Here is a 56878-nt window from a genome sequence, read left to right as displayed (position 1 = left end):
TCCCCACTGCTGCCTCCCGTAGGAGTCTGGGCCGTATCTCAGTCCCAGTGTGGCTGATCATCCTCTCAGACCAGCTACCGATCGAAGCCTTGGTGAGCCATTACCTCACCAACAAGCTAATCGGACGCGGGCCCATCCCTCGGCGATAAATCTTTCCCCCATAGGGAATATACGGTATTAGCCACCGTTTCCCATGGTTGTCCCGTACCGAAGGGCAGGTTCCCACGCGTTACTCACCCGTTCGCCACTGCCCGCTATCCCGAAGGATAACTTCTCGTTCGACTTGCATGTGTTAGGCCTGCCGCCAGCGTTCGTCCTGAGCCAGGATCAAACTCTCAAGTTGAATGTTCGCCTCTTCACCAATTCCGAAGAACTGATTCCGAGGTGAATTAACGTGTTCCCACGCAAACGCACGCTCGCTGCGCCTTCGCCCAAAGCAACCGCCTTAAACCAAGACGCATCGAACCATTTGCGTCGGCAGCGTCAAATCAACGCCGCCCACGCATCTCTTCCAATTCACAATGTCAAAGAGCAGTTCGCGCCACGGCCCTTGCGGTCCGTGACGCGTGGTGGGTTATTACGCCCCGCCCCGATCAAAGTCAAGATTTACTCGCTGACTCTAGCCAAAAAGTTTCTGGTTCATACAATCCGCAATCTCACGCGTAGACGACACTAGAATTAGGCAACTTGATAAACCGGACCGGCCATCAGTCCGGAGTTCTGGGATAGTAGGAGACAAAAACATGTGCAAAGTTGAAAAAAACGCGTGAAGTGTAAGAAATTATTGACAAAATTCTGTTACAAAAGCATGGTTAATCAATCTAGGAATAGTTCGGTTTACGAGCCGGGCTCGGGCCTGGGGCGCTATAATGTTTCAACAAAACTAATCTGTTTCGCTCAGCGACCTCAGATTTAAGGTAATGATATCAATATAATGCGACATCTGGATAGGATTTGGGTGGCGCGTGCTGCGATCACTTGCGCTCTCATACTCACCGCCTCCGCGTTTGGTACGGTTTCGCCGTCTAATGGCAAACTAGGCTTCTCTCCTGCACACGCGGCGGCGTCTCAAAACGGAAATTCGACCGATAGCGTTATCAGACAGAGCGTCCGAAAAGGCGACACGCTGATCGAATTGCTCAAATCAGCCGGCGCGACGCAGAGAAACGCAGCCGCCGCTGTTCAGGCTCTTAAGAAGCTCTTCGATCCCAGAAAGCTCCGCGTCGGCCAACACATTATAATGCGATTTGAATCTGGCCATGGTGAGGCCACGCAGCTGACCCTATTCTCTGTCCAACTCACCACCAACCGCTTTGTAGAAGTGTCACGCGGCGCCGACGAAAAATACCGCGCGCGGCGCACCAGCCAGCGCTGGTCGCAAGAAATCGACGCTGCTGACCAGCATCGCGAAGGTGGCGTCATCACGCTTGTGGCGCGCTCTGGAAGTACGATTGGCAATATGCTGCACGCAATGAATTTCCAAGGGCGCGATATAGACCGTGCGACGAAAGCGCTCGGTACCCTGTTCAATCCCAAGAAATTGCGTGTCGGTCAAAAAATATCGATTTTACAAGGCGCGACACGTTCCGACGGGAAGTTGACCCTAATCGGTGTGGCGGTTCACATAAAAAGTGGCGGCGTCGTTCAGGCGCGTCGCGACGGAAATGACGGCTTCTCCGCTCACCGCCTGCCTACGCTGGCGCTTGCAGATGCGATTGACAACAGTATTATACCGGCCGACACCATTTCACGGCCTGTCGCAGGTGAGCGCCATAAACTGCGGGTCACCAAGGGTGCGACGTTAATGGGCCTGCTGACGGCGCAACACGTCGCTCCAGCCGAGGCCTATCAGGCAGTCAGCGTCCTCACAGAAGTTTTTGACCCCAGACGGCTGCGCGAAGGACAGTTCATTTATGTGATCGTCACCGAAAACGATAAGGGCAATCCGGAGTTACAGGGCCTATCGATCGCGATAAGCGGTATGCGCCATGCCACAATCCAGCGCGGACCCTCTGGCCGATTTACCAGCGGGCTCGCGCGCGCGCCCATCGATAGTTTGGCTGATATCTCGCCGGCCGCCAAAACGCCGGCGGCTAAGCCAAACTCAAGTGCACCAATGACAGAGACGACCGTTCTAGGTGAACCGGATGCGCAGACTCGGGAGGGTCAGCAATCCGCGACCGCGCCAAGAAACCAAACGCCCGCGGCCGAAGTCATGCAAATCGAGGGGAATATCAATGCCGTGACGATCCTGGTGGACCGGGGCGACACGCTGATGGCAATTCTGCGCAGCGAAGGCATCGACCGCCACGAAGCGGATCGCGCTATTCGCGCTTTGGGTAATTTGTTTAATCCGCGCCGTCTGCGCGAAGGCCAACAAATTACTTTTGCCACGCGCGCCGACAATTCTGGCGCCCTTACGCTAGAAGGATTCAGCATCAAAATTGGCAAGGATCGTCACATCGAAGTTCTAAGAACTGGTGCTAAGAATTTCACCTCGGCTAAAGTCACCGAACCCAATTTTACAACGCGCACCGACATAGCCGCTAAGAGCCAGCCGGACGGAAAAGCCAACACAAATAGCAGCGCTCAATTAACGCCACGCCCGGGTCAAGGCCAGGCGATGAAGGGTGCAATGATTGCCGCTGCGGCGCCGGCGGAGCAAGAATTGATTGCCGACCCTGCTCGTGTGTGGCCGCTTCTAAACAGCGCGACGAACGCCAAGAACGCCCTTTCGTTCCCAGCCTCGCAAAAGAAACAAGCCGCTGCGGACGGTTTCACCCGCAAGGCCGTCATGATCGGCAAGGGAGATACTTTGTTCGTGGCGCTCACCAAAGCCGGAAGCGCTGCCGGGGATGCAGAAGCGGCCATTGCGGCTTTTCGCACCGTACACAACCCGCGCAGTCTGCAAATAGGGCAAACCCTGACACTCGCATTCGAACCCATGGTGGATGAGAATGAGGCACCGGCACTGCGGCTCGCAGAAATTGCTCTGGATGTCGCTCCCGACCGCGACATATTGGTAGCCCGCCAGGACGACGACCGTTTTCACGCCAGCGAAATCGCCCGCGATTTGGTACGCCGGCTGGAAAAAGCCGAGGGCGTCATTCAAACCAGCCTTTACGATGCGGCGACGGAAGCTGGGTTGCCGATCAGTATCCTGATGGAAATGGTGCAAATATTCAGTTTTGATGTCGATTTTCAGCGTGAGATTCAAAAAGGCGACAAATTTGAAGTTCTCTACGAAAACCTATTGAACGACGATGGCGAAACCGTGGCGCTCGGCCCGGTTCTTTTTGCAGCTCTGAGTGTGAACGGCAATTTGATCGGCCTTTACCGCCATGAGCCCGGAAACGGTCCAGTTGATTACTTCAACATCAAAGGACAGAGCGCGCGCAAGGCTCTGATGCTGACGCCTATCAATGGCGCCAGCCTATCTTCCGGCTACGGCATGCGGCGCCATCCGGTGCTCGGCTATAACAAGATGCATCGTGGGCTGGATTTCTCGGCGCCGCGGGGCACGGCCATCGTCGCTGCAGGCGATGGCGTCATTGAGCTCGCTGGCCGCAACGGCTCCTACGGCAACTATATCCGCATTCGCCACAACGGAACTTATCAAACCGCCTATGCTCATATGAAGGGCTTTGCCCGTGGCATCAGGGCCGGCAAGCGCGTGCGTCAGGGCCAAACCATCGGTTATGTGGGCACCACCGGCCGCTCGACCGGCCCGCATCTGCATTACGAAGTTTTGCGCGGCGGCACGCAGATGAATCCACGCCGTCTTAAACTTCCGACTGGGCAAAAACTCGCGGGCACGGAGCTAGCTCAGTTCGAGCAACAGGTGCGTAAGATCCGTGTCTTGATAGCTGAAGTCCCAAGCGCCCAAAAAATAGCCAGCCAATAAAAAATCGGGAATTCACACCGTAAAAGTTAAATCTCTCTTACTCGAGGGCAAGAGCAGATGAAGAGACGGGGTGAACTTGGGGCGCTTTGGCGCGGTTTGCTCTCTTCTCTCATCCGACCCTTCTTCCCGGCTGCGGAGAAAGGCCGTACCACGTTGAGGATTGCTGAATTACTCTAAGCGGCGCTCAAGGCCTCTTCGGAATTTCCCACCACGATGCTCAATCCAATTTCGCCGGGTGCGGCGCGAATGATTTGACCATCCGTCACCTTACCCTCGAGAATGAGATTGGCGATCGGATCCTGCAAATAGCGCTGGATGACACGCTTGAGCGGCCGGGCGCCATACACCGGGTCATAGGCCGTCTCGGCGAGCCAAGAGCGGGCCGCCGGCAAAAGCTCAAGCGTGAGTTTGCGCTCGGCCATCCGCGCCGCCAATCCGGCGACCTGGATGTCGACAATGGCGTCCATATTCTCGCGGCTGAGACGATGGAAAAGTATGATTTCGTCCAACCGGTTGAGAAATTCCGGCCTGAATGCGGTGCGGACGATTTCCATAACTGGTTCGCGCACGGCTTCCGATTCCTCACCGTCCGGCTGTGCCGCCAAAAGTTCGGCGCCCAAATTCGACGTCATGATGATCACGGTATTGCGAAAATCCACCGTGCGGCCCTGACCGTCCGTCAGGCGTCCATCATCTAGCATCTGTAACAAAACATTGAAGACGTCGGGATGCGCCTTTTCCATCTCATCGAAGAGAACGACCTGATAAGGCCGACGGCGCACGGTTTCGGCCAGAACGCCGCCTTCTTCATAGCCGACATACCCGGGCGGTGCCCCCAGTAGACGGGCGACCGAGTGTTTCTCCATATATTCGGACATGTCGATTCGCAGGATCGCGTTTTCATCGTCAAACATGAACTCGGCCAATGCTTTTGCGAGTTCGGTCTTGCCCACGCCTGTGGGGCCAAGGAACATGAAGGAGCCGATCGGCCGGTCGCTGTCCTGAAGGCCGGCACGTGCTCGCCGGACAGCGTTGCTCACGGCAATCACGGCCTCGTCCTGGCCAACCAACCGATGGCGCAGGCCATCCTCCATGTGAATCAGTTTTTCACGCTCCCCCTCGAGCATTTTCTCAACCGGAATTCCGCTCCAGCGCGCGACCACGGAGGCGATCTGTTGTTCGCCGACCGCTTCGTTCAACATGCGTTCTTTTTCGCCAACTTCAAGTTCGACCAGCTTGCGCTCAAATTCCGGGATTACGCCATATGACAACTCTCCGGCACGCGCCAGGTCGCCATTGCGCTGGGCGATTTCAAACTCGCTCCGCGCGGCGTCGAGCTGCTCTTTAATTTTCTGCCCCCCAGCCAACCGATCCTTGTCGGCCTGCCACACTGCGGCTAGCTCGGTCGAGCGACCCTCCAATTCGAATAGTTCTTCTTCCAAATTCTCGAGCCTATCCGCCGAGGCGGAATCCTTTTCCTTTTTCAGCGCCTCACGCTCGATTTTGAGCTGAATGATGCGTCTGTCTAGTTCATCGAGCTCTTCTGGCTTGCTGTCGAGTTCCATGCGTAAGCGGCTTGCCGCTTCATCCATCAGGTCGATGGCCTTGTCCGGCAAAAAGCGGTCCGTGATATAGCGGTTGGAGAGCGTCGCCGCCGCCACCAAAGCGCTATCGGAAATTCGTACACCGTGATGCACCTCATACTTTTCCTTCAAGCCACGCAAGATCGAGATTGTATCCTCGACATTCGGCTCCGCAACGAACACCGGTTGGAAACGGCGCGCCAATGCGGCGTCCTTTTCTACATGTTTGCGATATTCATCCAAGGTCGTGGCGCCGACGCAATGCAACTCGCCGCGCGCCAAGGCCGGCTTGAGCAGGTTCGATGCATCCATCGAACCCTCTGCCGCGCCCGCGCCGACAATGGTGTGCATTTCGTCTATGAACAGAACGATTTCACCGTTGGACGCCGTTACCTCGGACAATACCGCCTTCAGCCTCTCCTCGAACTCGCCGCGAAATTTCGCGCCGGCAATGAGAGCGCCGAGATCGAGCATCAACAGCTTCTTTTCTTTGAGTGATTCGGGGACATCGCCATTGACGATCCTAAGCGCTAGCCCCTCAACGATCGCGGTCTTGCCCACACCGGGCTCGCCAATCAAGACTGGATTGTTCTTGGTTCTACGCGACAGAACTTGAATGGTGCGCCGGATCTCTTCATCGCGTCCAATCACCGGGTCAAGCTTGCCTTCACGCGCCGCTTCCGTCAGGTCGCGGGCAAATTTCTTTAAGGCCTCGAAAGAATCCTCGGCGCTGGCACTCTGGGCGGTACGCCCTTTGCGCAAATCGTTGATGGCGGAATTCAGTGCCTGAGCGGTCAAACCCGCCTCGGCCAGGATTGTCCCCGACGGCGTTCCAGTCGCCAACGTCAGAGCCAGCAACAAACGTTCGACCGTGACGAAGCTATCGCCGGATTTTTTTGCGATTTCCCGGGCGCCCTCAAACAGGCGCGCGGTCTCAGGCGCAAGATACACCTGCCCTGCTCCATCACCTTCGACTTTTGGCAACTTATCGAGTGCGACGTTGACGTCTCGAAGAGCGTCTTCTGGGCGGCCGCCTGCGGCGCGAATTAGATTTGCAGCCAAGCCCTCCTTATCTTCGAGAATGACTTTCAGGAGGTGCTCGGGGGTAAACCGTTGGTGGCCGCTTCGCACTGCCAGCCCTTGCGCTGACTGTACAAAACCACTCGAACGTTCCGTGTAATTTTCGAAATCCATGCTGCCCTACTCCGATTGGCCGCCGCGCTTCATGAGCCGGTATTCTTACCGCACTCGTAACTTTGAAACCTGGGCGCCTGTTCAGACAATAACTATGAATTCAATATGGGAATTGGAAAGCGCCTCGCAAGGGTGTGCGCGCAGTAAAATCCTTAATTCCGGGATTCTCGCTCAATCGCATTCGGGTTGATGGCGAGAATATATGCCGGTTTAGGCGACTGGAGCGTCCGACTCAGAATTATTCAGATCGTTTTCCTCGCCAGACAAATGTTGTTCCTGCTCGTCTGCAGCGCCCGTGCGCTCACCGTCCGACAGTTCCTCTTGATCGGCGCCTTCTGCCCCGACAGGTTGAGGAGCTTGAAACTCGCTCTCCTGTTCCGGATGCCGATTCTGAGGCTGACCTTGGGGGCGAACGCTTCGTTGCTCTAAACCACCGCTGGCCACCATCACGCGGTAATAATGTTCCGCATGCTGGAAATAGTTTTCCGCTGCCACTCGATCTCCAAAGGTCAGCGCGTCGCGTCCCATTGCCTGATATTTTTCGATCACCTGAAACGCAGTGCCGCGAATTTTACCTTGCGGGCCACTACTTTCGAAATTTGAGTTGCGTCCGCCGTTCGGGCGGCGCCCGTTTCCGCGGTGACCTCGCGGACGCTTCGTTGGCTGAACTGGCTTCATATTAATGTCTCATTTTATCAGTTCGAACGATTTGTTCGCCCACAACGCCACGAACTTGCGGCGATATTATTTAAATATTGGGACTAGTTCCCGGCCTGTGCGGCTGGAAGTGGGGTGGTAACGATGGACGCTTTCACATCCGCGTACGCCACAGCCAACTTGACCCTAGCTAGGATTACTTAGTTTTCAACCCCTATTTTTCCAATGCATGTTCAAGTGGTTGTCTGTTAACCAATTCTTTCGCGCCACTATTGTTAAGTGCCAGCCAACTCAAAAACACCGCAACGCTCGATACCAGCCAAATCCTTCCGCCGTTCGCATTCGAACAAGCCGGAGCTGCAAATAATAGCCGCGGCCTCCTCTGCCATACCGGCGCCGAATTCAACAAATACGCGCCCGGCCGGGGTCAGCAGGCGGGAAAATTCAGGCGCTAACGCGCGGTACGCCTCGTCTCCGCGTGGGCCGGCGAAGAGAGCCTCGGCGGGCTCATAGTCTCTAACGTCCGGCATTATCGCAGCCCGTTCGCCGGCCGCGACATAGGGCGGGTTGGCAATAATAAGGTCGAACGGCGGCGCCAAAGCATCTCCCCATGAGCCTGCAACAAAATGGACCCGTGTCGATACATCGTGGCGCGCCGCGTTGCGCCGGGCGACCGTTAACGCAGCAAAACTGCGGTCCACGCCGAAGCCCATGGCCAATGGTATTTCCGTCAGCAGCGAAACCAATAGACAGCCGCTCCCGATTCCGAAATCGAGAATGCGCGGGCATTCATGCCCAGCCTGATTCGTGAAGTGAAGCACCGCTTCGATCAATGTTTCGCTGTCCGGGCGAGGGATCAGTGTATCGCGAGTAACTTCAAAAGAGAGTCCCCAGAATTCCCGCTCGCCGATGAGATAGGCAATTGGCTCGCGCGCGCGCCGGCGCCGCGCCAGCCCGATCAGCTCGGTCAGCGCGGGTTCTTCGATCTCGCTCCGATGACAGAGCAGCAATCGCTCGCGCGACAGACCCGTGACGTGACGAAGAAGAATTCTGGCCTCGTGCCGGGGCTGCTCGATTCCGCCTCCCTGTAGGAGAGACGCGACTTGCCGCAAGGCCTCTTCTACCGTGGCCACCACTTCGCTCAATCAGTTTGCGCCAGACGGCGCGTTTGTTCGTCATTGAGCAATTCATCGATGATTTCGTCTAACGCCTCGCCGCTCAAAATCTTGTCGAGCTTATAAAGTGTCAAATTAATGCGGTGGTCGGTGACCCTCGCTTGCGGAAAATTATAGGTGCGAATGCGCTCCGAGCGATCACCGGAGCCGACTTGGCCGCGGCGGGTCTCTGCACGTTCCGCATCTAGCAGCCGGCGCTCGTGATCGTAAAGCCGAGCGCGCAACACTTTGAGCGCCTTGGCGCGGTTCTTATGTTGCGATTTCTCATCTTGCTGAGTGACCACGATACCTGTCGGCAAATGGGTCAGGCGAACGGCGCTGTCGGTCGTATTGACGCTCTGGCCCCCAGGACCTGACGCCCGGTACACATCGACCCTGAGATCCTTGTCCTCGATCACCAGGTCGACCTCTTGCGCCTCCGGCAGCACAGCTACGGTGGCAGCCGAAGTGTGGATGCGGCCATTCGCCTCGGTCTCAGGCACGCGTTGCACCCGATGAACACCCGATTCATATTTTAGGCGGGCAAATGCCCCGCGTCCGCCGATCTCCATGATCACTTCCTTGACGCCGCCGATGCCGGTTTCCGACAATGAAATGACTTCGCCGCGCCACTTCTTCTCTTCGGCATATCGCTGGTACATGCGCATCAAATTGGCCGCGAACAGCGCCGCCTCATCGCCCCCGGTGCCTGCGCGGATCTCCAGGATGGCACTTTTTTCGTCGGCCTCATCTTTGGGCAGCAGGAGAAGTTTTAGCTTCCCATCGAGCTTTGGTATTTTTATCTTGAGGGCCTTGAATTCCTCTTCAGCCAGCGCCCGCATATCGCCGTCAGTGTCCTTGTCAGCGATCATTTCCGCCAGATCAGCGGCCTCGGACTCGCCTGCTCGCAGCGCCTTAATGGCACTGATCACTGGTTTGAGCTCAGAATATTCCTTCGAGAGACGAACCAACTCATCACTCGACATATTGCTCTGTCCGGACAATAAATCGGACAACTCGTCTAGCCGAGCGACGATAGCGTCGAGGCGCTCATCCAAATTCACCAAGTGCGCTCCATCAGCGATATTCAGCAGTAGCGCTTTAGATGCGCGTGCAGATTTTCCTTGGTAACTTCCTGCTGATCGCCGGAACCGAGGTCGCGGAGCATAACGCTATTTCTGCCCGCCTCTTCTTCGCCAAGAATAACTGCGCAGACGGCGCCCAATCGATTCGCCCGTTTAAGACGCTTGGACATGTTGCCACGAAAGGCCATATCCGTGCGAAATCCCGCTTCGCGCAATTGCTGCGTCAAGATGAACGCCGCTGACTCCATTTCTGATCCGATCGGCACCACCGCAATGGTATTGCCTTCGGCAGCGACATCACCAACCAACATGGCTAGCCGCTCGATGCCGGCGGCCCAACCCACTCCGGGTGTGGGCGGGCCACCCATCGTCTCGATCAAGCCATCATAGCGCCCGCCGGCTAGCACCGCGCCTTGTGCACCCAGTGCTGAGGTGGTGAACTCAAAAGCGCTATGGCAGTAGTAATCGAGGCCACGCACCAAATGCGGATTGAGTTCGTAGTCAATGCCGAGGGAGTCGAGGCCAGCACACACCGTGTCAAAAAATTCACGAGATAGCGGGTTCAAATAATCCGACATTTTTGGCGCCTCAGTGACGACATGGCGATCGCCTTCATCTTTCGAATCCAGGATGCGCAACGGATTTTTTTCGAGCCTGACGCGGCTTTCCTCTGAGAGGTCGTTGAGATGCGCTGTGAAATATTTCACTAGACTGGCGCGGTAATTCTCGCGGCTTTCGCTGTCACCCAACGTATTTAACTCAAGCTTGACTAAGCTGGCTACGCCGAGGGCTTTTAGGACATGTGCGCCAAGAGCGATGATTTCCACATCACCCATCGCCTCCGAAATGCCCAACAACTCCACGCCAATTTGATGAAACTGCCGCAACCGTCCCTTTTGCGGCCGCTCGTAGCGAAACATGGGGCCGCCATAAAAATACTTCAGCGGAAGACTCTGGCTGAGACCACCACTGATCACCGCACGCGCCACACCCGCAGTGTTTTCAGGCCTGAGGGTAATCCAATCGCCGCCTCTATCTTCAAACGTATACATCTCTTTGGTGACGATATCGGAGCTGTCACCCAATGTTCTCTTGAACACCTCGGTAAATTCAAATATCGGCGTCGACATCTCTTGATAGCCATAGAGGTCTGCGGCCGCTCGGGCTGCCTCTTGGACATGTCGATGTGCTCTGCTCTCATCCGGCAACACATCATGAGTGCCGCGAACTGGCTGCAATTTAGGCAATTGAATCTCCGTTCAGAGAATGGCGAGTTAATTCCTGCGCCAGCGAATCACTGCTGCCCGTATCGGCGTCCGTAAATTTAACCGGGGCAAATTCGCCAACCCGAAAGCTCAGAATAAATCGCTAATGGTCTGCTTCCGAACCAGCAACCAAAGTTTCCGGGTCTAAGGACACGTTGCGCCGAACTACGCCAATAGGGCCCAGCGCATCAACGACAGCGCCATCCACACGCACCTCTAAAGCGCCTGCATTGCCAGTCACCATGATCAAGCCCGAACGATTTGGCACTTGATATATTTCGCCGGTGCGCAAAATTCGCGTTAACAACAGCTCATTGTTGGGACCCTGAATTTCCACCCAACTATCGGCGGTCGCCCTGATAGCAATTCTGAAATCTGCGTTTTCTTCACCAAAAATACTGGGCCGACGGGCCGGCATGTCAGTGGCATCAGACGAAGACGAAGCCACATCAAATTCTTCGGAGTCTTCACCTTCCATCGACTGTGCATTTGCGTTTCGAATGATGGGCACAGCTTCCCCGCTCTGCGGAAGAGCCGATTCCAAAGTGGCTGCCGATGCGTCGGGCTGACTGCGGGCGGCGTTGTCCCAAAGAGAATCACTTCTCAGCGGTCGAGAATTGGTGGTTGATGATGCAGCGTCGCGCGCCACGTCAGGCGACGTAAGAGCTGCGCCCGCTTCCGCCCCCACCACATCCGTTTGTACGGATACAGCTTCCGGCGTTGTGCTTATATTTTGCTCGCTGTTCACAAATTTCTCGATGCCGGCCTCAGTTGGTGCTGCTTTGCTTGAAACCGACGATTGCGCTTCGCCTGCCTCGTCCTCGGTAGCAACTGCCTCCGTTGCGACCGCCGCCATCACGTCTTCATCGTTCGACAGCCCGGCTGCCTCGGTCAATTTGTTAGACACGTCTGAAACGAGATTTGTCGCGATTTGACCTTCTGTTGAATAAACATACCAGCCACCATAGGCGAGGCCCGCTAACAGCAAAACTATCAATACCAACCACGGTTTTGGATTTCTGCCTTCTTTGGGCGGCACCGGAAACGTTAGATCGCGCCGAACAGTCCCGGATGTCGTTTCGCGCTTGAGGCGTTCAACCATCTCTTCGGAGTCGAGTCTAAGATATTCACAATAGCTGCGTAGGAATCCGGTGGCGTAGGTCGTGCCCGGCAAATCGCCAAAGCGCCCTTCTTCCAATGCTTCAAGATAGACCAGACGGATTCGCAGTGCCGAAGCGATGTCCGTCAATTCATAACCCGCAGTCATGCGGGCCCGCTTTAAATCAGCACAGAGGCTCGGCAATTCGCCGGCGGTTTCACCGCCAGCCCGATGTAATAGAGGGTCACTGCCCAATTGCGGTTCGAGAGGTTCAACCCCTCTTCGCTGTAACATTCCGCCGCCTCATCGCTTCAACCAGCATGTAAAACAGGCACCTTACCGGCTAAGTCTTGAATTCACGGTTCGATAACTCATACATGACAAACGCCAACTGGCGTTTCCCAAGCAATTTAGGATCCGCCTCGCCGCCGATTACCGTTTTGCTTTAAGCCGGGCTCAGCCAATCCTCATGCTGAAACCGCAAAGCGCAGCCCAAAGCCTTGTCTTAACGGCATTTCATTAAAATAACACCGGCCCGTGCGGGGCGCAATTAATATTGCGCGCCCCAATTGTGGCGACGCTTTCCCCAAACTTTCCCCATAAATCTCTATCCCGTGGATAATCGCCCGATTCGCGTGGCGAGAACCTCGGTTGCTTGGCTAATTAACTCTTCGACGATATCTGCGACGGGCTGCTCACGATCGACCATACCGACGCTCTGCCCGGCCATTAGCGAGCCATGTTCGATATCGCCATCGATGACCGCCCGGCGCAACGAGCCTGCCCAAAAATGTTCAATAACAAGTTGCGCTTCTTTCTGGTCCAATTCGCCGGCACGATAGCGCGCGATCGCGTCGCGCTGGGCCGCGAAAAATTGCTCAGTCGCCTTGTTGGCGAGAGCCCGCACGGGAATTACCGGAAAATCCGGATCCAGCTGCACTGAGAGTTGCGCGTCGCGCGCCTTGGCATGAAGGATAATTTTTTTGAAATTTCCATGTGCGATGGACTCGGTTGCGCAAACAAAGCGCGTGCCAATTTGGCACCCCGCAGCACCCATTTCCATATACAGGGCGATGGCATCGCCGCGCCCAATACCGCCACCGACAAACACGGGAACTTCGCGCAGATGGGGGAGAATTTCCTGGCATAGAACGCTGGTCGACACGGGGCCAGTATGGCCACCCGCCTCCATGCCTTCGATGATGAACGCATCGACGCCTTGACGCATCAGCTTCTTGGCCACCGGCAGAGTCGGTGCGAAGGCGATAGTTTTGATGTTGGATTCTTTTAGTGGGTCCGTTGCGGAGCGCGGCGGCATGCCGCCTGCTAGAACAACATGTCCAATCCCCTCGTCGATGCAGACCTGCAACAACGCATCGATTTCAGGATGCATGATGATCACATTGACGCCAAATGGCTTGTCGGTAAGCGCGAAAGTTTGCCTGATCTCTTCGCGCAATTGGTCGGGGCTCATCGAACCGGTCGCGATAACGCCGAAAGCGCCACAATTTGAAGTCGCCGAAACCAAATGGCGCTCGGATAACCAGGACATCGCACCGCCTAAAATGGCATGGCGGACGCCGAGAAACGCACGCCCACTGGCGGATAATTCATCTAGCTCGGCGCGCGCAGCAACAAGAGCGCTGTCTTTATTCATCCAGTCGGTAGGCAGCATGCAGAGCGCGCACAGCGAGCTCCGTATGTTCCTCTGCGATCAAAACACTGGTTTTTATTTCCGACGTCGATATCACTTGGATGTTGATATTGTTCTCGGCGAGAGCGGTGAACATTGTTTGCGCGACACCAGCATGGCTTTGCATGCCAACTCCGATAACCGAAACCTTGGCCACTTCGGTATCGCTCAACAGCCGTTCAAATTCCAGCTCGCTCTGCAATTTGTTCAACGCTTCGATGGCGCGCGCCGCATCGCCGCGGGCAACGGTGAAAGTGATATCTGTCGCCTTCCCGTTATGTGAAATATTTTGCACGATCATGTCGATATTGATATTGGCCTCAGAAAGCGGCGCCAGAATATTGGCAGCCACACCCGGCTTGTCCGGTACCCGCACGACCGTAATCTTGGCATCATCGCGGCTGTAGGCGATCCCGGTAACCATATTTTGGGTTTCGTCGTTTTCTAACTGCATGCCCCACACGTCCGTAATGATTGTTCCTTCGACCAACGTTCCCGGCAAATCGGCGAAACTCGACAACACCTGAATCGGCACACGATGGCGAAGCGCCATCCGCACCGCCCGAGGGTCCAAGACCTTGGCCCCCAATGAGGCTAGTTCGAGCATCTCCTCGTACGTGATCTTGTCAAGCTTGCGCGCATTATTGACGATCCACGGATCGGCGGTAAAGACGCCGGTGACATCAGAATAGAGATCGCAGCGGTCGGCGCCGAGCGCCGCCGCAAGCGCGACCGCAAGCGTATCCGAACCGCCGCGGCCGACCGTCGTCACCCGGCCGTCTGGCGACAGCCCCTGAAATCCCGCCACCACGGGAACGCCACCCGCCGCCATTAATTGCCTTATTTCGCCCGTCTCTATTTCGTGGATGAGGGCGCGACTGTGGTTGCCATTGGTGCGTACCGGCAATTGCCAGCCCATCCAAGAGCGCGCCTCAACACCCAATTGCTGCAGGGCGAGCGCCACCAAACCGCTGGTTACCTGTTCGCCGCTCGACACCACGACGTCATATTCCGCGCGGCTGCCTTTAGGCGAAATATCCTGCACCCATCCCACGAGCTGGTCGGTCACACCGGCCATTGCGGAAACCACGACGGCCACTTGATTGCCGGCATCCAACTCGGCCTTGACCCGGCGCGCAACACGGCGGATTGGCCCTAAATGGGACACGGAAGTCCCACCGAATTTTTGTACAATTAACGCCATTAAATTTACTTTGGCGCCCGGCAAGGGGAGGGGCGCGCCTCGTTCATCCTGGTTATGGAGCGAAGGGCGCGTATACATACTGTGTTAGAATCACGCAAGCAAGCAGGCGGAGAACGCATGACACAAAAAAACAGAGCGGCGCCAGAGCACGCCAGCATCGACGAACAAGAGATCGCGCGATTCGCCGCACTGTCTGAGAATTGGTGGCAGCCTGATGGGCCCTTCCGTGCGCTTCATTCTCTCAACATTCCGCGCCTTACCTACATACGCGACCACCTCTGCCAACGATATGAGCGCGACATAAGAAACGAGCGCCCGCTCGCCGGCTTGCGTCTGCTGGATATCGGTTGCGGTGGTGGGCTGATCGCTGAACCTTTGGCGCGTTTAGGCGCTGCAGTCACGGCAATCGACGCCGGCGGAGATGCCATCGAAGCGGCGCGGCTACACGCAGATCAATCTGGGTTAAACATCGACTACCGCCACATCAGCGCCGAAGAGCTGGCCGATGAAAACATTCAATTTGACGGCGTGCTGACGCTCGAAGTGGTCGAGCATGTGGCGGATTTAGGTAGTTTTCTCGCCGCAAGCTCGCACTTGGTGCGACCCGGCGGAATGTTTTTCGCCGCCACCCTCAATAGGACCGCCGCGTCCTATCTACTTGCCATTGTTGCGGCCGAGCACATTTTGCGGTGGCTTCCACCTGGCATGCACAAATGGTCAAAATTTGTCCGCCCCTCTGAACTTGTGGCGCCGCTACGTCGACACGGCATCGCCATTCAAGACGTCAGCGGCCTTACCTACGACCCGCTGACACGCGACTGGGTACTCAGCCAAAAACTCTCGGTGAATTACATTGCCTCTGGAGTAAAAAGCGAAACTTAAGAATCGTGCCGTGGCACCCAAGGCATCTGGCTGATCTCGATACCCTCTTCCTGAAGTTCCTGCGCTTCTTCCCTGCTGGCGTCGCCGTAAATATTCCGCTTTTCAACTTCGCCATGGTGAATTTTGCGTGCTTCTTCAGGAAAGCGCTCGCCAACATTGTCGAAGTTCTTTTCGACCACTTCGCGCATCTTACGCAATGTTTTGATGGCCTCGCCCATTTGTTCTGGTGTTGGCGGCGCCATCGCCGCGCCTGGCGCCGCGTTAGCCGTCTTTGCATGAACGGGTTCGCCGCCCCGACCCCGGCCACGCCCGGTACCAGCCGGAATATTCGGCGCCATTGGCGCCTTTGCGACCTTGTGGTCGCCGCAAATTGGACACGCCACCTTGCCGCCCGAAATCTGCCGGGTACTTGTATCGGAATCGGCAAACCACGCTTCGAATACGTGCTCCTGCGCGCATTTCACGTCAAAGACAATCATCGCAATTGATCCAATACCATCTTAAGCTCCGATCGAGCTTCACTAAGTATCTTAAATTGGTACGAAATCAAGCGTCCACAATACGATGAGCAAACACAACGGTGCCCAAGGGCGCGGCGCGCCCTCATCCTGGATCACCCGTTTTGCCGGCGAAATCGAGCCGCGCGGGTCGGTGCTGGACCTCGCGTGCGGTGGCGGCCGTCACAGCCTATTCCTGCTGCGTCACGGCCTTCAAGTCACGGCTTGCGATATCGATGTTTCGGCGCTGGCGGACATTCAGGAAGAAGCCAGAATGGAAATTGTCGCAGCTGATCTCGAGAATGGCGCCTGGCCGTTTTCTGGCCGTCAGTTCGCTGCCATCGTGGTAACCAACTATCTTCACCGTCCACTGTTTCCGGAGATTCTTGCCGCTTTGACGCCCGGCGGGTTGTTGCTTTACGAAACCTTCGCGGCGGGAAACGAGAATTTTGGTCGCCCCAGAAATCCTGCTTACTTGTTGAATCGCGGCGAGCTTCTGTCCAGCGTTTTCGCCGGCCTGGTCATCCTCGCCTATGAGGACTTAATCATCGAAGAACCCAAACCAGCTGCCGTGCAGCGGATTTGCGCGCGCAAACCCGCGTAAATTACTAGACTGCCCGAATCGCTTTCCTATCGTCCGATGGAATATTGAAATCACGGTCATGCCGGAGGGCCGGAATAGCGGCGCGCGCCTTGGCAACCTCGTCCAAATCGATCTCGACCGTCACATAACCCACGCCTTCACCGGCATCTGCCAGTACTGTGCCCCAGGGGTCGACAATCAGCGAGTGGCCGAACGTTGTCCGTCCGCCTGAGTGACTTCCCCACATGCAGGGCGAAATTACAAACGCGGCGCTCTCAATGGCGCGGGCGCGGTTCAACACATGCCATACCGCTTCGCCAGTTACCTTGGTAAACGCGGCCGGAATTGAAATGATATGCGCACCGCCATGGGCAAGAGCGCGGTAAAGATGCGGAAAGCGAAGATCATAGCAGATACTCATGCCGAGCCCGCCCCATGGCGTTTGGGCGATGACAGCATCATTGCCGGCACGGAAGGCGTCGGATTCGCGGTAGATCTCGCCGTTCGGCAGATCAACATCGAACATATGAATTTTGTCGTATCGGGCGACGATGGCGCCGTCGCCGTCAATGAGAATTGAGCAGTTGGCGACCCGCCCGTCGGATGTACGCGCGCCAACGGAGCCAGCAACGATCCAGACTCCGGTTTCACGCGCGATGTCGGCGAACGCGGAGATCGCCGGATGCTTATCGGGCGCCGCTGACTGCGCGTGAACCTCCTCAGTGCGGTGATCCATCAGCGCCACATTTTCGGGCAAGGCGATAAGTTTGGCGCCCTCGCCTTCCGCCGCGCGGACCAACTCGCAAGCGCTGCGCAAATTCTCCGCCATATCCTGGCCGCTGCTTGGTTGAACGCAGGCCACCCGCACTTTGGTTGTCATGACAGCCCCAACATGCCGTCTAATCTCCCTGCTCGTTCAAGTGCAGCCAGCTCGTCGGAGCCGCCAATCGGTTCTCCATCGATGAGTATTTGCGGCACCGTGTAGCCGCCCGAGAGCGCCTCCATCTCGCGGCGCAATTCGGGTTTGCCCATCACACCGATATCAGTGAATGCCACGCCTTTGTTCTCAAGCAATCGCTTCGCTCGATGGCAATACGGACAAAATGGCGTTGTATAAAGAATAACTTCGGGCAAGTTCGCACCCCTTCGCTTTGGTTTCTAGCTTCATCATGTAGAACGATCCAGGGTTCGCGCAAGGGTCAATACGTCAACTCCCGCAGCGCCGCCGCGGAGTAGCGCCTGCACGCACGCCTCTACCGTCGCACCGGTGGTAATAACATCGTCCACCAGGAGGATAGTTTTGCCTCGCACCCGATCGGCATGGCGCTTGCGCAGACGGAACGCGCCTTTAACATTTGTGCGCCTCAAGTTTGCACTGAGTCTCGCCTGAGACTTCGTGGCGCGGGCGCGGACCAGTAAATCGGGAATCCACGCCGTGCCCGAATCTCGGCTTACCGTCGCCGCCAAAAGTGCCGATTGGTTGAAGCGCCGCGCCAGAAGCCGCCAACGATGAAGTGGCACGGGCACAATTAAATCTGCGTCCTGTAGCAGCTCCGCGCCGGCGCGCGACATCCAGCTGCCAAGAGCCGGCGCGATCCAGGTACGGTCAGCCATTTTCAAAGCGAGAAGGAGATCGCGGCCAACGCTGCGATAGAGAATCGCAGCGCGGGCGCGGCGATAAATCGGCGGCGTGCGGTAGCACGCGGCGCAGACAGCACCGGCTTCGGCCTCGATTTCGAAGGGCGTGCCGCAACAAGCGCAATAGGGTGCCACGATAAAGCTGACCTTACTCCAACATTCGGCGCACAGTCGCCCCGGCACGTCGACCGGCGCGTCGCAGGCCCCACAATGCGGCGGCAGAACCATGTTCATGCCGCCCCGCATCAGCGTGCGCACGACATAGCCGAATGTTGCGTTTCGAGCCATATCCAGAATCAAACTCCCGACAGCGGCCAGGTCAACGGCCATATCACTTTGCCGACTGTGCCTGCACATGTCATATAGCAGCCATGAATACGGCAACTTCAGGCAGCCCAGGCGGCGAGAAAGGCCCGTTCGACCGCGCACAATTGCGCCGGCGGCGCGATCGCGTAGCGGCTAACTTTGCTGCTCATTCCTTTCTGGCCCAGGAAGTCTCAGCAAGGCTCGCCGAGCGCCTTGGAGATATTAAACGGCGCTTTCCCTTAGCTGTGGAATTGGGTTGCCGAGGTGATTGCCTGGCAGCCGAATTATCCGGTCTAAACGGCATAGAGCGTCTCATCCAATGCGACCTCTCTCCGGCCATGGTCGCAAGTAGTTCAGGGTCCAATCGTGTCGTCGCGGACGAAGAGTGGTTGCCTTTTGCCGCCGCGTCGCTCGATCTCGTCATCAGCGCGCTCAGTCTCCATTGGGTCAATGACCTGCCGGGGGCGCTTATTCAAATTCGCCGCGCGCTTCGCCCAGACGGACTGTTTCTTGGCGCCATCTTCGGTGGTGACAGCCTGACTGAACTCCGTCAATCGTTGACCCGGGCGGAAAGTGAAGTCGAAGGCGGAATTAGCCCGAGAATTGCGCCCTTCGTCGAAATTCGCGATCTGGGCGCGCTTTTGCAACGCGCCGGCTTTGCGCTTCCAGTCGTCGACAGCGATACGATAAATGTCAGTTACCCCGATGCGCTCGCCCTGATGCGAGAACTACGTGGCATGGGAGAGAGCAATGTTCTGCGAGAACGCCGCATGGGCTTCACACGCCGGGGCACCATGTTGGCCGCAGTTGAGCATTACCGCCAGATGTTCGGCGACGACAGCGGCCGTATCCCGGCGACATTTCAAGTGCTGTATCTCGCCGGCTGGTGCCCGCATGAAAGCCAACAACAGCCGCTCAAACCAGGCTCCGGCGAAGTCAGCTTGAAGACGGCGCTGAGTGACCAGCAGGTGCCCGACTAACGGACCTTCTTTGCCGGCTGTACCTACAGCAAATCGCGCAACGCCGCGACAAGCGGCGCATCGGCTGGAGGCATCGGCCAGTCAGTGAGTTTGGACGGCCGCACCCATTTTAACTGCTGACCCTCGCGCCCGCGCGCGATACCGTTCCAAACGCGGCAAACATAGAGCGGCATCAGGAGATGAAATTCTTCATAATCATGCGACGCAAAACTGAGCGGCGCCAGGCAAGTATGCTCGACATCGATACCCAACTCCTCGTTCAATTCGCGAATTAGGGCCACTTCCGGCGTTTCGCCGTCGCGCAGCTTGCCGCCCGGAAATTCCCATAAACCTTCGAGATGTTTACCCTTTGGCCGTTGTGCAATTAGGACTCGGCCATCGGCATCGACCAGGGCGATGGCGGCAACCAGGAGAATGGGCTTTTGCCCGGCGCCGTCAGGAGCGGTAATCGGCATTGATATCGATATAGCGATGAGTCAAATCGCAGGTCCAAACAGTCGCCGCACCGTTTCCAACCGCAAGGTCAAGATCGATTTCGATGTCTCTGCCTCGCATATGGCGGGCTGCCTTGTCTTCTCTATAACTGGCCAGTTTCTTGCCGCCGCGTGCCACGGTCTGCCCACCAATGGCGATCACCATCTTCTCGACGCGAATGCGCTCGCCCGAGCGGCCGACGGCCATCACCAACCGCCCCCAGTTGGGATCGGCGCCGGCAATGGCTGTCTTCACCAGCGGTGAATTGGCCACCACTAGCGCGGCTCGCCGTGCCGCCGCGTCCGACGCAGCGCCGCCCACACGGACAGTCACAAATTTCTCAGCGCCCTCGCCATCGCGCACAATTTGCTGCGCGAGGTCCGTCATCACTTCCTGCAAGGCCGTGCGGAAGGCCTCGAGGCGAGAATCGCCTGCCCGTGTCACGGCAGGATGGTGTGCGCCCGCTCCGGTGGCGAACAGCAGGCAGGTGTCGCTCGTCGACGTATCGCCGTCGACGGTAATTGAATTGAAGGAACGGTCGTTTGCTGGGCGCAGAAGTGAATTCAGAACCCGTGCTGGCAATCGCGCATCGGTAAAGAGAAATGCCAGCATGGTCGCCATATTCGGCGCGATCATGCCAGAGCCCTTGGCAATCCCCGAGATCGTGACTGGCACGCCGTCTATCTTCGTCCGGCGCACCGCGCCTTTCGGAAAGGTATCGGTGGTCATGATCGCGCGCGCCGCATCTGGCCAAGCGGTTGGCGATAATTTTTCGGAAAGCGGCCGCAACGCCGTGGTTATTCGCTCCACTGGCAGCGCCTCCCCGATGACCCCGGTTGACGCGACAAAAATTTCGTTCGGCGAGGCGCCGAGAAGCCGCGCCGCCGCCTCGGCCGTGCGGCTGACAACCGCGTCCCCACTTCGGCCGGTAAAAACATTGGCGTTGCCGGAATTGACCACAAGTCCTCGCGCCTGGCCTTTAGGCAACAATTTTCGGCACCATTTCACTGGCGCACCCGGTGTTTGGGAACGCGTCAAAACACCGGCGACGCGTGTTCCTTTCGCGAATTCAGCGAGCAGCAAATCGTCCCGTCCTACGTACCGCACGCCGGCGGCTATGGCCGCCAGGCGCACACCGGCAACTGCCGGTAGGGTGGGAAATTTTTTTGGTGCTAGAGGTGACATGCCGCTCATGCGGGGGCCCTTACTACTTGCTCAGAATGAGTGCCTCAAGGGGCGACGGTCTCGCCGTCGAAAAAATCTTCATCCATCTCGAACAGCTCAATCTCGGCCTCTTGCCGCTCCTGCTTGGCGGCATCGGATACTAGGCGGTCGGCGATTTCGGCGCGCAGCTTTTGTTCGACCTGACTGAATTCTGGCGGCTCCGGAATTCGCCGCTCCGAAGCCGTAATGACGTGCCAACCGAACGAAGTTTTTACCGGCTCAGAAATCCCGCCGTCTTCCAGCGCAAAGGCGGCTTCGGCGAATTCGGGCACCACTTGCTCACGGCGAAGGAAGCCTAACGCGCCGCCCTGAGGTGCAGACGGCCCGACCGAGTATCGCCGCGCGGTCGCCGAAAAGTCAGCGCCCGATTTCAATTCTGCGACGACCTCTTGGGCTTCTGCCTCGGTGGCGACGAGGATATGACTGATGTTCGTTTCTTCGGCCTTGGGAAAATTTTCCAGGAACTTCTGGTATCCCTCCTGCAACAGATCTTCATCGAGATACTTCCCGACAATGTCGCGCGCATAATAATCATGGGCAAGGCGCATGGCATAGAAGTCGACTCGCGCGGAAATTCGCGGATCCTTTTTCAATCCAGATTCGGCACCTTTGGCAGACAGCAATTTAATATCGATCAACTGGTTGCGAATCAGGGGAAACAACTGATCGGGCGGGAGGTTGCGAAACTGCGCAGGCAGAAGCTCCAATGCCAGCAATATTTCGGTTCGGGTTATGGTTTCGCCGTTTACGGTCGCGGCCACGGGACTGTCGTCCGCAGCCAAAGCGGAATGCCAGCTCGCCACGAGAATAAGCACCGCGACAGCGATTGACGCGAGCCAGCGCGCGCCAACGTGGCTAAATCCGGACAATATCATATGAATTCCCCATGCCATGCGATGACGGCTGCCCGACGCGCCGCCAAGCTGGGCTTAAACCATATCGCCTAAATTCACACAACCTGTCTAGTGCCCCTAGTATCTCGACCGGCAGGGCCGTTGACACTGTCCCGCAGCGCGCTTATCTCTCAAGAGCGGGCTGATCGCGGTCGCGCTAATCTAGACTGATTTCGAGGTCATCCCATGATGCGGGGATTGACGCGCCGAATTTTCGGCACGGCAAATGAGCGTGTGGTCAAGGCCTACGCCAAGCAAGTCGACGCTACCAACAGCCTCGAAGCGGGGTTGGAGGCGCTCTCGGATGAGGCGTTGCGCGCCCGCACGGGTGAGCTGCGGGAGCGCCTTGCCAAAAAGCCGGATTTGGAAGCCATTCTTCCAGACGCTTTTGCCACCGTACGAGAAGCCGCAAAACGCACCCTCGGCCAACGCCATTACGATATGCAGTTGATCGGCGGCATGGTTTTGCATGAGGGCCATATCGCTGAAATGGCGACTGGCGAAGGCAAAACGCTTGTGTCGACGCTTCCGGTTTATTTGAACGCGCTTCAGGGCAAGGGCGTGCACATCATCACCGTAAACGATTATCTCGCCCAACGCGACGCCGCCTGGATGGGCGCGATCTACGAATTTCTCGGCATGAGCGTCGGCTGCATCGTGCACGGCCTCAACGACGATTCACGCCGCGACCAATATCGACGCGATGTCACTTACGGCACCAATAACGAATTCGGTTTTGACTATTTGCGCGACAATATGAAATTCACGCTGGAAAGCATGGTGCAGCGAGAATTCAACTTTGCGATCGTCGATGAAGTGGACAGCATCTTGATCGACGAATCGCGTACGCCGCTAATTATCTCGGGTCCTGCCGAGGATCATTCGGAAATGTATCAAAACGCCGATACCCTCATCCCCCACCTCACCGAAGATGATTTCGAAATCGACGAAAAGGCACGCGCGACAACGCTCACCGATGTCGGCACGGAGAAAGCCGAAAAACTGCTTGAGGAACAGGGCCTTCTGAAAAGCCCCAATCTCTATGACATCGAAAATATCTCGGTCGTGCATCACGTCAATCAGGCGTTACGTGCCCATAAGATGTTTGAACGCGACAAGGACTACATCGTCAAAGACGGTCAGGTCATCATTATTGACGAGTTTACCGGCCGCATGATGCCCGGTCGGCGTTTTTCCGATGGTCTGCATCAGGCCCTCGAAGCCAAGGAACAGGTTTCCGTCCAAAACGAAAACCAAACTCTGGCCTCAATCACCTTTCAAAACTATTTCCGCATGTACCCCAAGCTCGGTGGCATGACCGGCACTGCGGCGACGGAAGCGTCCGAGTTCGCCGATATTTACAAGCTCGAGGTCACGCAGATTCCGACCAACAAGCCCGGCGTGCGAGCAGACAATGACGACGAGGTCTATCGCACCGCCAACGAAAAATGGAAGGCGGTCATCGCCCGTGTCGAAGTCAGCCGTATGGCGGGTCAGCCGGTTTTGATCGGCACCACCAGCATCGAAAAATCGGAGTTGCTATCCGGAATGATGAAGGAGAAAGGGATCGAGCATAGCGTCCTCAACGCGCGCTACCACGAGCAAGAGGCTGGCATAATCGCCCAGGCCGGTGGTATCGGCGCGGTGACCATTGCGACAAACATGGCCGGACGTGGCACCGATATCCAACTCGGCGGCAACGTCGATTTTCGCATTCTCGGCGAGCTTGCCGAAGAAGAGGATGCCGCCAAGCTTGAAGGAGAGCGCGACCGCATCCGCGCCGAAGTGGCGACAGAGCGGGAAAAAGTTCTAGCCGCGGGCGGGCTCCTCATCATCGGCAGTGAACGCCATGAGGCACGGCGCATCGACAATCAGTTACGCGGCCGTGCCGGGCGCCAAGGTGATCCAGGCGCGTCGGTATTCTTCCTCTCCCTCGAAGATGATTTGTTGCGCATTTTCGGTTCCGAGCGGATGGATTCGATGCTTTCCAAACTCGGCCTGAAGGAAGACGAAGCCATAATCCACTCGTGGATCAACAAAGCCCTGGAAAAGGCCCAGCAGAAAGTCGAGGCACGCAACTACGAGATCCGCAAAAATCTACTCAAGTTCGACGATGTCATGAACGATCAGCGCAAAGTGATTTATGAACAACGTAAGGATTTGATGCGCGTTGAGGATGTCTCCGAAACCGTCGCCGGCATGCGTCACGAGGTGATTGAGGACATTGTTGACGACAATATCCCGGAAAAGGCTTACGCCGAAGAATGGGATGTCGAAAAGCTGACGGAGGACTGCCAGCGCCTGCTCAACCTAGATCTGCCGATTAAGGAATGGGCTTCGGAGGAAGGTATTGCGGACGAGGAGATACGTGAGCGAATTACCGATGCATCGAATCGCCAAGCGGCGGCAAAGATAGCGAAATACGGCAGCGAAATGTGGCACATGGCCGAGAAGAGTCTTTTGTTGCAGATTCTCGACCAGACATGGAAAGATCATCTGCTGACGCTAGACCATTTGCGCCAGGGCATCGGGCTACGCGCCTATGCGCAGCGTGATCCGTTGAATGAATACAAGCAGGAAGCGTTCAGCATGTTTGAAACCATGCTTTCAGGCCTCCGCGAACAAGTTACCCAGCTGCTGACCCATGTTGACCTGCGTCTCAACGAAGAAGATCAAGGAGCGCTACAGCCGCGCCCGCAGGAAGTCCATGAAACTCGAGAGGACCCTGCCTTTGCGGGCATGGCGCCCGCTTCTGCACCGGAAATTACGGACGATTCAGACGCTTTCCCACTGCCGCCCGCTATGAGCGACGAAGAGATTCTCGCCGCCGAAGCCAAACTTGGCACCATGCGCCACGCGGAATTCGATAAGGACGACCCCTCTACATGGGGCCGGACGGGCCGCAACACGCCCTGCCCCTGTGGCTCGGGAAAAAAATTCAAACAGTGCCATGGAAATTTAACTTAGGCGCCGAAGAGTGCTATTAACTGAGACCTATTTTTCCAATCTCAAGAAATTTTTCGCGACGCTTGGCGCGCAGTTCCGCACCACTTAACGGCTTCAAACCGTCCAATGCCTTTTCCAACGCATCACCCAAAGCAGCAATGGCGGTTGCTGGCGAGCGATGCGCGCCACCGACGGGTTCGGCGACAATTTCATCGACGACCGCCATTTGGTACAGATCCTGCGCAGTCATTTTTAGCGCATCAGCGGCTTCTTGAGCGTGCTCAGAATCTCGCCACAGAATGGCGGCGCAGCCCTCGGGCGTAATCACCGAATACGTTGCGTGTTCCAGCATCAAGACTCGGTTCGCCACAGCCAGAGCAATAGCGCCGCCCGAACCTCCTTCGCCGATGATGGCGCTTACGAGAGGGGTGCGGAGATCGAGGCAAGTCTCGATACTGCGGGCAATGGCTTCAGCCTGTCCGCGCTCTTCAGCGCCAACGCCAGGATAAGCCCCAGGCGTATCGATCAAAGTCACAACGGGCAGAGAAAATCGTTCCGCCAAGCGCATTAGGCGCACGGCCTTGCGGTAGCCTTCTGGATTGGCCATTCCGAAATTGTGGCGCATCCGGCCTTCGGTGTCGGCGCCTTTTTCGTGACCGATTACCATTAGCGCACGCCCACGAAAGCGCCCAAGCCCACCGATGATGGCACGGTCCTCGGCAAAATTGCGGTCCCCCGCCAGTGGAGTGAAATCCTCGATCAGCGCGCTCACATAGTCCGAAAAGTGCGGCCGAAGCTGGTGACGGGCGACCAGTGATTTCTGCCAAGGCGAGAGGCGGCTATAAGTTTGCCTCAAGATGCGGTCCACACGACCCTGAAGGCGGGACACCTCCTCGAGGATATTCACACCGCTGCCGTCGCTTAAATGGCGCAGTTCGTGAATCTTGCCTTCGATCTCGGCTATCGGTTTTTCGAAATCCAAGTAGCTGCTCATCTTCGTGGTATTTTCGTTTTCCGTTGCATTTTCTTGGGCCATCAAACTACGCCATTTTGCATTGTCACGCCAAGCCGTGCGGTCACTAGTGCCCGGCGCCGGCCAAGGGATGGTGATTGCGCACCACCGCTTTTAATCGGTCATCCAATATGTGGGTATAGATTTGCGTGGTTGAAATGTCCGCATGGCCTAGCATTTTCTGCACGGCCCTCAAATCTGCGCCGTTTGCCAGCAGATGGCTGGCGAAGGCGTGGCGCAAGACATGCGGCGAAACTTTCTCCGGCGGCAGGCCAGACTCTATCGCCAATTCCTTTAAAACTTGCGCGAATCGATGGCGCGTCAAATGCCTGCCGCGCGATGGAAAAAGCCATTTCGAGTGCCCCGCTTTGCCGGTATGCAGCTCCCTGAGCGGCACATATTCGGCGAGCGCGGCTTCCGCAGGTTGCCCCACGGGAACGATGCGCTCCCTGCCTCCCTTGCCGCGCACCAGCAGGCATTTGCGCCCTTCAATAACATTCTCAAACGGCAATTCCACCAGTTCGGAGACGCGCAACCCGGTCGCATAGAGCAGTTCCACCAACGCCAACAAACGGACGGCATCGGCGTGCGCGCGGGCGCTACCAGTATTCTCCGCCAACCGAAGTCGGGCGGCATCCAAAAGCTGGGCAACCTGATTCTCGCTGAGTATTTTTGGAAGCGGCCGGCCCAGCCGTGGCCCCTCGATTGTCGCGCATGGGTCGTCAGCGCGCAGTTCTTCGGCTTGCAAAAAGCGGTAGAATTGCCGGAGCGCGGAGAGACGCCGCGCAGCCGTCCGCGGCGCAAGACCGTTTTCTGAGAGTTCCGTCAGAAAGGCCCGCACCGCAGCGCCGTCGGCGCCGGCCAAATCTGATCCGCGCAAATTTTGCGAAGCTCCAAACTGTTCGATATCCCGCCTATAGCCGTCAACGGTATGTGCGGCCGCGCCACGTTCGGAGAGCAGCATTTCCAAAAACAATTCGAGTGCACGCGCATCGTCTATCCCCAGCGGCCGCGCCGTGCCATACGAATTTTCAATTGCGCTCGGATGCTTCACGCCGCGCGTATCGTCAGTTGCGCTCAGACGTTTCACGCCGCGCGTTGTAGCCATCACAAACCGCCCGCCAACGCGGCCTCTACAGCTATCGCCTGAGCGTCCCGGTCGAGACCGACAGCGCGCAACCCGACGATCGTTTCTCCCAATGTGACTAGACCGGAATTTTCCGGACCGCCCGCACCCAAACCGAGCAACGCCAGCAGAACCGCCTCACCCAGACGTTGGTCCGAAGCGGCAGCCCGCAAGGCGTGGCGCAAGGCTGGTGATGCGACGGCGCTGGGCTCGCTCAGCGGCCCGGCGAGCAGGGCGTCCCATTGTTCGGGAGAAACCTTCCGGCCCAATGCTGCGAGCAATGTGAGCATCAGCCCGCCCCGGCTATGCGCCTCGGGGTCCAACGCTCCGCCCTGTGACTCCCACCACGCTGTCAACATTCCGGGGTCGACATTTGAATCCTTCCCGGTTGAATCCTTCCCGGTCAGAGCAATCAACGGCCACAAATCGACGGCCGCCTGTCTGGCCTCGTGATCCGCGCCTCGCCCAGCGACCGCCACATCAAACCAGCGGCGCGCTTCCTCCCAGCGGCTGGCGGCAAAATACGCGCGCCCGGCTTCTGCGGCAAACCAGGCGAATTCCCGCGTCACCGGCAGCTCTTGGATGGCTGGCAGCAAAACACGCGCCATGGTCGGGAAACGTGCTTCTTCCTTGGCGCGCTGCAAGGCAATGCCCACGGCTTCTGCGCGCGCAGTCGGCACGCTCTCGTTGAGAATGGCCTGGTACAGCATTGCCCGGGCCAGCGGCCCGTTTGCTTGCGCGCTGTATTCGATCGGATTTGCCCTTTCCTCCAGAGTGAAAGGCACGATCGCATAAAGCGCGGCAACGCTGGCGGCAGGCAGCGCGCCGACGGCCTCCGCCTGTTCCGCGGCCAACAAGCGGATCTGGATGTCGCTGTCCGAAGCGCCGGCGATAAAGCGCAGAAGTGCGGGATTGGCGACATCGACGGCGTTTATCGGCGCGTCAACCCCCAAAACACGTAACATCGAAACCAACATCGGGGTCGGGTTCGGCAAGGAGTCCAGTTCCGCCTCGCCATACCCGTTCATTGCCTGAATCAGCGTGACGAAGGCAGCGTCTGGCGCGTAACCGCTCTCACGCAGCAAATCCAGGCCGAGATTAGCGGCCTCGGTTTCCTGGTTTTTACTTTGGCAAAAAATCAGGGCGCGCTGCCAATACGGGTCTGGCGAGAGATCAACGTGTGCGCGCGCCTGTTGGCAAGCGCCGCTGAAATCGAGTTGGAGGAACATCCGATCAATATCGTAGCGCGCGAGCACTTCCTCGAAATTTTCGCTCGGTGCGGCCTGCAGAAGAGCGATTGCGGCGTCATACTCTCCCATGCGTGCCAGCACTTCTGCACGCAGGCGAATCAGTTCGCTCCGTTCCGCACCTTCGCTGCGCGGTGCTTTTCCCCGCGAGAGCAGCAACCTTAATGCCGCCGAACGCATTGCTGGAGAACGCGCCTCGACAGGCAGTCGCGGCAGAAGAAGCGTTAAGATATCGTACCGCGTTCGCAACCACAGCGATTCCGGAAAACCGCCTGATTGCTCGTTCAACAACCCAACGTCATCGGCATTAATTTCCCCCAAGGTGCCGACCTCAACTTGATCGTTGTCGTTTTCCACTGTTCGTTCAGGCGCCGTAAAATTCTCGACGTCCCAGAGAAACGGCGGGTCAGCTACTACCGGCGACGGCAAAATTTCGGCCGGCGCAACGATTTCTTCCAAAGGCACCAATCTAATTGGGGCATCCGAATCCGCCGTCTGCGCTGCTGCTGAGCCCCAGGCGGCAATCAACAACGCGGCCGCACAGAGTCCCCACAGCGGCATCGCGGCATACCTCGATTGTCGCTTATTTTTCGAATCGCGCATCGGGTACAACCTTTTCGATCGGACCGGTAGGCGGCGGAATATCCCAGGTCAAAAGAAAGGCGAGACCTCCGCCAATTGCTAAAATCACCAGCAACAATATGATTCGCGTATAAAATCCCATACAGCTCGCCGTTCACTCCGCCGAAATCCGCCGGGGCGTCGATCACGCTCCAGTTTGTGCTACCGCCAAAAATGACTATTTTGCGATAATCTATTTGTTCATGGCAATTGTAAGGCAGTTTAATGACCGCCTCGTACGGCAGCAACATTTGCAACAAGGAACGGCGCGCCCTCAAGGGCAATTCATACACAGTTTCAGGCTGATGCGGATATGAACGCGGCCAATGCAGACCCAGCGTTTGACCGCTCGATCGTTCTTGTCGGCCTGATGGGATCGGGCAAGAGCGCCATCGGTCGGCGTTTGGCGGCTCGAATCGGAATGAATTTCGTGGATGCGGACTCGGAAATCGAGGAAGCGGCGGGCCTCTCCATTACCGATATTTTCGAAGTGCATGGTGAACCGGCATTTCGCGACGGCGAACGGCGCGTTATCGCACGGCTCTTGTCCAAGCCTCCTCATGTCTTGGCCACGGGCGGCGGCGCCTTCATTGATCCTGAGACGCGCAAGCGAATTAAGGAGTGCGCCTACTCCATATGGCTGCGCGCGGATTTCGACGTCCTGTTGCGACGCGTCTCACGCCGTGACAACAGGCCGCTCCTGAAGGTAGAGAACAAGGAAGAAGTCTTGCGCCAGCTCATCGAAGAGCGCTATCCCATTTACCAAGAAGCAGATATCATCGTGCAAAGTCAGGACGGACCACATGAGGAAACCGTCAACGATGTTATTGCTGCCTTGAAGCGCCTCATTGAAGGCGAGCAGAGTGACGCAGATGCCGCTAAACCTTCAAACTTAGCCACCTAAATATAGCCAATTAGAGAAATATCGTGAGTGCAAGTGAATCGGAGCCCGACAGTAGGGCGCAATCCTCCGAGTTGGTTCATGTGGCTCTTGGCGCGCGCAGTTATGACATCCTTGTTGGCGATGGACTGTTATCTGACGCCGGCGACCAAATTGCGCCGCTACTCGCGCTGCCGAGAACTATCCTGGTTTCTGACGAAAATGTCGCGCCGCTATATCAGAATCGGGTCGTGGAATCTCTCGGCCGGCACGGTATAGATTGCGATAGCATCGTCCTGGCACCCGGCGAAGGAAGCAAAAGTTTCGCGAGTTTTGAGGCGTTGCTCGAACGTCTACTCGCCACCCGGGCGGAGCGCGGGTTGACGCTGCTGGCTTTGGGCGGCGGTGTGATCGGCGACCTCGCGGGATTCGCCGCCAGTGTTCTCCTTCGCGGCATAGACGTTATCCAGCTTCCGACGAGCTTGTTGGCGCAGATCGACAGCTCGGTCGGCGGCAAGACCGGCATCAACAGCCGCCATGGCAAGAACCTTATCGGGAGTTTTCACCAGCCGCGCCTTGTATTGGCCGATACCGGCGCCCTAGACAGCTTGCCGCCGCGCGAACTAGCAGCGGGATATGCTGAGATGGTTAAGTACGGCTTGATTGACGACCCGGACTTCTTCGTTTGGCTCGAAGAGAATGGCAGCCGGATCGTGACTGGGGACGGCGCCGCCCGCCGGCACGCCATCGCCCACTGCTGCCGCGCAAAGGCGCGCATAGTTTCGCAAGATGAACAGGAGAACGGCCGCCGCGCGCTTCTCAATTTGGGTCATACGTTTGCCCATGCGTTTGAAGCGGAATGTGGGTATGGCGATGCGCTGTTGCACGGCGAAGCGGTCAGCATCGGCATGGTGCTGGCCTTTCGTCTTTCGCACAGCCTCGGCCTGTGCGGCGAAGCGGATGTTGCGCGCGTCTCCGCCCATCTGGCGGCGCAAGGCCTTCCCACTGAGGCAGCGCAACTGCCACTCGCAGCGCGCCGACGGGAAGCGTTGATGCAGCATATGAGCCATGACAAGAAGATTAAAGACGGGCGCCTGCATTTGATATTGGCGCGCGGTATAGGCGGTGCTTTTGTCGCCGGCGACGTCGAGCCACAAGATATTTCGGCTGCCTTGGACGACTTCCTGAGCGCCACGAGCAGCACATGATTAACTATTACGGAAATACGACAACGGCATTATGAGCACCGGACAAATGATCACCGTCGCGGCGATCGCTCTGCTGATTCTGCTTTCCGGCTTTTTTTCCGGCTCGGAGACCGCCGTCACCGCGGCGTCGCGCGCGCGGCTTCACCATCTCGAAAAGCAAGGCAATAGGCGCGCCCAGATGATCGGCAAGCTGATGCGCAAGCGCGAACATTTCATCGGTTCGATCCTACTGGGCAATAATGCCGTCAATATTCTCGCTACGGCGCTTTCCACCAGCCTGCTGATATCCGTCGCGGGAGAGGTCGGCGTGTTTTACGCTACCGCCGGCCTCACGCTGATAATTCTGATTTTCGCCGAAGTGCTGCCCAAGACCTATGCCATCCGCAACGCCGATCAAGTCGCGCTCGCCATGGCGCCAATCCTTGTCGCGCTGGTGTGGTTGTTGACGCCTGCCGTGCTGGCGGTGCGCGGCATCGTCTACGTTACGCTTATGCCTTTCGGCGCCCACAAAGTGACCGATAACAAAGACGAAGCGGAAGAAGAGTTGCGTGGTGCGATCAGCCTGCAAGCCGAGGAAGGCGGCGTGATCAAGCATGAGCACGACATGTTGCACGGCATCCTGGATCTCGACGATGTTGCGGTCGGCGAAGTCATGACTCACCGCAACAATATGGCGATGATCGATGTGAAAGCGCCTGTGCGCGCTATTCTTGACCAGGCAGTGGAAAGCCCGTTCACTCGGATACCGCTGTGGCGCGATGATCCCGAAAACATTGTTGGGATTCTCCACAGCAAAGACCTTCTGCGCGCTATGCAGGGCTATTGGAATAATATTGAGGCGGTAGAAATCGAAAAGGTGCTGACGCCGCCATGGTTCGTGCCTGAAACAACCAGTCTTCGAGAGCAACTCAATGCATTTCGCGAGCGCCGGGCGCACTTCGCCCTGGTCGTCGACGAATATGGCTCCCTCATGGGCCTGGTTACGCTGGAAGATATATTGGAGGAAATCGTCGGCGACATTGTGGACGAACACGATATCACGCTGCGCCATACGGTCGCGCGCTCAGATGGTTCTGTCCTGGTGGCCGGCGATACGACGATCCGAGACCTTAACCGCCGTTTTGAGTGGAACCTACCGGACGAGGAAGCGGCGACGATCGCCGGACTGGCTCTTCATGTGGCGCAGCAGATCCCGCAGATCGGCGAGCTTATCGAGCTGGACGGCTTTACCTTAGATATCCGCGAGCGACAGAAAAACCGCATTACTTCGGTTCGCGTGATTCCGTCGCAAAGCAGGCCCAAGGATTCCGGAGACCATGAATAGGCGCTGCGCCGCGCCATGATTCTGGAACTCTTCAACACCATTTTTCCGGTCGTTGCTTGTGCCGGACTAGGCTATCTCTGGGCGCGCTTCGACCAACCCTTTGACACCCACATCGTGACCCGGCTTGTGGGGCATATCGGTGCGCCCTGCCTCATATTTTCGACCATGGTCGGCATCCAAGGCATGTCCGGCCAAATTGCGGAAATGGCGTTGAGCGCTGTGGCCGTACTCTTGGCCTTCGCCGCCGTTGCTGCGACCATTTTGTATTTTGCCAAACTACCGATGCGCACCTATTTGGCGCCGGTGACCTTTCCCAACGCCGGCAACATCGGCCTGCCGCTCTGCCTATTCGCCTTCGGCGATGAGGGATTGGCGCTCGGCATTGGGTTTTTCGCGATCTCGTCCTCTGCCCAGCTGATTTTCGGCCAATGGCTGTTCTCCGGCCTGCCCACACCGGTGCCCCTACTCAAGGCACCGATTCCTTACGCGGTCGCGATCGGCGCCATTTTTCTGGCCACCGACACTCAGCCGCCCGAATTCATCTACAACACCACCGAATTGCTCGGCGGCTTCGCCATTCCATTGATGACCTTTACCCTCGGCGTATCGCTCGCAAAGCTAAAAGTGGTGCGATTTAGCCGCAGCCTGGCGCTCTCGCTCTTGCGCCTTGGGATGGGCGCCGCCGGTGGATTCGGGTTTGCCGAACTATTCGGCTTTGAGGGCATGGAGCGCGGTGTGTTGATAATTCAATGTTCAATGCCGGTCGCAGTCTTCAACTATTTGTTCGCCACCTATTACAACCGCGATCCAGAAGAGGTTGCCAGCCTCGTGGTGCTTTCTTCCACCCTCGCTTTCCTTCTCATGCCGCTCTTGATATATGCAGTGCTCTAGCACTCTCACCATTCGATCACCCAAACTGAAGTAAGAGGCCGACATGCCGCTCAGCGCGCCAGCAGCGAGAGAATCCATGCATAGACGCCAGATCGACTGCCGGGGCTACCGGCGGGAAGACGGCCTGTGGGATATAGAGGCGCACCTCACCGACGTTAAGTCCTATGAAATCGAGAGTTACTGGCGCGGCAAGGTGGCACCGGGTGAACCGGTACACGACATGTGGGTGCGTCTAACCGTTGACGATGATTTGTGCATCCAGGGCATCGAAACGGCCTCCGATGTAACACCCTACGAGCCCTGTTCGAGCGTTGCAGAAAACTTTCAAGCGCTGGTCGGGCTGCGAATCGCGCCGGGTTGGGTTCGCCAAATCAAATCACGGGTCGGCGGCATAAAAGGATGCACCCATCTCAGGGAACTGATGGGCGTGCTTGCCACGGTAGCGTTTCAGACCATTTTCCCGTTGCGCGAAAAGGAGCTGATGGCGGCGGGCGATCGCAAACCACCGATGCTCAACAGCTGCCTCGCATGGGCTTCAGACAGTCCAGTAGTGAAAGTACAATATCCGAGTTGGTATACGGGAGATTAGCAAGCAGACGATGACCGAACAGGACGAGCATATTAGCCTCTCAAAGACTGCGCTGTTGGTGATCGACGTTCAGATGGCGTTTGTGCATCGCGACGAATCAGGTGTTCCTCGCACCACGCCGATGGCGGAGAACAATATTCGCCGCCTCCTAGATTGGTTCCGCGAAGCTGGCGGAAAGACCATCCACATCCATCACCATTCGCATCAGAAGGGCTCACCCTTCACCGCCGGTCTCCCGGGAGCCGTTGTGCAAGCATTTGCCAAGCCTGCGCCAGGCGAAGCTGTCTACATCAAGCATGTCAACAGCAGCTTTATCGGCACGGGCCTGGAGAACGACCTCCGCCGCGATGGCATCGAGCACCTCATTCTCTGCGGCGCGACCGCCAATCAGTGCGTCGAAACAACAGCCCGGATGGCCGGAAACCTTGGCTTCAACACGCTATACGTGGCCGATGGCGTCTGGGCCTACGGATGCATTGGGCCGGACGGCCAAGAGCACAGTGCTGATGAGATTTTATCTGTTACGATCAGTAACTTACATGGCGAATTTGCCACTGTACATTCGACCGCCGACGTATTGGACCTGCTGCGCCGATGACTGTCTCAGGCGACCCTCTGAATACCCGCACTAAGAATCCTCAACCGGCGTCAGTGTGGTGAGCGCCAAAGCGTGGATGTCGCTTTTCATTTCATCGGCGAGAAGACGATAAACGAGTCGCTGGCGCTCGATGCGGCTCATCCCTTCAAAAATTGCGCTAACGACAGTCACGTTGAAATGACTTTCACCTTCGGGCCGAGCGCCAGCATGGCCGTGATGGCGCGCCGATTCGTCCTTGATTTCGAGCCTTACCGGCGCTAGATGCTCATCTAATTTGGTTTCAATCGCCTGGGCAACCCGCATATTTCCCTCTTCATGCCATGATTTAGGCTTGGTAAATCGAATTTGGTAGGCGCACTCGCAACGGCAACGCCTCGCCTTTACTCACCACAGAGCAGACGGCATACTTATTCGATGAAGGTCTTCGAAGGCAACCATCGCACACGACCGGGGAAACCAGAGCCTCCGTCTGAGCACATGTGTGAGTATCCGGCTTGCGCCGAGCGCGCGCCGCACCGCGCGCCGCGGGCGCCCCACGATTTGCGCAGCTATCGTTGGTTCTGCCTCGATCACGTACGCGAATATAACCGCGCGTGGAATTTCTTCGAGGGCTGGTCGCGATTGGACATCGAGCACTTTCAGCGCGATGACGTCACCGGCCATCGCCCGACATGGCCGGTTTATGTCAAGCGCCCGTTGCACGAGGAAATGGACGATTTAGAGAATATTTTCCATAACTTCTCGAGCGACTGGTTTGGGGCGGAGAAGCAAAAAAATGGAGACAAAAATGAGGGTGGGAAAAAGCTCTCGGCGGCCGACATGGATACTCAACGCGCTTGCGCCACTCTCAATCTCGAACTCGGATTCGATCGCGTAAAATTGCGTAGCCGCTACATGGAGTTAGCCAAAAAACACCATCCCGATATGAATGGTGGTAGTAAAAAATCGGAAGAGTTGTTGAAATCGATCAACCTGGCCTATACGTATCTTTTGAACCAGGTCTCTGACACTGCACACGCGCCGCAGCCGCGGCGAGCCTCCCCTCGGAAGGGACAATAAATGGCCTCTCAAGAGCAACTGGGTGACGCGCCCAAATTAAGCGATCGCCTTCCCGACATCATGGTTTCGGTGCGTCAAACATTTGGCATCGATAACGACATGGAAGTACCGGCATTCTCTGAGCCAGAAGAGCATGTCCCGGTTGTCGATCCTGCCTATCACTTTAACTATGATACCACTCTCAGCCTGCTGGCCGGGTTCGCGCACAATCGGCGTGTCATGGTCCAAGGCTATCACGGCACCGGCAAATCAACCCATGTCGAGCAGGTGGCCGCGCGCCTAAATTGGCCGTGCATTCGGATAAATCTGGACAGCCATATCAGCAGAATTGATCTCGTGGGCAAGGACGCGATCGTCATTAAAGACGGCAAGCAGGTAACTGAGTTTCGCGAAGGCATCCTGCCCTGGGCGCTGCAAAACCCGGTAGCCATTTGCTTTGACGAATATGACGCTGGCCGGCCCGATGTGATGTTCGTCATCCAACGAATCTTGGAAGTCGATGGCAAGATGACGCTATTGGATCAGAACAAAGTAATCCATCCGCATCCTGCCTTCCGCATTTTTTCGACCACCAACACGGTTGGCCTCGGCGACACCACCGGGCTTTATCATGGCACCCAACAAATTAACCAGGGGCAAATGGACCGGTGGAATCTCGTCACCACACTCAATTACCTGCCGCATGACGAAGAAGTGCAGATCGTGCAGTCCCAGGTGCCCGTCTACGATAATGACGAGGATCGCAAGATCGTTGATGCCATGGTTGAAGTCGCCGATCTGACGCGCTCTGGGTTCATGTCGGGTGATATCTCGACGGTGATGTCGCCGCGAACAGTTATACATTGGGCCGAGAACGCGAAAATATTCCATGATATCGGCTTTGCCTTCCGCGTGACGTTCGTGAACAAGTGCGATGAGATGGAACGCGCGGCTGTGGCGGAATATTACCAGCGCTGCTTTGGTAAGGAGCTACCCGAATCGGCGGTGCCGACACCGCCCGTAAGTTGAAGGGTCTTCCTTGACCGCGAAAGAAGAAAATCCAGTCGAGCGGTTTCAACGCGCCGTGAGCTGTGCTGTGCGCGCCATCGCCGGGAAATCCGGCGAAGAATTGGCAGTCACGTTCGACTCCGATACGCCGCAGTTGAGCGGCGAAAGCGTTCAACTGCCCTTCCCGGCGCGCGACCTCAACGCACTTGATATCGAGATGGTGCGCGGCTCAGCAGATTCTCTTGCTCTGCGATTGCGCTATCACGACCCGAAGGCGCATCGCCGTGTCCAGCCCCGCGGCAAGAGCGCCCGCGCGATTTTTGAAGCTGTGGAGCAGGCGCGAATCGAATGCCTTGGCGCCCGACGCTTCGCCGGCGTTGCCGCCAACCTCAGTTCGGCTCTTGAGCAGCGCAGCCGCCTCAAGGATTATGATCAACTATCCAGCCCGGAAGAAGCACCGATTGCCGACGCAATTGGCGCTCTGGTACGCGAGCGCCTGCACGACCAGCCGTTGCCGGCAGCAGCGAAGCATTTGGCGGATCTTTGGCGCCCCTGGTTCGAAGATAAAGCAGGAAAGCTCCTTTTTGATTTGGCGAAAAATGCCGACGACCAAGAAGCATTCGGCAAACTTATCCGCGAAATGATTGAGGATTTCGACATCGAGGATGACGAGATTGAGGAAGGCGACGATTCGGAAGCGGAAGCCTCGCCGGATTCTTCTGAAGGCTCGGATTCTGACGATAGCGGCGCGGCCGAGGGCGGCGAGCAATTGGACGGCGACAGCAGCGCCGACGCCGACGCGGAAATGGGCGAAGATGCCGAGGCGAGCGATGCTTCCGACAGCGACGCCGACGCCATGGCAGGTGACGGAGATGATGAATCGGACGAGGGTGGCCGCCGCCGTATGTTGCCCGGCGATGGACCGGACGGAGAACGAGGCCCGATCTATACCAGTTACACCTCAGAATTCGACGAAGTGGTCAATGCCTCCGACCTCTGTGACATAGAGGAATTGGGACGTCTGCGCGCGCAGCTCGATCAGCAACTTTCCCAACTTCAAGGCGTCATCGGGCGCCTCGCCAACCGCTTGCAACGTCGACTGATGGCCCATCAAGTCCGCGCCTGGGAGTTTGACCTTGAAGAAGGTCTATTGGATGCCGGTCGTCTCGCCCGCATCATCACGCAACCGCTCCATCCCCTTACCTACAAGACTGAAAAGGAGATGCGCTTTCGCGACACGGTGGTGACGTTGTTGATCGACAATTCCGGCTCTATGCGCGGCCGCCCAATCTTGGTCGCCACAATGTGTGCCGACATTCTGGCGCGCACACTGGAACGTTGCGGCGTCAAAGTTGAGATATTGGGATTTACTACGCGTGCCTGGAAAGGCGGGCAAGCGCGTGAGCGCTGGCTTGCCCAGGGCCGCCCACGCAATCCTGGCCGCCTCAACGACCTGCGACATATTGTATATAAGAACGCCGATGAACCGTGGCGCCGCGCCAGAAAAGGCCTCGGACTCATGCTGCGCGAAGGCCTATTAAAAGAAAATATCGACGGCGAGGCGCTGTTGTGGGCGCATGAGCGATTGATTGGCAGGATGGAAGAACGCCGCGTCATCATGGTGATTTCAGACGGCGCACCGGTGGATGACAGCACCCTTTCGGTCAACCCGCGCAATTATCTCGAGCGCCATTTGCGCTCCGTCATTCAATGGATCGAGGTTTCGTCACCTGTTCAGCTGCTCGCGATCGGCATCGGCCACGACGTGACGCGCTATTACCAGCATGCAGTGACCATTACCGATGCGGAGCAACTGGGCGGTACGATGACGGAAAAACTGGCCGAATTGTTTGAAGAAGAATCGAGTCGGCCAAACCCAAGCAGCGGCCGACGCCGTTTGGCGAGCTAAGCCGCTAAAAGACTGCCCTACTTGCGAATCTTTTTCACGCTTTTGCTTATGACTGGGGACCGGAACTTGCTCCGCGGGCGTCGTCGCCAAAGCCGTATAACCTGCGGCAATTGTCCCACATGATCTTCTTTTTCGATTCTAGTCCGACGCCAGGCAGGGAGAGAAATTCCTGGGTGCCGTTGGGGTATCCTCCGTCTGCGTGAGGATAATCGATCGACATGACGATATTATCGTCACCAAAACGGTCCACCACCTGCGCCACAAGTGCTTCGTCTGAATCGGTCGCGATGAAACATTGATTGAGAAAAATCTCGCTGGGCAGCGCCGACAGTTGAAGCGCCTCACCGCTGCCATATTTGTCCCACTGGCCGTCGAGCCGGTCCAGCCACCATGGGAGCCAGCCGCAATTGCCCTCCAAAAAACCTACTCGCATTTGCGGAAAGCGCTCACACACGCCACCCACTAGGACGGCGCCCATGGCCGCCATCAACTCAAAGGGAAAGGCTGTCGCATGATTCAGCGTGCGGAAATTCGGGTGGCCGCGAAAGCGGTTGGCGGCATAATCGAGAGACGCGCCGCCGCTCGTGCCATGAAAGATGAGCGGCACGCCGAGGCGGGTTATTTCATGCCAAAGCACGTCGCACTCCGGAGCATTCACATAGCGCCCACTTACTGGCATGGGCAGCAACACCACCGCGACATGGCCCTTGTCCTCGACTGCCCGGCGCGCCTCGGCCGCCGCCAATTCAGGGTCATGAATCGAGACAATCGCCGCTGGCCGGAGACGGCCAGCATGGGCGGCGCAATAATCCGCCAACCAATCATTGAACGCCGCAGCGTAAGCGGTTGCAACATCTCCCGCCAAACTGTCGATCGAAAGAAACATCGACGCGAACGTGCGGAACATGACCGCTTCGTCGATGCCCTCGACGTCCATCGCCGCAATCGTCGAATCGGCGTCGTATTTCTTTTCCCGTATCGGCGCGTAAATATCTTCGCTCGGCGCGTCGAGCGCTTTTTGCGGGCCGACTACAGCTGCGTCGCGCGCCCACGGCGGAATCATCTGGCCGCCCGCGTCCCAATGGGGGAAATTAGTCGGCCCCCAACCGAGATATTTGGGCAGATGAGCATGAAATCTCGGGTCGAGATATTTCTCAAATAGATCGCCGTTTTCGATTACGTGCAAATCGCAATCGATAATTCTCAAGCCGTCTTTCATCTCGTCCTCTTCGCAAATGATAAGAGCGCAGAGTTATGACAGATGTTTGTGCAGAAAATCCAGGCTGCGGCGCCAGGCGAGTGCTGCGTCGTCATCGTCATAGCGTCCACTGGTTGGGTTGGCGAACGCATGATCTGCCTGGTACCAGTGACTGGCAAACGGTTTTCCCGCCTTATTCATCGCCGCTTCAAAACCGTTTACCATGTCGTGGTTGATCCACTTGTCGCTCTCCGCGAAGTGACCGAGAACGGGTCCGCGGAGAGCATTTAGGTCGTCAGCAGATTTCTTCACATTACCGTAATAGACGATGGTCGCATCAACGGGTTCCGCAAGTGAAGCGTTTAGCGACCAACCGCCTCCGAAACACCAGCCGATCGTCGCAGCCTTGCCGTTTGCCATATCGTGGCGCTTCAACCAGCGCAGCCAGGAACCAATCGTATCTGTCGCCGCGTCACTGTCGACGCCGCTCATCAATTTTTTTGCTTGATCTGGTTCAGCCGTTACCTGGCCGCGATAGAGATCGATGGCAAGCGCCAGATAGCCTTGCTTGGCCAATTCCGCCGCCATTGATTTAATTTGATCGTTGAGACCCCACCATTCATGCACCAGCATGACTGCCGCAGTCGGTGTTTGTGCGGGAATCGCTAGCGCGGCCTGCACCGACAATCCTCCATCGGTATTCAGTGTCACATTTTTCAATGACTGCGCTGCCGCCCAGGACAGCCGAGGATCGGCAAGCACCATGGCGAGCGGCAAGCCAGCCAAACCACGTATGATATCTCTGCGAGCGATTTGCATGTTCCTGCTCCAAATATGCGATGATGAATTGCTGTTAAACTACCAACCTGAGCACCCGCGCCCAATTCAATAGCCCGTGAAGAAGCCCCCCACCTTGCATCTCATCGTTCTTGCGCTCGCGCTTTTCCTTAGCACCAAAGGCGCCGGCGCGAACGATATCGAGCTATCCTACAGCCAGGTTCCTCTCAATTACGAAATGCCTGACCAGCATAGCGTCGGAATGCTGGAGTATCGCGGCGGTTTATCTATTTCGGCCAGAGACTCGCAGTTCGGCGGCCTCTCATCTCTGCTCGTCAGCGCAGACGGCAAGCTTTTGCTTGCGGCCTCGGACAGAGGCGTGTGGTTTTCCGCCGCTCTCGACTATGGCGATGATGGAAACCTTGTTGGTCTGTCTTCCGCCCGGTTGGCGCCGATCACCGGTTCAGACGGCAAACCGTTAACCGGACGCTACCGCGATGCAGAGGGCCTGGCGCGAGCCGACGATGGCACGGTAGTCCTGGCGTTTGAACAGCATCACCGGATTCTGCGCTTTGCAACTTCCGGCCTGTTCGATGCCGACCACCTGTCAGCGGTGAAGCCGGATCTTGTGGCGGCGCCTGCCGAGCTTGCTGAGTTCAATAGCAATGCCGCCATGGAAGCGTTGGTCACACTTGCCGATGGTGGCCTTCTATCCTCACCGAAGGCCTCGACAATGACCGGTCGAGCAAACCGGGATGGATTCTGCGCAAAGGCACGGCACCCGCACGGCTGGAATACAAGCGGGCGGCCAGATTTCGCTCGACCGGCGCCACGCGTCTCCCTGATGGCGACCTGATCATCGTTGAACGGCGCTACACGTTGATCGGCGGCGTTGCTGCGCTTCTACGTCGGGTCTCCAAGGAAAGTATTCAGCCCGGCGCGCGGCTCGACGGGCTAGAGCTCGCGCGCATCGCACCGCCGCTAACGGTCGACAATATGGAGGGGATCGCGGCTAGGCGCGACAGTTCCGGTCGCACGCTGATCTATCTGCTGTCCGATGATAATTATTCCGTCTTGCAGCGCACCTTGCTGCTCATGTTCGAACTTACCGACAGCGCGGATTAATTGGTTTCGAACAGGCGATCGCCGGCATCGCCAAGGCCGGGGACGATATAGGCCTTCTCGTTCAATTTTTCGTCCAGGGCGGCGGCCCAGACTTCGACCGTCGGATGCGCCTCATTGAAGGCGCGCATGCCTTCCGGCGCCGCCACCATGGCCATGAACCGTATCCTGCTGTCCGGCACGCCATGTTTGTTGAGTACATCAACTGCGTAGCTGGCGGAATAGCCGGTTGCCAGCATCGGATCGACGAGGATGAACAAGCGATTTTTGTTGTCCGGCAGCCGGACGTAATATTCGACCGGTCGCTTGGTCTTTGGGTCGCGGAACAGGCCGATATGGCCGGTCGGTGCCGTTGGGATGAGCTGCGACAAGCCCTCCGCCATGCCAAGGCCGGCGCGCAAAACCGGTACGATGGCCGGTTTGACGGTGGCCAGTATCGGCGCCTCCATCTCGGTGATGGGCGTCGTGATCATCTTGGTCGTCATGTCGAGAACACGGGTGATTTCGTAGCCGATCAGCAAAGCCATCTCGCGCAGAAGCGCGCGAAAATCATGGCTCGACGTTGTCTGGTCGCGCAGATGACTGAGTTTGTGCTGAACGAGCGGATGATCGACGATGTGGAGATTGGGGAATTCCGTTTCAGCGCTCACGTTCACTCTCCTGTGCCGCCATCATCGAGTGAGCGGACTATAGGTCGCGTCCGCCTGTGCGCCAATCGGTATTGGCGGATATTTGATGAATTATTCGCTTGGACGGTAGTTTAGGTGGCGGCTGCGCGCGCGCGGACAATTTTCCGTTTAACCCTCTGCGCTTCCAGTGAGAGAAGCGAATTCGGCGCTTTTAGAAGGTAAGAATCGAGGCCGCCATTATGCTCCACCGTGCGCATCGCAGAGGTCGTCACACGAAAACGAATGCTCTGGCCCAAGGCGTCGCTCAACAGTGATTTTGATTGCAGATTTGGCAAAAACCGCCGTCTGGTTCTGTTATTGGCGTGTGAGACATTGTTGCCTGCCTGTACGCCTTTGCCGGTAAGTTCACAACGCCGCGACATGAGGTCTGCTCCGGATAATCTAAGCCTGCCCTTGGGGAGGCGCCTATTTAGGCCCGATCCCTCTGCGCGTCAAGCCCGGTGGGGAGAAATCGGCCCTTTAACGCTATATCAGCCAGATTTATTTCTCGGTGTTTTGCGGAACGCCGCCAATATGCCTGCCGCAGCTGCGGCAGGCGTTTTCCGGCCTTCTGCCACGTCGGTTTGTAAGCGCTCTGAAAGATTGGCCAAGCCAGCGTTCCCCAACAAAGCAGACATCACAAGTCCTTCAACTTCTCGCCACATCCACGAAGTGGCCTGCGCCGCCCGCTTTCGCGCCAGTTCACCGGTCTCATCCAGTGCGCTGCGTTGTGATTCAATGGCCTGCCAAACTTCGTCCATACCGCGCTCTTCCACAGCGGAGCAGGATAGAACGTGGGGCCGTGGCCCTTTTCCCCGGCCACGTATCAGACCCAGAGCTGAACGGTAATCGGCCTCTGCGTGGCGCGCTAAATCTCTCAGATCACCATCCGCCTTAGTCACGATAACAAGATCCGCCAGTTCCATAACACCACGCTTGATACCCTGCAGATCATCGCCGCCGCCGGGTTGAACCAGAAGCGCAAACAAATCCACCAAATCCGCAACAGCCGCTTCGGATTGCCCCACGCCGACGGTCTCAATCAACACGACATCAAATCCTGCTGCTTCGCAGGCAAGCATTGCTTCGCGGGTTCGGCGCGCCACGCCGCCCATAACGCCGGCCGCCGGCGACGGGCGGATGAACACGTCCGGCTCGCGGGCCAAACGCTCCATACGGGTCTTATCCCCGAGTATCGAACCGCCGCTCAACGCGCTCGACGGATCCACTGCGAGTACCGCCAAACGCTTGCCGATCCCGATTAAATAGAGCCCAAACGCTTCGATAAAGGTCGATTTACCGACTCCTGGGGAGCCAGAGACGCCGATCCGAACGGCTTGTCCGGTGTACGGCAATAATGTCTCAAGCAACTCTTGGGCCGCAGACCTGTGGTCCTCTCGCGCGGATTCGATCAAAGTAATGGCGCGTGCCAGCGCCCGCCGGTTTCCGGACCGAATGTCCTCAGCGTTCGGCATGTTGCCGCCTTCGGCGCCCGATGGATTTTTCACCACCAATTCGAAACTCACTTTTTACTCTTGCGCCCGATTTCAACGCACGCGACAAACCTTCCATGACGAGGCGCGAAAAACAAATCCTATCCCGCTTGAAGGAGATTGGCCGGCCCGATGCGCTTCTCGGCATGGCGCATTTCGGCATCGACACGGAAAACGCCTTCGGCGTGGCAGTTCCAGAATTGCGCCGTCTGGCCAAGGAAACCGGACAAGACCACCCTCTCGCGCTCTCTTTGTGGCGATCTGGCGTCCATGAGGCGCGTCTACTTGCCTCGATGATCGCGGTGCCGGTGGACACGGACCGTGCGCTGACGGAATCCTGGGCCGCGGATTTCCGCTCCTGGGATTTGTGCGACCAGTGCTGCTTAAACCTTTTCCGCAAAACTGCATTCGCCCATGATTTGATTGGCGCATGGCGGCATCGCGACGAGGAATTCGTCAAGCGGGCGGCCTTCGCAATGATCGCAGTGCTGGCGATCCATGATAAAGCCGCAGACGATGAACTATTCACCACGTGGCTGCCAATGATTGAAGAAGGTGCTTCGGATCCTCGAAATTTCGTCAAGAAAGCCGTGAACTGGGGACTCCGGCAAATCGGAAAACGCAATCTTAGCCTTAATCGCCAGGCCATTGAATGCGCGCACCGCATTGCGGACGGCGGATCGAAGCCTGCGCGATGGGTCGCGACCAATGCCCTGCGCGAACTTGAAAGCGCAGCTGTCCAGGCCCGCATGAACAGAATGGCTTAATGCCGTCTTTTTGAGAGGAAACTTTGGGCTAATCAGGCTATAAATTGGCTTGTGCACCGCTCGCCACTTAGGAATCGCCATGCTCATCGATCCGTTTGAACGTCATGTCACCTATCTTAGGGTGTCGGTCACCGACCGCTGTGACTTCCGCTGCGTCTATTGCATGTCGGAACACATGTCCTTTCTGCCCAAGGCGGAACTCCTGAGCCTTGAGGAACTGGATCGCCTGTGCAGTGCGTTTGTGACGCTTGGGGTGAAGAAACTTCGCATCAGTGGTGGAGAGCCGCTTGTCCGGCGCGGCATCATGACTCTTTTCAAGCAGCTCGGACGGCATCTCGACACTGGCGCCTTGGAGGAACTCACTCTCACCACAAACGGCAGTCAGTTAGAGCGCTACGCCGAAGAATTGGTGGCCTGCGGCGTACGGCGGGTCAATGTGTCACTGGACAGTCTCGACGAAGAGAAATTTGTCGCGATTACACGCTGGGGAAAATTTGGCAAAGTCATGGCGGGAATTGACGCGGCGCGGGCGGCCGGGCTCAGAGTCAAGATCAACACCGTGGCGCTGAAAGGTGTGAATGACGACGAAATCGAAAATCTTGTGCGCTGGTGCGGTGAAAAAGATATGGATTTGACGTTTATCGAGACCATGCCCCTCGGCGAAATCGACGGTGACAGGAGCGAGCAATATCTGCCTCTCACGCAAGTCCGCGCTCAGATGGAAAAAACCTGGACGCTGGACCACAATGCCCATGATAGTGGCGGCCCGGCGCGCTATGTCACCCTGCGCGAAACCGATCAGCGGGTCGGCTTTATCACGCCGCTCACTCACAACTTTTGCGAATCTTGCAATCGCGTACGATTGACCTGCACGGGTACTTTATTTATGTGCCTTGGGCAGGACGATGCAGCCGACCTTCGTGCGCCATTGCGCGCCAGCGATAGCGACGCGGCACTCATCGCCGCCATCCAGGAAGGCATTTCACGCAAGCCCAAAGGCCATGACTTTATTATCGACCGATCGCATACTGCTCCGGCGGTCGCGCGGCATATGAGTGTCACCGGCGGCTGAATCTATTCTTCCTGCGTCCTCGATATTTTTAGAAACGCTTCTTGCGTGCGAGTTACCTTGCCATGGCCGAAGCTGACACCTTGAGCAACTTGGCGTGCACGCGAAGAGTAAAATAATTCGGCGGAAGGAGTTTCCAAATTGAGCTTTGAACGCTTTGCTGTTGTTGCCTCCCGTTCGCCGGACGCGCAAAAGGCGTTGGAAGAAATCACATCACGCTACAAATTGTGCGATCCGAAAGATGCCGACGTTATCGTTGCCCTGGGCGGCGATGGTTTCATGCTGGAAACGCAGCATAGATTTCTTCATCACGGCAAGCCGATTTACGGCATGAACCGGGGAACAGTCGGTTTCCTTATGAACGAATTTAGGGCCGATGGATTGGCGAAACGCCTTGATTCCGCGCACCGCTCTGAATTGCATCCGTTGCGCATGACGGCAGAGAATCACTACGGAGTCGTTCAGGAGGCGCTCGCTATCAACGAAGTGTCTCTCCTCCGCCAGACGCGCCAGGCTGCAAAAATTAGTGTAATAGTCGACGGCATCAAGCGCGTCCCTGAACTCGTTTGCGATGGTGTGCTGGTTGCCACACCCTCCGGCAGTACGGCCTATAACCTCTCGGCACACGGCCCGATCATTCCACTAAGCTCCAATATCCTCGCATTGACCCCGATTAGCGCCTTTCGGCCCAGACGTTGGCGCGGCGCTCTATTGCCGAACGAGGCAAGAGTGGGCTTTGAAATTCTGGAAGCGCAAAAACGGCCGGTCAGCGCAGTCGCCGACTACACCGAAGTACGCGATGTCGCCTCGGTAACCGTCTCTATCGATCCAAGTGTGTCGATATACCTGCTTTTTGACCCGGAGCACAATTTGGAAGAGCGCATCTTAAACGAACAGTTCACACCCTGAAGCCGGATCTAATAAACTGATCGATATTCCCGATATTGCGCAATATGAACGCGGAAACACTGATGTTCCATATGTGACCACCCTGGAGGGCGCAAAGCCAGGTCCGACCGCTATGATTAGTGCTCTGATCCACGGCAATGAAGTTTGCGGCGCCATCGCGCTCGACCAACTCTTGTCTTCCTCTTTCGCACCAGACCGAGGCCGCCTCATCGTAGCATTCGCCAATGTGGCTGCGTTCTCACGCTTTGACTCCGCTCAGCCCTACGCGTCTCGGTTCATCGACGAGGATATGAACCGGTTGTGGTCGCGCGACATACTGGACAGCACGCGTCATAGCGTCGAACTTGCGCGCGCGCGCGAACTACGCCCTTTCGCGGAAGCTGCGAATTTTCTTCTCGACCTGCATTCCACATCTCTCCCAGCGCCGGCGATGCTGTTGTGTGGTAGCCGAGAAAAAGGGCGCCTTTTGGCCGCCAAAATGGGCTACCCATTTCATGTGGTGGCAGACGAAGGCCACAACTCCGGCGTGAGGCTGCGTGACTTTGGTGACTTCAACAATGGCTCAACCTCCAAATCTTCCGTACTTGTCGAATGCGGTCAGCATTTCGACAGTGAGAGCTCGACCATTGCGTCAAAAACAATCGTCGCCTTTCTGTTAGCCTGCGGCATGCTGGATCAAGCCTCCGAGAAACTCCACCAACCTGCAAACTTGTCGAGGCAGCGATTAATCGAAGTTAGCCACGCCGTTACGATTCAGTCCGACCGCTTCTCTTTCAGCGGCGAATTCCAATGCTTTGAAATTATCCCGAAGGCGGGCACCCGAATCGCACGGGACGGAACACACGACGTTGTCACGCCCTACGACGATTGCGTTCTGGTCATGCCAGCCCGACAGCCATCCAGAGGACAAACAGCAGTGCGTCTTGGCCGTTATGTTGCGGATAGCAAAGATTGACTAGAGAGCCAACGTCTAGCCATTCCGCCATAACCAACGTCCCGCCCCCAGCGCCCGGCCTTTCGCAAAAAAATGCCGCGAAATTCTTACTTGCTTTAGCTCTCGGTGCGGTCGGCGGTGCTGTCTTCTATATGTTGGGGTTGCCGCTTCCTTGGATGCTTGGCGCCATGTCGTTGGTGACGATTGCCGCCATCTCGGGTGTGCCTCTCGCCTCCTGGCCACGTTTTCGCAATGGCATGGTTGCCGTGTTGGGCGTGTTGTTGGGCTCGCAGTTCAACGCCGACATATTCGCGCGCATCGCCGATTGGTATGTCGGCCTCGCCGGCGTCGCTGTTTCGGGCAGCGTGATGGTCGCGTTATGCACGGTCTATTACCGCAAGCTGGGCGGGTACGATCGGACATCCGCCTACTTTTCCGCCATCCCCGGGGGCCTGAGCGAAATGATGGTGCTCGGTGAAGCGATGGGAGGTGACGCCCGACGAATTTCACTCTCCCACGCCGTGCGTATCCTCACCGCGGTGTTTCTCATTGCGTTTTATTTCCGCCTGTTCGAAGGCTATCAACCTGTCGGCTTGGTCGGCGAGGAGGTTTCGGCGGTTGGTTGGCGAGATAGTTTGATACTGGTGGCATGCGCAATCGTGGGCTGGCCCGCCGCCCGCCTTCTCCGCATACCGGCAGCGCAGCTCGTGGGGCCACTGGCGCTCAGCGCTGGAGCGCATCTAAGCGGCCTGGTCAGCGCTATGCCGCCGGGCGAAATCGTTGCTGCTGCTCAGGTCGCGCTCGGCGCCGCCATCGGTGCGCGCTTTGTCGGTGCTAGAATTACCGAGATTTGGCGAATCATCGTCGTCTCGATCGGGGCGGCAATTATCATGGTGGCAATCGCCGCGATATTCGCGTTTGTCTTGGGAGAAATCTCAGGTTCGTCCAAGACGGCGCTGTTCCTCGCCCTAGCACCCGGCGGTTTGGCCGAGATGAGTATTATTGCGCTGTCGTTCGGCACCGCGGCCGCCTTCGTTTCGACGCACCACATTGTGAGGATCATCTTGCTGGTCGTTATCGCGCCGGCAATATTTAAGTATCTGTATATGAATAAGGCGACGAACCCTAAAGGCCGCTGAACGACAAGCCGCGATAGATGACGTCGGCAACACTATTGCCGAGCGTCTCTAAATCGGCATCGGAGCCGACCGAGCTCTTAAGCTGACCATCCACGATGAGTGTGGCCAAGCCATGGAACGTCGCCCACGCCGAAATAAAGAGGCGTTGCGGATCTGTATCGCCGCCCTCCAATCCCGGGCGCTGACAATTGGCGATCGCGCCGGCAATGATTTGCGACGCTCGGTCTGCCGCTTCGCTGAGGCTTGGATGTTCGCTTTTGTCGGATACCTCAGGGCCAAACATGACGCGAAAATGCGACGGATTGCTTGCCGCAAAGTGAACATAGGCGAAGCCAATAGCACGAAATTCGGCCAAGGCGAGCCCGCGGTTCTCCCGACTTGCAACCTGCATCTTCTCCTCGAGGGCGCGAAACCCATCTTCGGCGACGGCGGCGAGAAGCCCTTCCTTGCCAGCAAAGTGTCGATAGGGCGCTGCCGGTGATACGCCGGCCAAGCGGGCCAGCGCGCGGAGCGACACACCTCGCGGCCCCTCCTTTTCCACCATTGCAAGCGCTGACTCGAGCAAAGCTCGGCGCAAATTTCCATGGTGATAGGCTCCCTTCTTGGGGGGCTTCCGTTTCACGAGTCCCGATGAATTATCGGTTTCTGCCATGTTTCTACCGCCTTGATTTCTGACGCCCGCCACCGGCACCATTGGATTTCGATGCTGTGACGAATATAGTAGTCCCTCGCCTACAAACGGAATATTAACTCAGGCAGCATAAAATGTGCCGAGTAAATTGACGATGTTAACGCATCAAGGAACTTGTTGAGCAAACGTATGACACCAGGCCGCCGTCTTCTATCAATATTTGCACTTCTTCTCACTGCGATTTTCTTGATTTCCGCCACGATGCATTCGGCGCGCGCCGATAGCCTTGTCGTTACGGTGCGGGATATTCGTAGCGATGTGGGCGAAATTCGAATTGCGCTTTACAGTTCCGCCGATAATTTTCTCGTCGATGGGCGGACGGCTGCGACCCAGTCGTTGTCGGCACGGCGCGGCGATGTGAAGGTGGTGTTCGCTAATTTGCGGCCCGGAACTTACGCTGCTGCGGCGTTTCATGATGAGAATCAGAGCGGCGATTTTGACACGAATTTCATCGGCGTGCCGCGCGAAGGATATGAATTTTCCAATGGTGCGGTTGCGGCGCTCGGCCCTCCGGACTTTGAGGACGCATCGGTCAAGCTGGTCCGCATCACCGCCGAAACTGACCTGTTGCTGAACTACTGAGGCGATGTACTGCTAAAATAGCGGAAAATTAGCCGTTACTCGACAAAATCCCATCCACTAATTACCTTGACTTGGCGCGACAAAATACCAATTTTGTTTGCATATCGCAGTAATACGGTGGGGCCTACGCGTAATGGTAGAAAATAATAGTACTGAATCACTTGTTGCGCTGACCGGTTCCATTGTGGCCGCTTATGTTTCCAACAATAAGGTCTCCGTTTCCGAACTTCCGGACCTCATTCGAAACATTTATGAGAGCTTTTCCCGCGCTGGACAAAGCGCCGCTCAAGGGCCTAGCGAGGCATCGGCCAGGCCCTCGATATCGATCAAAAAGTCGATCACGCCGGATTACCTAATCTGCCTGGAAGATGGCATCAAGCTGAAAATGCTGAAGCGTCACCTGCGCACCCATTACGGGCTCACCCCACAGCAATACCGTGAAAAATGGGGCCTGCCGTCCGATTACCCAATGGTCGCCCCGAATTACGCCAAGAAGCGCAGCCAACTGGCCAAGCAAATTGGATTGGGCTCGAAACGTCGCGCCGCCGCCGTGCCTAATTCAGAAAGCGACGGCTAAACACCCTAGAGACACGCGCCCCGGCGCGGCCATCGACAACCCCGCGGTGTCGTCAGCCAAGCTGCTATAACGGCGATGGACCGCGCGTCATGACATCAGCTTCGGTTAATGTCTTGTTGGAGCCTGACAACGGCACCGATCTCGGATGCCACAACCTCTTCGGCAAGGACCTGCCGCTGATCGGCCCGCCGCCTCCTCTTTTTTGCGACTGCCCGCAACAGGCTATTGAAGTGCGGTTTGAGCGGGTCAATTGGTTGCGCCGAGTGTCTTGGCATACTTGATGCACGCCGCGCGGATGGTCTTTTCAAGCTTTGAACTCTCGACGCTGCGGGCGATAACCATCGCGCCGACGATCATTGCCAGCGCGGCAAGCGATCGTTCGGCCCGATCCGGCACGGTGATGTAGCTTTCCAGGTTCTCCGCGATCGAACGGGCGACTTTTTCGTACGCATTGTGGAGCTCCGGTCCTCCTCGCGACACGTCACTTGGAAAAGCGAATAGCGGACACGGACTGTTCTTATTGTTGAAATGCTTGTCGCCGACATAGCCGGTTATGAACGCCTCAAAATTGTTCGCCGTCATGGAACGGTATCGCGCCGGCGGCAAATAGTCTTTTTCCGTGGCGCCGGTTAAAATCGCTTCGACGAACAATTTTTCCTTGCTGCGGAAGTGCCGGTAAAAGCCGCCGCGCGTTAAACCCGCATGGGCCATGACATCCTCGATCGTGGCTTTTTCGTAACCAGATTCACCGAACACGGCGAGTGCACTGGCGATAATCTGCGCGCGCGTTTTCTGTTTGTGGTCCGCAGCGTAACGCATGTCGATCCCTCCTTGATGTCGGTGCAAGAATACTGACACGACCATATTGGATGTTATTGAACATCCTAAGAGCTTGAAACACACTGAGCAAATATGAAGCGACAAGGACGGTCGCTACGGTTGCACCCCCGTCCATTCCACCGGCTTCCCGCGGGCTGCCAGAACGGCCAAAAGACCCAAACCAAGGAGATGAATGATGAAGGCCAAATTGTTGTTACCGATTTCGACGGCGATTTCGATTGCCGTGCTCGGGCTTGCCCTGACTTCTTCGAACGCCCAGTCACAGGACATGATTGTGGCAAAATCGCCTGCGCAAATCGAATGGTTTCCCACGCCGGTCGGAGCCGCCGGCCCGCTTTGGGGAAATATGCAGGCGACCGCTTATGGCAGGCTGTCAAAGTGGAACCCAGCAGCCAGCTCCCCCGTGCACACGCACTCGCTTCCTTACCACGCCGTTATTCTGTCAGGAATATTTGAGAACGTTATCGCCGATTCTGGGCAAGTCCAAGAACACGCGGCGGGCGCATATTATTATATGCCGGCCGATGTCAAACATATGACCCGATGCGTCAGCGATGAGCCGTGCGTGATGTACCTTCATCAAACAGGGCCATGGGACCTGAGCGTCGTTCCCTGAGCTGAATATCGGAACTAGCGATACGACGAACGGCGGTGTTGTTGCCACGCCTGCGCCCGCCGGAAGGCGCGCGAGCTTGGTTGAACGGCCCTCACAAGCAGCTCAAGCTATCGACGTATCCCGCCTCAATTCGCCTTCGCGGCGCGTGACCTGTTCGCTTGTTTTGGCGGGGAAACGTGCTTGGGCCGAGTATGACGGTTTCGTAGAAATCTCGAATGAGAACTCCGTTTTCCAATTAGCTTAATGTATCCCATGGGTGCTGACGGCAGGCAGTTGACGGCACCCGGTGTATCCTAATTGAAGGCACGCCAAATTCAGATTCCGATGACAATACAGCCAGCGGGACGGAACCGCTTACTACCCATATTTACTCATTGCTCGGCAATCGGGCACTTGATTTATTAATTTTAATTTAACCAATTTATAGTGAGATGCTCTTGATAGAATCTTTGCACAACGTGATCGGTGTGCTTTTCTAGGCTGCGGATAAAGCCGAGCGCCTGTCCAGAGTGGACAATCTTATTTAGGTGTCGCGGCACTTGTCGTTCGACCGTACGATAACTCAATCAATCTATTGTCTGATGTCGACAATTATGATTCCTCTGCAATCAAACAGCACAGCGCCTGAACAACAGACGCTTACTATTAAGCAAGCTCTAGATCTCGCCATTCAGCATCACACGGTGGGCCGCTTGCCTGATGCCGAGAAAATTTATCAAAGCATATTACGGGCCGACCCCGATCAGCCCGACGCCCTGCATTTGCTCGGCGTGATCGCCCATCAAGAAAGTAAAAACGGCATTGCCGTTGATCTCATTACCAAGGCCATCGCCATCAACTCCGACTTGGCCGAGGCGCACAACAGCCTCGGGGTTGTGCTCCGAGAACTGGGCAAGAGGGGCAAGGCTGTCGTGAGTTATCGCAACGCCCTCGCCGTCAATCCCGGCTACGCCGAAGCGCACAATAATCTGGGTATTGCGCTCAAAGAACTGGGAGATCTGGACGAGGCCGTAGAATGCTACCGCAGGGCCCTCGCCATCAATCCCGACAACGCCGAAACGCATAGCAACCTTGGCAACGCGCTCCTGGACCTAGGAATGCTGGATGAGGCGGTGACAAGTTTTCACCAATCCCTAGCCATCAGGCCCGATTTGGCCGAAACGCACAATAATCTTGGCACGACCTTCCAGGCCCAGGGCAAACCGGATGTTGCGTTCGCATGTTACCGCCGTGCCATTGCGCTCAATCCCCGGAGCGATTTGTTCTGGGCCGGTTTTGCGGAATCTCTGGAATATCTTTCGCTCACTTCTATTGATGATGATCTCTGGCGAGATCTATTGCTCGTACTCGATAAGCCCACGGTGCGTCCGATCCGCGTCGTTCAACCAATCCTCTCGGCACTTCGCCATAACCCGGATTTCTCAGCGATCATAGGATTGACGGGCAGTGAGGATATGGAGACTGGCATTGCATACGGGGGCCTCGCAGAACGGTTGTCGGCAATTCCTCTGTTTCTTCGGGTCATGGGGCTGAGCCCCATCCATGACCTGGAAATTGAACGAATGCTCACACATCTACGCCGCGCCATGTCTCAAGAGGCGATGTCGGCGAAGACGTGTGAAAAGAGCTTGCCGTTTTCGGCAGCCCTGGCTCTTCAATGTTTTACGAATAAGTATGTTTTTAATGAGACCGAAGAAGAAAAGGCGGTTGTTGAGCAGCTTCAGCAACGGATTGCGACGCTGGTCGAAAAGACACAGGACGTGCCGGCATCCTTGGTTGCTGCGTTGGGCGCCTACAGGCCCTTGTATGGTTTTGCGTGGGCTGGGGAATTGAGCGAGCGGGAATGGACCGGAGCCATCAGCGGCGTCATTGAGCGACAAATATCACAACCCCTTAAAGAGCAGGTTCTGCGCTCTCAAATTGTCAACCTGACGTCCATTCAAAATCCGGTTTCTCAGTTGGTTCGTGAGCAATATGAGGAAAACCCATATCCGCGATGGATCAATACAGGCTTACGGGAAACAGGAAAAACGATTGGCGCAGAATTGCTGCGCGCCCCACTCCGCCTCGATCTAGGAGATTATGAGTCTCCCGAGAGTCCGGAAATCCTGGTGGCAGGTTGCGGCACGGGCCAGCATGCCCTGAGCACAGCATCCAGGTTTTCGAACGCCCGTGTGCTCGCCGTGGATTTGAGCCTGAGCAGTCTCTCCTATGCGTGGCGTAAGACCGAGGAGCTCGGCGTTAAGAACATCGAGTACGTGCAAGCGGACATTATGGAACTGGGTAATCTTGGGCGGCAATTCGATCTTATCGAATGCATTGGCGTGCTTCACCATCTGGACGACCCGTTGGCGGGCTGGCGCGTTCTGATGAAGCTTTTGCGCCCGGGGGGTCTGATGAATATTGGCCTATACAGCGAGATCGCGCGACAGCACATCGTCAGTGGACGCCGCTTGATTGCCGAGAATGGATATACGACGTCTCCCGACGACATTCGCCGATGTCGGCGGGACATCATAACGAAGGCCAAAGACGGCAATCAAGTGATGGCGGAAATTTTCAAAATGAAAGATTTCTTCAACTTAAGTGAATGTCGCGATCTGCTTTTTCATGTTCAAGAACATCGCTTTACGCTTATCGGGATCGATGAGGCCCTGCGGGAACTCGGACTAAAGTTTCTGGGCTTCACTATTCATAATCAAAAAATCCTGAGAAAATTTAAAGACTCTTACCCAAGCGGCGGCGATCTGATCTCCCTGCAACTGTGGCACGAGTTTGAATTCAAGAATCCCGATACGTTCCGGGGTATGTATCAGTTCTGGTGTCAAAAAATATAAACTGGGCGCTCTGTCATAGCCCAAATAGGCGTGCGGTCAGGTCTTACGTTTAACCACTCAGCTTGACGTCGATTTGCACGCCCTACCTTCCACCGTTCAGTAGGGTCCCGGACCCGGAGTACAATTACAGCGCGGTCCTTGCCAAAATCGGCATGCGGGGTGAAGTCACGCATAAAAGCTGCTTGCCCGGCCAAGCGTTGTTCCGACAGGAGCAAGCGACATGACTTCGATCAAATCAACAGAAGCATCAGATTAATGTGTTGGTGAATGCAGTCGCTTCGCCCATAGCATCGCCCTCATCGCTCCCGCCGGGACCAAAGCCTTTACGAGGTGCCATCAGATTAACTGAACGTGACCCGCGAAATCAGAGCGGTGATGACTCTCACGTCGCGAGGTGACGCCAGTGGGCCAGTGGGCCAGTGGTCCGGCGGGGCCAGCGCGGCAGAGAGGCTATGTTTGAAGGCGTCGCGGGAGTAAGGCGGCTCAGTTTTTCTGGCACCCCGACATTCCTCTGAGCACACAGGAAATCGACCTTGACTTAAACTATGCTTTAAGTGGTAGTGTGGTGAGACCCTCATTGATATCTGGAGAACAATGCCATGGAAGAGAGTATGCGCGCCGCAGGCACCGCAGAAATCACCTGCTCGCTCACAGACGAGGAATTCAGGGAGCGTCGGGCAATGGCGCGCAAGGATTTGCTGCCACATATTCTTGACGGCGAGCGGATGGACAGCGGCCTGAGACTGACTTTCGCCGATAGCGTCGCGCTGAGATCGCGCGTGGAGAGCTTCATCCGCTTGGAGCGTCAGTGCTGTGGCTTTCTGACTTTCACACTCGCACCGCCCATCGACGGCCTGATTCTCACGATCGAGGGACCACCCGAGGCGCAGATAACACTCGATAGATTCGCAGACGCGGCCATAGGACAATGAGAAAGGCTCCAAGTTTGAGTGGCGGACGATCTGCCACAGGGAGCGTGATAAAGCGGACCGGAGTGGCGGGCATCGTGCTCGGCGTAATGGCACTCTTCGCGTGTGAGGTACCGATCATTCTCGCCTTTGTTGGCATCGGTGGGTTGGGCGCAGGAACCGCGGCGTTTGCACCCACCTCACTCCTTGAAATTGGCGGGATGGTGCTTGCCGTATTGGGTGGCACGTTGCTAATGGTTTTCAAACTTCGGCGTATGCGGTCGAGACGCAGGGAGTCTCAGGTATGAAGATCGGAGACGTTGCCCGGCAGCTCAGCATGCCGGCATCTACAATCCGCTATTACGAGAAAATGGGTCTCATCGCGGAGCAACGCCGCGTCTCCGGCCGACGACAGTTTGATGAGCGAGCCCTGGTGACACTGCAGTTCGTACGGCTGGCGCAGGCCGCAGGTTTTTCACTCGCCGATACCAAATCACTGCTCGAACGTTACGCAGAGGACCCAGGTCCGGCGGGCATGTGGAAGCCGTTCGCCGAAGCGAAACAGGCCGCCGTCCGGCAGCAGATCAGCGACTTGCGGCGGGTCGATCGCGTCCTCAGCGCACTCCTCACCTGCGAATGTGCAAGCCTGAATGAGTGCGTCAAACGAGCTGAGGCGGACCCTCGGTTCGAACCGTCATGAACCAACCCATCGAAATTCTCGGAGTAATCGCGATCGTGATCATGGTCACGAGCTACGCGCTCGAAAAACGCAGTGCATTTTTTCTCGCGAGTTTTGCGGCGGGGTGTGCGCTTGCGGCCGTCTATGCTTATCTGATCGATTCGTACCCATTCTTGATTGCCGAGGGCATTTGGGCCGTCATCGCATTTCGCCGCTGGCACGTGGCACGAATGACCCGCCCCACTGCCTAGCGCCTGACATTCGGCCGAGCCGAACTGCGCCCCAAGGGTAGAGTGTCTGACGTCAGCGCCTATGGAACAAACTAGTCGGATTGCATAAGGGAGGGTTTCTGTCTCATCG

The 56878-nt window shown here is 56.9% G+C and carries 54 protein-coding genes and 1 rRNA gene; 28 read left to right on the top strand and 27 right to left on the bottom strand.

Annotated features, from left to right (window positions below):
• Positions 1 to 343, bottom strand: a 16S ribosomal RNA gene (locus O3A94_10540); the annotation flags it as partial.
• Positions 344 to 1240: 897 nt separating this feature from the next.
• On the opposite strand from O3A94_10540, the gene O3A94_10535 reads away from it, so the two are divergent.
• The gene (locus O3A94_10535) at positions 1241 to 3904 is read left to right on the top strand and encodes a peptidoglycan DD-metalloendopeptidase family protein (protein MDA1356692.1); all 2664 of its coding nucleotides are present in this window, start codon (positions 1241 to 1243) and stop codon (positions 3902 to 3904) included.
• Positions 3905 to 4077: 173 nt separating this feature from the next.
• Here the strand turns inward: O3A94_10535 and clpB are convergent, their stop codons facing one another.
• The 8 genes from clpB to O3A94_10495 all read right to left on the bottom strand — a co-directional run bounded on the left by clpB (position 4078) and on the right by O3A94_10495 (position 14838).
• Entirely contained in the window at positions 4078 to 6681 is a 2604-nt protein-coding gene (clpB, locus tag O3A94_10530; protein ID MDA1356691.1) for an ATP-dependent chaperone ClpB, read from the bottom strand.
• A 210-nt stretch (positions 6682 to 6891) separates the two neighbouring features.
• On the bottom strand, positions 6892 to 7359 hold the full coding sequence (locus O3A94_10525) for a DUF4167 domain-containing protein (protein MDA1356690.1): 468 nt from the start codon (positions 7357 to 7359) through the stop codon (positions 6892 to 6894).
• Positions 7360 to 7613: 254 nt separating this feature from the next.
• Positions 7614 to 8474, bottom strand: coding sequence for a peptide chain release factor N(5)-glutamine methyltransferase (prmC, locus tag O3A94_10520; GenBank protein ID MDA1356689.1), 861 nt, complete (start codon positions 8472 to 8474; stop codon positions 7614 to 7616).
• Between the two features lie 5 nt (positions 8475 to 8479).
• Positions 8480 to 9556 (bottom strand): peptide chain release factor 1, encoded by a 1077-nt coding sequence (gene prfA, locus O3A94_10515; protein MDA1356688.1) that lies wholly within the window; start codon positions 9554 to 9556, stop codon positions 8480 to 8482.
• 23 nt (positions 9557 to 9579) lie between these two features.
• Positions 9580 to 10824, bottom strand: coding sequence for a histidine--tRNA ligase (gene hisS, locus O3A94_10510; protein MDA1356687.1), 1245 nt, complete (start codon positions 10822 to 10824; stop codon positions 9580 to 9582).
• Positions 10825 to 10945: 121 nt separating this feature from the next.
• The gene (locus O3A94_10505; protein MDA1356686.1) at positions 10946 to 12235 is read right to left on the bottom strand and encodes a DUF4115 domain-containing protein; all 1290 of its coding nucleotides are present in this window, start codon (positions 12233 to 12235) and stop codon (positions 10946 to 10948) included.
• A 313-nt stretch (positions 12236 to 12548) separates the two neighbouring features.
• Positions 12549 to 13616: a nitronate monooxygenase gene (locus O3A94_10500; protein ID MDA1356685.1), complete on the bottom strand. Its 1068-nt coding sequence runs from the start codon at positions 13614 to 13616 to the stop codon at positions 12549 to 12551.
• Positions 13591 to 14838 carry an aspartate kinase gene (locus O3A94_10495; GenBank protein ID MDA1356684.1) on the bottom strand — a complete coding sequence of 416 codons (1248 nt, stop codon included), beginning with the start codon at positions 14836 to 14838 and terminating at the stop codon, positions 13591 to 13593. The genes O3A94_10500 and O3A94_10495 overlap by 26 nt, the downstream gene beginning before the upstream one ends.
• Before the next feature lie 117 nt (positions 14839 to 14955).
• Between O3A94_10495 and ubiG the strand changes: the two genes are divergently transcribed.
• Positions 14956 to 15720: a bifunctional 2-polyprenyl-6-hydroxyphenol methylase/3-demethylubiquinol 3-O-methyltransferase UbiG gene (gene ubiG / locus O3A94_10490; protein ID MDA1356683.1), complete on the top strand. Its 765-nt coding sequence runs from the start codon at positions 14956 to 14958 to the stop codon at positions 15718 to 15720.
• Here ubiG and O3A94_10485 read toward each other — a convergent pair.
• Positions 15717 to 16199, bottom strand: a complete 483-nt coding sequence (locus O3A94_10485) for a DUF1178 family protein (protein MDA1356682.1) — start codon at positions 16197 to 16199, stop codon at positions 15717 to 15719. The genes ubiG and O3A94_10485 overlap by 4 nt on opposite strands.
• 85 nt (positions 16200 to 16284) lie before the next feature.
• On the opposite strand from O3A94_10485, the gene O3A94_10480 reads away from it, so the two are divergent.
• Positions 16285 to 16821, top strand: a complete 537-nt coding sequence (locus O3A94_10480; protein MDA1356681.1) for a class I SAM-dependent methyltransferase — start codon at positions 16285 to 16287, stop codon at positions 16819 to 16821.
• Between the two features lie 4 nt (positions 16822 to 16825).
• Here the strand turns inward: O3A94_10480 and O3A94_10475 are convergent, their stop codons facing one another.
• From O3A94_10475 to O3A94_10465, 3 genes are read right to left on the bottom strand one after another with little or no spacing between them, the layout of a single operon-like run.
• Positions 16826 to 17680: a carbon-nitrogen hydrolase family protein gene (locus O3A94_10475; protein MDA1356680.1), complete on the bottom strand. Its 855-nt coding sequence runs from the start codon at positions 17678 to 17680 to the stop codon at positions 16826 to 16828.
• The gene (grxC, locus tag O3A94_10470; GenBank protein ID MDA1356679.1) at positions 17677 to 17934 is read right to left on the bottom strand and encodes a glutaredoxin 3; all 258 of its coding nucleotides are present in this window, start codon (positions 17932 to 17934) and stop codon (positions 17677 to 17679) included. The genes O3A94_10475 and grxC overlap by 4 nt, the downstream gene beginning before the upstream one ends.
• Before the next feature lie 33 nt (positions 17935 to 17967).
• Positions 17968 to 18726: a ComF family protein gene (locus tag O3A94_10465; protein MDA1356678.1), complete on the bottom strand. Its 759-nt coding sequence runs from the start codon at positions 18724 to 18726 to the stop codon at positions 17968 to 17970.
• An 83-nt stretch (positions 18727 to 18809) separates the two neighbouring features.
• Between O3A94_10465 and O3A94_10460 the strand changes: the two genes are divergently transcribed.
• Positions 18810 to 19724: a methyltransferase domain-containing protein gene (locus O3A94_10460; protein MDA1356677.1), complete on the top strand. Its 915-nt coding sequence runs from the start codon at positions 18810 to 18812 to the stop codon at positions 19722 to 19724.
• A 23-nt stretch (positions 19725 to 19747) separates the two neighbouring features.
• Here O3A94_10460 and O3A94_10455 read toward each other — a convergent pair whose 3' ends face one another.
• Genes O3A94_10455 through O3A94_10445 form a run of 3 tightly spaced genes read right to left on the bottom strand, consistent with a single transcriptional unit; the run spans position 19748 to position 22297 of the window.
• Positions 19748 to 20179, bottom strand: coding sequence for a (deoxy)nucleoside triphosphate pyrophosphohydrolase (locus O3A94_10455; protein MDA1356676.1), 432 nt, complete (start codon positions 20177 to 20179; stop codon positions 19748 to 19750).
• Positions 20160 to 21392, bottom strand: coding sequence for a bifunctional glutamate N-acetyltransferase/amino-acid acetyltransferase ArgJ (gene argJ, locus O3A94_10450; protein ID MDA1356675.1), 1233 nt, complete (start codon positions 21390 to 21392; stop codon positions 20160 to 20162). The genes O3A94_10455 and argJ overlap by 20 nt, the downstream gene beginning before the upstream one ends.
• A gap of 35 nt (positions 21393 to 21427) precedes the next feature.
• A complete protein-coding gene (locus tag O3A94_10445) occupies positions 21428 to 22297 on the bottom strand; it encodes a peptidylprolyl isomerase (protein MDA1356674.1) in 870 nt (289 codons plus the stop codon).
• A gap of 204 nt (positions 22298 to 22501) precedes the next feature.
• Here O3A94_10445 and secA point away from each other — a divergent pair, with 204 nt between their 5' ends.
• Positions 22502 to 25282: a preprotein translocase subunit SecA gene (gene secA / locus O3A94_10440; GenBank protein ID MDA1356673.1), complete on the top strand. Its 2781-nt coding sequence runs from the start codon at positions 22502 to 22504 to the stop codon at positions 25280 to 25282.
• Positions 25283 to 25298: 16 nt separating this feature from the next.
• Here secA and O3A94_10435 read toward each other — a convergent pair whose 3' ends face one another.
• From O3A94_10435 to O3A94_10425, 3 genes are all read right to left on the bottom strand, one after another.
• A complete protein-coding gene (locus O3A94_10435; GenBank protein MDA1356672.1) occupies positions 25299 to 26255 on the bottom strand; it encodes an acetyl-CoA carboxylase carboxyltransferase subunit alpha in 957 nt (318 codons plus the stop codon).
• 85 nt (positions 26256 to 26340) lie between these two features.
• Positions 26341 to 27381 carry a site-specific tyrosine recombinase XerD gene (locus O3A94_10430; protein MDA1356671.1) on the bottom strand — a complete coding sequence of 347 codons (1041 nt, stop codon included), beginning with the start codon at positions 27379 to 27381 and terminating at the stop codon, positions 26341 to 26343.
• Positions 27381 to 29249 (bottom strand): hypothetical protein, encoded by a 1869-nt coding sequence (locus O3A94_10425; GenBank protein MDA1356670.1) that lies wholly within the window; start codon positions 29247 to 29249, stop codon positions 27381 to 27383. The genes O3A94_10430 and O3A94_10425 overlap by 1 nt, the downstream gene beginning before the upstream one ends.
• A 331-nt stretch (positions 29250 to 29580) precedes the next feature.
• Here O3A94_10425 and O3A94_10420 point away from each other — a divergent pair, with 331 nt between their 5' ends.
• From O3A94_10420 to O3A94_10395, 6 genes are all read left to right on the top strand, one after another.
• Complete coding sequence (locus O3A94_10420; protein MDA1356669.1) at positions 29581 to 30171, top strand: shikimate kinase; 591 nt, start codon at positions 29581 to 29583, stop codon at positions 30169 to 30171.
• Between the two features lie 23 nt (positions 30172 to 30194).
• Positions 30195 to 31355, top strand: coding sequence for a 3-dehydroquinate synthase (aroB, locus tag O3A94_10415; GenBank protein ID MDA1356668.1), 1161 nt, complete (start codon positions 30195 to 30197; stop codon positions 31353 to 31355).
• Between the two features lie 31 nt (positions 31356 to 31386).
• The gene (locus O3A94_10410; protein MDA1356667.1) at positions 31387 to 32679 is read left to right on the top strand and encodes an HlyC/CorC family transporter; all 1293 of its coding nucleotides are present in this window, start codon (positions 31387 to 31389) and stop codon (positions 32677 to 32679) included.
• A 15-nt stretch (positions 32680 to 32694) separates the two neighbouring features.
• Positions 32695 to 33570: an AEC family transporter gene (locus tag O3A94_10405; GenBank protein MDA1356666.1), complete on the top strand. Its 876-nt coding sequence runs from the start codon at positions 32695 to 32697 to the stop codon at positions 33568 to 33570.
• A gap of 76 nt (positions 33571 to 33646) precedes the next feature.
• Positions 33647 to 34159: a DUF2889 domain-containing protein gene (locus tag O3A94_10400; protein MDA1356665.1), complete on the top strand. Its 513-nt coding sequence runs from the start codon at positions 33647 to 33649 to the stop codon at positions 34157 to 34159.
• A gap of 10 nt (positions 34160 to 34169) precedes the next feature.
• Positions 34170 to 34757 carry an isochorismatase family protein gene (locus O3A94_10395; protein ID MDA1356664.1) on the top strand — a complete coding sequence of 196 codons (588 nt, stop codon included), beginning with the start codon at positions 34170 to 34172 and terminating at the stop codon, positions 34755 to 34757.
• 30 nt (positions 34758 to 34787) lie between these two features.
• Here the strand turns inward: O3A94_10395 and O3A94_10390 are convergent, their stop codons facing one another.
• Positions 34788 to 35060, bottom strand: coding sequence for a BolA family transcriptional regulator (locus O3A94_10390; GenBank protein MDA1356663.1), 273 nt, complete (start codon positions 35058 to 35060; stop codon positions 34788 to 34790).
• Positions 35061 to 35171: 111 nt separating this feature from the next.
• On the opposite strand from O3A94_10390, the gene O3A94_10385 reads away from it, so the two are divergent.
• Genes O3A94_10385 through cobT form a run of 3 tightly spaced genes read left to right on the top strand, consistent with a single transcriptional unit; the run spans position 35172 to position 38712 of the window.
• Positions 35172 to 35816 (top strand): DnaJ domain-containing protein, encoded by a 645-nt coding sequence (locus O3A94_10385; protein ID MDA1356662.1) that lies wholly within the window; start codon positions 35172 to 35174, stop codon positions 35814 to 35816.
• The gene (cobS, locus tag O3A94_10380) at positions 35817 to 36824 is read left to right on the top strand and encodes a cobaltochelatase subunit CobS (protein ID MDA1356661.1); all 1008 of its coding nucleotides are present in this window, start codon (positions 35817 to 35819) and stop codon (positions 36822 to 36824) included.
• 10 nt (positions 36825 to 36834) lie between these two features.
• A complete protein-coding gene (gene cobT, locus O3A94_10375) occupies positions 36835 to 38712 on the top strand; it encodes a cobaltochelatase subunit CobT (protein ID MDA1356660.1) in 1878 nt (625 codons plus the stop codon).
• A gap of 46 nt (positions 38713 to 38758) precedes the next feature.
• Here the strand turns inward: cobT and O3A94_10370 are convergent, their stop codons facing one another.
• Positions 38759 to 39931 (bottom strand): amidohydrolase family protein, encoded by a 1173-nt coding sequence (locus O3A94_10370; GenBank protein MDA1356659.1) that lies wholly within the window; start codon positions 39929 to 39931, stop codon positions 38759 to 38761.
• Between the two features lie 33 nt (positions 39932 to 39964).
• Complete coding sequence (locus tag O3A94_10365) at positions 39965 to 40729, bottom strand: dienelactone hydrolase family protein (GenBank protein ID MDA1356658.1); 765 nt, start codon at positions 40727 to 40729, stop codon at positions 39965 to 39967.
• Between the two features lie 76 nt (positions 40730 to 40805).
• Here O3A94_10365 and O3A94_10360 point away from each other — a divergent pair, with 76 nt between their 5' ends.
• Together O3A94_10360 and O3A94_10355 are read left to right on the top strand one after the other, a co-directional pair.
• The gene (locus tag O3A94_10360; protein ID MDA1356657.1) at positions 40806 to 41543 is read left to right on the top strand and encodes an esterase-like activity of phytase family protein; all 738 of its coding nucleotides are present in this window, start codon (positions 40806 to 40808) and stop codon (positions 41541 to 41543) included.
• On the top strand, positions 41477 to 41812 hold the full coding sequence (locus tag O3A94_10355) for an esterase-like activity of phytase family protein (protein MDA1356656.1): 336 nt from the start codon (positions 41477 to 41479) through the stop codon (positions 41810 to 41812). The genes O3A94_10360 and O3A94_10355 overlap by 67 nt, the downstream gene beginning before the upstream one ends.
• Here the strand turns inward: O3A94_10355 and upp are convergent.
• The 3 genes from upp to meaB form a co-directional block, all read right to left on the bottom strand.
• Complete coding sequence (gene upp, locus O3A94_10350; protein MDA1356655.1) at positions 41809 to 42459, bottom strand: uracil phosphoribosyltransferase; 651 nt, start codon at positions 42457 to 42459, stop codon at positions 41809 to 41811. The genes O3A94_10355 and upp overlap by 4 nt on opposite strands.
• A 110-nt stretch (positions 42460 to 42569) precedes the next feature.
• Entirely contained in the window at positions 42570 to 42860 is a 291-nt protein-coding gene (rpmB, locus tag O3A94_10345) for a 50S ribosomal protein L28 (GenBank protein MDA1356654.1), read from the bottom strand.
• Positions 42861 to 42968: 108 nt separating this feature from the next.
• A complete protein-coding gene (meaB, locus tag O3A94_10340; GenBank protein ID MDA1356653.1) occupies positions 42969 to 43952 on the bottom strand; it encodes a methylmalonyl Co-A mutase-associated GTPase MeaB in 984 nt (327 codons plus the stop codon).
• Positions 43953 to 44047: 95 nt separating this feature from the next.
• Here meaB and O3A94_10335 point away from each other — a divergent pair, with 95 nt between their 5' ends.
• The 5 genes from O3A94_10335 (at position 44048) to O3A94_10315 (ending at position 48788) form a co-directional block, all read left to right on the top strand.
• Positions 44048 to 44737, top strand: a complete 690-nt coding sequence (locus tag O3A94_10335) for a DNA alkylation repair protein (GenBank protein MDA1356652.1) — start codon at positions 44048 to 44050, stop codon at positions 44735 to 44737.
• A gap of 79 nt (positions 44738 to 44816) precedes the next feature.
• On the top strand, positions 44817 to 45809 hold the full coding sequence (moaA, locus tag O3A94_10330; protein ID MDA1356651.1) for a GTP 3',8-cyclase MoaA: 993 nt from the start codon (positions 44817 to 44819) through the stop codon (positions 45807 to 45809).
• A gap of 138 nt (positions 45810 to 45947) precedes the next feature.
• Positions 45948 to 46715, top strand: a complete 768-nt coding sequence (locus tag O3A94_10325) for an NAD kinase (protein ID MDA1356650.1) — start codon at positions 45948 to 45950, stop codon at positions 46713 to 46715.
• A gap of 73 nt (positions 46716 to 46788) precedes the next feature.
• Positions 46789 to 47670 (top strand): succinylglutamate desuccinylase/aspartoacylase family protein, encoded by an 882-nt coding sequence (locus O3A94_10320; GenBank protein ID MDA1356649.1) that lies wholly within the window; start codon positions 46789 to 46791, stop codon positions 47668 to 47670.
• Entirely contained in the window at positions 47667 to 48788 is a 1122-nt protein-coding gene (locus tag O3A94_10315; protein MDA1356648.1) for an AbrB family transcriptional regulator, read from the top strand. The genes O3A94_10320 and O3A94_10315 overlap by 4 nt, the downstream gene beginning before the upstream one ends.
• Here the strand turns inward: O3A94_10315 and O3A94_10310 are convergent.
• Complete coding sequence (locus O3A94_10310; protein MDA1356647.1) at positions 48775 to 49440, bottom strand: TetR/AcrR family transcriptional regulator; 666 nt, start codon at positions 49438 to 49440, stop codon at positions 48775 to 48777. The two genes, O3A94_10315 and O3A94_10310, sit on opposite strands and share 14 nt — an antisense overlap.
• A gap of 168 nt (positions 49441 to 49608) precedes the next feature.
• Between O3A94_10310 and O3A94_10305 the strand changes: the two genes are divergently transcribed.
• Positions 49609 to 50061, top strand: coding sequence for a DUF2141 domain-containing protein (locus O3A94_10305; protein MDA1356646.1), 453 nt, complete (start codon positions 49609 to 49611; stop codon positions 50059 to 50061).
• Between the two features lie 133 nt (positions 50062 to 50194).
• Positions 50195 to 50638 (top strand): MucR family transcriptional regulator, encoded by a 444-nt coding sequence (locus tag O3A94_10300; protein ID MDA1356645.1) that lies wholly within the window; start codon positions 50195 to 50197, stop codon positions 50636 to 50638.
• Positions 50639 to 50884: 246 nt separating this feature from the next.
• Here the strand turns inward: O3A94_10300 and O3A94_10295 are convergent, their stop codons facing one another.
• Positions 50885 to 51541 carry a TetR/AcrR family transcriptional regulator gene (locus O3A94_10295; GenBank protein ID MDA1356644.1) on the bottom strand — a complete coding sequence of 219 codons (657 nt, stop codon included), beginning with the start codon at positions 51539 to 51541 and terminating at the stop codon, positions 50885 to 50887.
• A gap of 109 nt (positions 51542 to 51650) precedes the next feature.
• Between O3A94_10295 and O3A94_10290 the strand changes: the two genes are divergently transcribed.
• The 5 genes from O3A94_10290 to O3A94_10270 all read left to right on the top strand — a co-directional run bounded on the left by O3A94_10290 (position 51651) and on the right by O3A94_10270 (position 56769).
• On the top strand, positions 51651 to 52094 hold the full coding sequence (locus tag O3A94_10290; protein MDA1356643.1) for a DUF4437 domain-containing protein: 444 nt from the start codon (positions 51651 to 51653) through the stop codon (positions 52092 to 52094).
• A 593-nt stretch (positions 52095 to 52687) separates the two neighbouring features.
• The gene (locus O3A94_10285) at positions 52688 to 54931 is read left to right on the top strand and encodes a tetratricopeptide repeat protein (GenBank protein ID MDA1356642.1); all 2244 of its coding nucleotides are present in this window, start codon (positions 52688 to 52690) and stop codon (positions 54929 to 54931) included.
• 599 nt (positions 54932 to 55530) lie between these two features.
• Positions 55531 to 55863 (top strand): hypothetical protein, encoded by a 333-nt coding sequence (locus O3A94_10280; GenBank protein ID MDA1356641.1) that lies wholly within the window; start codon positions 55531 to 55533, stop codon positions 55861 to 55863.
• Positions 55864 to 56143: 280 nt separating this feature from the next.
• Positions 56144 to 56539: a MerR family transcriptional regulator gene (locus O3A94_10275; GenBank protein ID MDA1356640.1), complete on the top strand. Its 396-nt coding sequence runs from the start codon at positions 56144 to 56146 to the stop codon at positions 56537 to 56539.
• Positions 56536 to 56769, top strand: a complete 234-nt coding sequence (locus O3A94_10270) for a hypothetical protein (protein MDA1356639.1) — start codon at positions 56536 to 56538, stop codon at positions 56767 to 56769. The genes O3A94_10275 and O3A94_10270 overlap by 4 nt, the downstream gene beginning before the upstream one ends.
• Positions 56770 to 56878 lie beyond the last annotated feature (109 nt).

Source organism: Pseudomonadota bacterium, from assembly GCA_027624955.1.
GTDB lineage: Bacteria > Pseudomonadota > Alphaproteobacteria > UBA828 > UBA828 > PTKB01.
The sequence above is the reverse complement of the archived record's forward strand: the minus strand, read 5'-3'. Positions and strand labels throughout refer to the sequence as shown.

Excerpts from the sequence above, each read along its gene's own strand:
- O3A94_10390 (MDA1356663.1), bottom strand. The coding sequence starts at position 35,060 with ATGCGGGTTGCCCAGGCGATTGAAACCAAATTAGATGAGCATCTAGCG.
- O3A94_10280 (MDA1356641.1), top strand. The coding sequence starts at position 55,531 with ATGGAAGAGAGTATGCGCGCCGCAGGCACCGCAGAAATCACCTGCTCG.
- O3A94_10275 (MDA1356640.1), top strand. The coding sequence starts at position 56,144 with ATGAAGATCGGAGACGTTGCCCGGCAGCTCAGCATGCCGGCATCTACA.
- O3A94_10465 (MDA1356678.1), bottom strand. The coding sequence starts at position 18,726 with ATGGCTCGAAACGCAACATTCGGCTATGTCGTGCGCACGCTGATGCGG.
- O3A94_10500 (MDA1356685.1), bottom strand. The coding sequence starts at position 13,616 with ATGCTGCCTACCGACTGGATGAATAAAGACAGCGCTCTTGTTGCTGCG.
- O3A94_10410 (MDA1356667.1), top strand. The coding sequence starts at position 31,387 with ATGAGCACCGGACAAATGATCACCGTCGCGGCGATCGCTCTGCTGATT.
- rpmB (MDA1356654.1), bottom strand. The coding sequence starts at position 42,860 with ATGTCGCGGCGTTGTGAACTTACCGGCAAAGGCGTACAGGCAGGCAAC.
- O3A94_10535 (MDA1356692.1), top strand. The coding sequence starts at position 1,241 with ATGCGATTTGAATCTGGCCATGGTGAGGCCACGCAGCTGACCCTATTC.
- O3A94_10405 (MDA1356666.1), top strand. The coding sequence starts at position 32,695 with ATGATTCTGGAACTCTTCAACACCATTTTTCCGGTCGTTGCTTGTGCC.
- clpB (MDA1356691.1), bottom strand. The coding sequence starts at position 6,681 with ATGGATTTCGAAAATTACACGGAACGTTCGAGTGGTTTTGTACAGTCA.
- O3A94_10370 (MDA1356659.1), bottom strand. The coding sequence starts at position 39,931 with ATGAAAGACGGCTTGAGAATTATCGATTGCGATTTGCACGTAATCGAA.
- O3A94_10425 (MDA1356670.1), bottom strand. The coding sequence starts at position 29,249 with ATGCGCGATTCGAAAAATAAGCGACAATCGAGGTATGCCGCGATGCCG.
- O3A94_10445 (MDA1356674.1), bottom strand. The coding sequence starts at position 22,297 with ATGATATTGTCCGGATTTAGCCACGTTGGCGCGCGCTGGCTCGCGTCA.
- O3A94_10400 (MDA1356665.1), top strand. The coding sequence starts at position 33,647 with ATGCATAGACGCCAGATCGACTGCCGGGGCTACCGGCGGGAAGACGGC.
- O3A94_10310 (MDA1356647.1), bottom strand. The coding sequence starts at position 49,440 with ATGGCAGAAACCGATAATTCATCGGGACTCGTGAAACGGAAGCCCCCC.
- meaB (MDA1356653.1), bottom strand. The coding sequence starts at position 43,952 with ATGCCGAACGCTGAGGACATTCGGTCCGGAAACCGGCGGGCGCTGGCA.
- O3A94_10485 (MDA1356682.1), bottom strand. The coding sequence starts at position 16,199 with ATGATTGTCTTTGACGTGAAATGCGCGCAGGAGCACGTATTCGAAGCG.
- O3A94_10300 (MDA1356645.1), top strand. The coding sequence starts at position 50,195 with ATGGTAGAAAATAATAGTACTGAATCACTTGTTGCGCTGACCGGTTCC.
- ubiG (MDA1356683.1), top strand. The coding sequence starts at position 14,956 with ATGACACAAAAAAACAGAGCGGCGCCAGAGCACGCCAGCATCGACGAA.
- O3A94_10270 (MDA1356639.1), top strand. The coding sequence starts at position 56,536 with ATGAACCAACCCATCGAAATTCTCGGAGTAATCGCGATCGTGATCATG.
- O3A94_10420 (MDA1356669.1), top strand. The coding sequence starts at position 29,581 with ATGAACGCGGCCAATGCAGACCCAGCGTTTGACCGCTCGATCGTTCTT.
- argJ (MDA1356675.1), bottom strand. The coding sequence starts at position 21,392 with ATGAGCGGCATGTCACCTCTAGCACCAAAAAAATTTCCCACCCTACCG.
- O3A94_10290 (MDA1356643.1), top strand. The coding sequence starts at position 51,651 with ATGATGAAGGCCAAATTGTTGTTACCGATTTCGACGGCGATTTCGATT.
- secA (MDA1356673.1), top strand. The coding sequence starts at position 22,502 with ATGATGCGGGGATTGACGCGCCGAATTTTCGGCACGGCAAATGAGCGT.
- O3A94_10495 (MDA1356684.1), bottom strand. The coding sequence starts at position 14,838 with ATGGCGTTAATTGTACAAAAATTCGGTGGGACTTCCGTGTCCCATTTA.
- O3A94_10285 (MDA1356642.1), top strand. The coding sequence starts at position 52,688 with ATGATTCCTCTGCAATCAAACAGCACAGCGCCTGAACAACAGACGCTT.
- O3A94_10460 (MDA1356677.1), top strand. The coding sequence starts at position 18,810 with ATGAATACGGCAACTTCAGGCAGCCCAGGCGGCGAGAAAGGCCCGTTC.
- O3A94_10365 (MDA1356658.1), bottom strand. The coding sequence starts at position 40,729 with ATGCAAATCGCTCGCAGAGATATCATACGTGGTTTGGCTGGCTTGCCG.
- cobS (MDA1356661.1), top strand. The coding sequence starts at position 35,817 with ATGGCCTCTCAAGAGCAACTGGGTGACGCGCCCAAATTAAGCGATCGC.
- O3A94_10430 (MDA1356671.1), bottom strand. The coding sequence starts at position 27,381 with ATGGCTACAACGCGCGGCGTGAAACGTCTGAGCGCAACTGACGATACG.
- O3A94_10455 (MDA1356676.1), bottom strand. The coding sequence starts at position 20,179 with ATGCCGATTACCGCTCCTGACGGCGCCGGGCAAAAGCCCATTCTCCTG.
- moaA (MDA1356651.1), top strand. The coding sequence starts at position 44,817 with ATGCTCATCGATCCGTTTGAACGTCATGTCACCTATCTTAGGGTGTCG.
- O3A94_10525 (MDA1356690.1), bottom strand. The coding sequence starts at position 7,359 with ATGAAGCCAGTTCAGCCAACGAAGCGTCCGCGAGGTCACCGCGGAAAC.
- O3A94_10385 (MDA1356662.1), top strand. The coding sequence starts at position 35,172 with ATGAAGGTCTTCGAAGGCAACCATCGCACACGACCGGGGAAACCAGAG.
- O3A94_10505 (MDA1356686.1), bottom strand. The coding sequence starts at position 12,235 with ATGTTACAGCGAAGAGGGGTTGAACCTCTCGAACCGCAATTGGGCAGT.
- O3A94_10475 (MDA1356680.1), bottom strand. The coding sequence starts at position 17,680 with ATGACAACCAAAGTGCGGGTGGCCTGCGTTCAACCAAGCAGCGGCCAG.
- O3A94_10305 (MDA1356646.1), top strand. The coding sequence starts at position 49,609 with ATGACACCAGGCCGCCGTCTTCTATCAATATTTGCACTTCTTCTCACT.
- O3A94_10435 (MDA1356672.1), bottom strand. The coding sequence starts at position 26,255 with ATGAGCAGCTACTTGGATTTCGAAAAACCGATAGCCGAGATCGAAGGC.
- O3A94_10480 (MDA1356681.1), top strand. The coding sequence starts at position 16,285 with ATGAGCAAACACAACGGTGCCCAAGGGCGCGGCGCGCCCTCATCCTGG.
- O3A94_10395 (MDA1356664.1), top strand. The coding sequence starts at position 34,170 with ATGACCGAACAGGACGAGCATATTAGCCTCTCAAAGACTGCGCTGTTG.
- O3A94_10335 (MDA1356652.1), top strand. The coding sequence starts at position 44,048 with ATGACGAGGCGCGAAAAACAAATCCTATCCCGCTTGAAGGAGATTGGC.